We start from the raw sequence: 43,590 nt of genomic DNA, 5'->3' as shown, positions 1-43,590 counted from the left end.
CCGACAGTTTAAAAGCCAGGCTGTAATCCCGCTGGGTTCGCTTGATCCTTGATTCCAATTGACTCTCCTTTTTTCTCTCAAAAAGGTGTCAACCAAATTCAGGACGGGTCATGCGTAATAAAAAAGCCCCTCGGTGTTGCCGAGGGGCTTTTTGTTGGGCGGGAAGAAGTATTACTTCTTCTTGGCCTCGTCCTTCAGTTGCGGCAGCGAGGTGCCGGAGGCGGAGAGCAGGCCGGTCTTCGTGTAGGTGAACAGCTTGGCGCGGGTGTCGACGATGTCGAGGTTGCGCATGGTCAGCTGGCCGATGCGGTCGGCGGGGGTGAAGGGGGCGTTCTCGACCTTTTCCATCGACAGGCGCTCGGGAGCGTAGGTCAGGTTGGGCGATTCGGTGTTGAGCAGCGAGTAGTCGTTGCCGCGGCGCAGTTCGATGGTGACTTCGCCGGTGATGGCGCGGGCGACCCAGCGCTGGGCGGTTTCGCGCAGCATGATGGCTTGCGGGTCGAACCAGCGGCCCTGGTACAGCAGGCGGCCGAGCTTGCGGCCGCTTTCGCGGTACTGCTCGATGGTGTCTTCGTTGTGGATGCCGGTGACCAGGCGCTCGTAGGCGATGAACAGCAGGGCCAGGCCCGGGGCTTCGTAGATGCCGCGGCTCTTGGCTTCGATGATGCGGTTTTCGATCTGGTCGCTCATGCCCAGGCCGTGGCGGCCGCCGATGCGGTTGGCTTCGAGCATCAGCTCGACCGGGTCGCTGTATTCCACGCCATTCAGGGCGACCGGCTGGCCTTCCTCGAAGCGGACGGTGACTTCCTCGGCCTTGACGGCGACGTCATCGCGCCAGAACGCCACGCCCATGATGGGCTTGACGATGCGGATGCCGGAGTTCAGGTGTTCCAGGTCCTTGGCTTCGTGGGTGGCGCCGAGCAGGTTGGAGTCGGTGGAGTAGGCCTTTTCCGCCGACATCTTGTAGTCGAAGCCGGCCTGGCGCATGTACTCGGACATTTCCGAGCGGCCGCCGAGCTGGTCGATGAACTGCTGGTCGAGCCAGGGCTTGTAGATCTTCAGGTCCGGGTTGGTCAGCAGGCCGTAGCGGTAGAAGCGCTCGATGTCGTTGCCCTTGAAGGTGCTGCCGTCGCCCCAGATGTTGACGTTGTCTTCCTTCATGGCGGCCACCAGCATGGTGCCGGTGACGGCGCGGCCGATGGGCGTGGTGTTGAAGTAGGTGATGCCGGCGGTCGAGATGTGGAAGGCGCCGGCCTGCAGGGCGGCGATGCCTTCGGCCACGAGCTGCGCGCGGCAGTCGATCAGGCGGGCGTTCTCGGCGCCGTAGGCCATGGCCTTGCGCGGGATCTCGTCGTAGTCGGATTCGTCGGGCTGGCCCAGGTTCGCGGTGTAGGCGTAGGGGATGGCGCCGTTGTTGCGCATCCAGAGCAGCGCGGCGCTGGTGTCGAGGCCGCCGGAAAAGGCGATGCCGACCTTCTGGCCGGTGGGAAGGTTCGGGAGGATAGTGGTCATTGTTTGAGGTGAGACGCCAACGGGACTTTGACAGCAACGAGCCGCCAAACAAGAAATCTGTCCGCCATTTTAACGCGTTTGGGCGGTCCGGGCCGGGGGCCGGGCAGGGGGGCGGCCGGCGCTCCGGGCGGAGGGGGCGGCGGGCTCGAACAGGGCCGCCAGGTTCAACTGGCGGATCAGCTCGCCGGTGGCCGTGGCCAGCCGGGTGGCGGGGCGGTGGCGGGCGCTCGCCAGCACCAGATTGTTGGTGATGCCGGGCGCGACGATTTCGCTGAGCGATAGCGCGTGTTCGGCCGCCGGCCCGCGCGCGGCCGAACGCGGCAGGATGGCGTAGGCGTCGCCCTGCGCCGCCAGTTCGACGATGGTCTGCACCGCATCGACCTCGGCCGCCACCTGCAGGCGCACGCCCTGGGCGCGACAAATGCTCTCGACCAGGGTGCGGATGGCGTTGGGCAGGCTGGGCAGCACCAGCGGATAGGCGCCCAGCCCGGCCACCGCGACGCGCGCGGGCAGCGGCGGCTGATGGTTGGCCGCGGCCACCAGCACCAGGTTCTCCCGGAACAGCGATTCATAGCCCAGTTGCGGCGACGGCGCCGGGTCGTACAGCAGCGCCAGATCGACGCGGCCGGCCAGCAGCCATTCGCGCATCTGCGCGCTCAGGCCTTCGGCCACGGCGATCGAGGCGTCGGGAAAACGGCGGCGGAAAGCCTGCACCAGGGGCGGCGTGAGGACCCGCGCGATGCGTGGCGGCAAGCCCACCACCACTTTGCCCGTCGGCGTTTCGCGCAGGGTCTGCAGGTCCTGCTTGGCGCGGTCGGCCAGGGCCAGCAGGGCGCGGGCATGTTCCAGAAAGCGCAGACCGGCCTCGGTCGGTTCGGCGCCGCGGCCGTTGCGGTAGAGCAGGTGCTGGCCCAGCTCCAGTTCCAGCAGGCGCACCTGGCGGCTCAGCGTCGGTTGGGCCACGTCGAGCATTTCGGCGGCGCGCGAGAAGCTGCGGCGCTCGGCGACGCGCACGAAGTATTCGATCTGCTTGAGGTCCATGGCGATTTGATATTTATATTTTCTATATCTGAAATCAAAGATATAGCATTGTTCGGCAGGCCGCAATCCGCGAGGATGACGTTTTCCCCGCTGGATCCCGCCGTGCCTGACTGCCGTCCTCCGCTTGCCACGCCTTCCCGTCCCCGCCACGCGCTGCCGGCCGGGGCCTGCGACACGCATTGCCACGTGTTCGGTCCGGCTGACCGGTTTCCCTATGCCGAAGGACGTTCCTACACGCCGCCCGACGCGCCCTACGCCAGGATGGCGGCGCTGCACGCGCACCTGGGCGTGCAGCGCGCGGTGGTGGTGCAGGCCAATTGCCATGGCGGCGACCACGCCGCCTTGCTCGACGCGCTGGCGCAAAGCCAGGGCCGCTATCGCGGCGTGGCGCTGCTGGGGGCGGACGCCACGCCGGCCAGCGTGCGCCGGCTGCATGATGGCGGCGTGCGCGGCGCGCGCTTCAATTTTGTGCCGCACCTGGGCGGCGCGCCCGATCCGGCCGTGTTCGACCACGTCATCGGGCTGATCGCGCCGTTGGGCTGGCACGTCTGCCTGCACCTGGATGGCGCCATGCTGCCCGAGCTGCTGCCGCGCCTGCGGGCGCTGCCGGTGCCGTTCGTGATCGACCACATGGGCCGCGTCAAGGCCGCCGACGGCTTGGACGCGCCGGCGTTCCGCGCGCTGCTGGACCTGGCGCGCGAGCCGCTCGCCTGGGTCAAGGTGTCGGGCATCGACCGCATCGCCTCGGGCAAGCGTCCCTTTGCCGAAGGCATTCCTTTCGTGCGCGCCCTGGTGGACGCGCTGCCCGAGCGTACGCTGTGGGGCACCGACTGGCCGCATCCGAACGTGGCGGGCGACATGCCCGACGACGGCGAGCTGGCCGACGCTTTTTTCCTGGCCTGCCCGGACGCGGAAACGCGCCGGCAGGTTCTGGTGGACAACCCGGCGCGTCTCTACGGCTTCCCGTAGCCGCGCCATCGCCCGATTTCGGGCAACAAGAAAACACGATATCCCGAGGAGACAATCCATGTTCAAGAAATTCCTATTCGCCGGCCTGCTCGGCCTGGCCAGCCTGGCGCCCGCGGCGCATGCCGATGGCCCGGTGCGCCTGATCATTGCCTTCCCGCCGAGCGGCCCGGTGGACCTGGTCGGCCGGGTGCTGGCCGAACAACTGGGCAAGGAGCTCAAGCAGTCGGTCATCGTCGAGAACAAGGCGGGCGCCAACGGCAACATCGCCGCGGCCTACGTCGCCAAGGCGCCGGCCGATGGCTCGGTGCTGTTCCTGACCAGCGTCGGCGCGGTGTCCATCAGCCCGGCCCTGTACAAGGACCTGCCGTATGACCCGGTGCGCGATTTCGCGCCGGTCTCGCGCGTGGTCAACAACGCCACCGTGTTCGTGGTGAACCCGGCCAACCCGGCCACCGACGCGGCCGATTTCGTCAAGCGCTCGCAGGCGGCCTCGCAGTCCGTGGCGATCGGCTCGTCGGGCATCGGCAGCATCCCGCACCTGACGCTGGAAATGTTCGCCGACGCCAGCAAGGCCAAGGTGCTGCACGTGCCCTACAAGGGCGCCGCGCCCGTGATCAACGACGTGCTGGGCAACCAGGTGAACGGCTTCTTCGGCGACGTGCCGGGCCTGATCGGCCACATCCAGAGCGGCAAGCTCAAGGCGCTGGGCATCGCCGCGCCGACCCGTCATCCGCTGCTGCCCGACGTCAAGACGCTGGCCGAGCAGGGCATCGCCGGCGTCGAATCGAACAACTGGTATGGCATCGTCGCGCCCGCGGCCACGCCGCCGGCCACGGTCGAGAAACTGAACCAGGCCCTGCGCGCCGCGCTGGGCAACGAGGCGGTGCGCGCCAAGCTGGAGAAGTTCGGCGCCCAGGCCGCGCCCAGCTCGCCGCAGGAACTGGCGGCGCTGATCGCGGCCGACCGCGAGAAGTGGGGTTCGCTGATCCAGCGCAAGAACATCCGTCCGGAGTGAGCATGAGCGATTGTCGAGTCTCGCCGGTCGTGCCGGGCACGCGCCCGGCCCTGGCCGAAATGGAAGCGCGCATCGCGGCCGCGCGCGGCCGCATCTCGCCGCTGTACCAGGTGCTGCTGAACAGCCCCGCCGTGGTGCAGGGCTGGGAGGCGATGCTGACCGCGATCCGCCTGAACACCTCGCTGTCGCCACGGGTGCGCGAACTGATCATCCTGCGCGTGGCGACCCTGAACAACGCGCCGTACGAGTTCGACGCGCACGTGCCGCACGCGCTGGCGGCGGGCATGCCGCAGGCGGTGGTCGACCAGTTGCGCGGCGGCCCGCAAGCGGACGCGGTGCAGGGGCTGGCGGCGGGCGAGGCCGACGTGCTGGCCCTGACCGACGCCATGACCCGCGACATCGAGGTGCCGGACGCGCTGTTCGCGCCGCTGCGTTCGCGCTACAACGATCAGGAGCTGGTCGAACTGGCCGCGACGGTAGCCGCCTACAACATGGTGTCGCGCTTCCTGGTGGCGCTGCGCGTCGGGCACTGATAGGAGCTTTGCATGGACAAGACGGTATTGCTGGTGTCGCTGGGCGAGCGTTTCGACGCGGCGCGCGCGGCCGACATGGCGCAACGCCTGACCGAGGGCCTGGACGGCGTGCGGCTGCGCGCTTTCGCCGCGGTCGAGGAGGACGAGACCTATGTATATGTCGACGGCGACGCCGGTCGCCAGCCGGAAGTGCAGGCGCGCCTGGCCGAACTGTTCCCCGGGGCGCAGGCGCGCGTGCTGCACCTGACCCTGGACCTGGCCGGCGCTTCGGCCGGCTCGGATGCGCCCTGGCACTACATCGTCGAGACCGACGTGCTGCCCGAGGCCGAGGCGGACCTGAATGCCTGGTACGACCAGGAACACCTGCCAGGGCTGGCCTCGGTGCCCGGCACCGTGCGCGCGCAGCGCTATGAATGCCGCGACCAGGGGCCGCGCTATCTGGCCTGCTATGACCTGGAGACGCGCGAGACCTTCGGCAGCCCGCCGTGGCTGGCGGTGCGCGCCACCGACTGGAGCAGCCGGGTGCGGCCGTCGTTCCGCAACACGCGCCGCACCATGTTCCAGAAGATTCTTTGACACAGAAGAACGAGGAGACAACGATGAGCAAACGATGGGCGAGGGTTGTGCTGTGGGGCGCGTTGAGCGCGGCCGGGCTGTCGCTGGCCGCGCAGGCCGCGCCGACGCCTGCCGCGGCAGCGGCGGCCGACAAGGTCGAGCGGGTCACGGTGCTGCCGGGCAACGGCGCCCGCATCGAAGTGCTGGTGCAGGGCCAGGGCCCGGCCCTGGTGCTGTTGCCGTCGCGCGGTCGTGGCCAGGAGGATTTCGACGACCTCGCGGCGCGGCTGGCGCAGGCCGGTTACCGTGTGCTGCGGCCCGAGCCGCGCGGCATCGGCGGCAGCAGCGGACCGATGAAGGACATCACGCTGCATGACTTCGGCAACGACATGGCGGCGGTGATCCGCGATGTCGCCAAGCAGCCGGTGGTGATGATCGGGCACGCGTTCGGCAACTGGGTGGCGCGCACCACGGGCGTGGACCATCCCGACCTGGTGCGCGGCGTGGTGATCGTGGCGGCGGCGGCCAAGAAGTATCCCGCCGGCCTGAGCGAGCACGTCGACCGCAGCGCCGACCTGTCGCTGCCCGACGCCGAACGCCTCAAGTCCATCCAGTACGCGTTCTTCGCGCCGGGCCATGACGCCAGCGTCTGGCTCAACGGCTGGTACCCCCAGGTCAGCGAAAGCCAGCGCCTGGCCGGCAAGGCCACGCGCCAGTCGGACTGGTGGTCGGGCGGCAGCAAACCGCTGCTCGATCTGCAGGCGGGCGCCGACCTGTTCAAGCCGGAATCGACCCGCAACGAGATCCGCGACGAATTCGGCGAGCGCGTGTCGGTGGTGGTGATCCCGGGCGCCGGCCACGCGCTGGTGCCGGAAGCGCCGCAGGCGGTGGTCGACGCCATCGTGCGCTGGGAAAAGTCGCTCAAGCCCTGAATGCCGCGCCTGGCGCGGATAAAAAAAAGCAGCCCCACGGGGCTGCTTTTTTCATGGGCGCGCTGCTTACTTGAGCTGGCCCAGCAGCAGGAACTCCATCAGCGCCTTCTGCACGTGCAGGCGGTTCTCGGCCTCATCCCAGACCACGCTCTGCGGGCCGTCGATGACTTCGCCGGTGACTTCCTCGCCGCGATGGGCGGGCAGGCAGTGCATGAACACGGCCTGGGGATCGGCGGCGGCCATCATCTCGGCGTCCACGCACCAGTCGGCGAAGGCGGCGCGGCGCTCTTCGTTCTCGGCCTCGTAGCCCATGCTGGTCCAGACGTCGGTGGTGACCAGGTGCGCGCCCTGGCAGGCCTGCATCGGGTCCTTGAACTGGCGCAGCACCTTGTCGGACGGCGAACCGATGCGGGCGGCTTCGAGCTCGTAGCCGGCCGGGGTCGACACGTGCAGCGTGAAGCCCAGCATCTCGGCGGCCTGCAGCCAGGTGTAGGCCATGTTGTTGGCGTCGCCGACCCAGGCGACCGTCTTGCCGGCGATGGGGCCGCGGTGCTCGATGTAGGTGAAGATGTCCGCCAGGATCTGGCAGGGGTGGAATTCGTTGGTCAGGCCGTTGATCACGGGCACGCGCGAGTGCGAGGCGAAGCGCTCGATGCGGGTCTGCTCGAACGTGCGGATCATGACGATGTCGACCATGCGCGAGATGACGCGCGCGGTGTCCTCGATGGGCTCGGAGCGGCCCAGTTGGGAATCGTTGGAGGTCAGGTTGATGACCGAGCCGCCCATCTGGTACATGCCGGCCTCGAACGAGACGCGGGTACGGGTGCTGGCTTTTTCGAACACCATCGCCAGCGTGCGGTCGTGCAGCGGCATGTGGGGTTCGTAACGCTTGAATTTTTCCTTGATCAGCCGCGCGCGGTCCAGCACGTAGGCGATCTCGGCGGACGAGAAGTCCTTGAACTGCAGAAAGTGCCGCAAGGGGCCGTTTTGAGTCGTGGGAGGAGTCATGGTGATGTCGCAGGTCATTGGGCCCGGACGGGCTCGTGGCCCGGGCGGGAGGTTGATTATGGATGTTCGGCCAGGAACTGTCGAATCAGCGGCGCCAGGATGTCTACGATCCGGTCGGCTTCGGCGCGCGACAGGACCAGGGGCGGCAGCAGGCGGATGACGCGGTCGCGGGTGACGTTGATCAACAGGCCCGCTTCCAGGGCGCGCAGCGCCAGCACGCCACAGGGACGGGCCAGCTCGATGCCCAGCATCAGGCCGCGCCCGCGCACATCCGCCACGCCGGGCAGGCCGGCCAGTTCCTGCGCCAGCCGCGCCTTCAGGTGGCCGCCGACGCTGTGCGCGTTGTCCAGCAGGTTTTCCGATTTCAGCGCGTCCAGCACCGCCAGGCCGGCCGCGCAGACCAGCGGGCCGCCGCCGAAGGTGGTGCCGTGGCTGCCGGGGGTGAACACGCCCGCCGCGGGGCCGGCCGCCAGCATCGCGCCGATCGGCACGCCGCCGGCCAGGCCCTTGGCCAGGGTCATGACGTCCGGCACGATGTCGGCCCACTGGTGGGCGAACCATTTGCCGGTGCGGCCGATGCCCGACTGGACCTCGTCGATCATCAGCAGCCAGCCGCGCTCGGTGCACAGTTGTCGTACCTCTCGCAGGAAGGCGGCATCGGAGGGACGGATGCCGCCTTCGCCCTGCAGGGCTTCGAGCAGCACGGCGGCCACGCGCGGCTCGGCGTCGCCGGCGGCGCGGATCGCGGCGGCGTCGTTGTACGGCACCTGGATGAAGCCGGAGGGCAGGGGCTCGAAGCCCTTGCGCGCCTTGTCGCTACCGGTGGCCGCCAGCGTGGCCAGGGTACGCCCGTGCCAGGACGAATCCATGGTGATGATGTGGGCGTGGCTGTTGCCGCGCTGGTAGGCGTAGTAGCGCGCCAGCTTGATGGCGGCCTCGTTGGCCTCGGAGCCGCTGTTGTTGAAGACCACGTCGCGCATGCCGGACAGCGCCGCCAGGCGCGCGGCCAGCTCGGTCTGCTGCGGGACTTCGTAGATATTGGAGGTGTGGATGACGCGCGCGGCCTGCTCGCTGATGGCCGCGACCAGCCGGGGATGGGCGTGGCCCAGACAGGAGACGCCGATGCCCGCCAGCGCGTCCAGGTACTTGCGGCCCTGCGCGTCCCACAGCCAGACCCCCTGGCCGTGCGTGAACGAGACCGGCAGCCGGGCGTAGATATTGGCCAGAGGCGAGGTCATGACGGGTCCTCCTGGGCATTTTTTCCCTGGGCGGAGCGCCTTTCGGGACAGGGCAAAGGATCAATCATATACAATTCGCGGCGCGGGGCGCATGTTTGATCACGCCGAAGATCCGGCCCAGTGAAGGGCGTCCCGTAGTGAAGAATCCATGGCAACTCGCGTCAGACAATTCGTAATTCATGGCGTTACCGAAAGCGGTAGCCGCTTTCGCCCCAGCGATTGGGCGGAACGGCTCGCCGGCGTAATGGCACAGTTCCGGCCCGCCGGCTGTGCGGGTAACCACCTCACCTATTCGCCCTACGTGCTTCCCGTCGTGATCGACGGCGTGCGCGGCATCGTGGTCGACCAGCGCTTGCGCGATCTCGAACCGCTGGCGTACAAGTTCGTGGTGGATTTCGCCCGCGACAACCACCTCAAGACGGAAGAACGCGAAATCTAGGCTTGCCGAAACCACAAAGCGCCCGAACCGGGCGCTTTTCCATTTCAGGCTTGCCACGTCAGGCCACGCCCCATTCGCCGGGGGCGGGTCGTCTCCTACCCGCGCGCCGCGCCCGCCCGCGGGCCGCCGCGCCGCGGTCCCCCTAGGTGCCGTAGCGGTCGAGGATCTTGCGGATGTCGCGCACGCCCGCGCCGTCCGGACTGAGCAGCGCGCGCGCCGTGACCGACTCCAGGTGATGTCCCAGCAGGTGCAGCACGTGCTTTTCGTCGCGCGCGCGCAGGCCGGCGACGATTTCGCGGTGCTCGCTGACCGCGCATTCGCTCGAATGCGGCCGGCCGTAAAGCGCCAGGATCAACGAGCAGCGCGACACGATCTCGTTGACGTAGCGGGCGTAGACCGCATTGCCCGACAACTCGGCCATCAGGATGTGGAATTCGCCGGACAGGCGGATCGACTCGTTGACGCTGTTGCGCGCGCGCGCGGCTTCTTCCTGCGCCACGTGCTGTTCCAGCCGCGCCAAGCCGGCCTCGGTGACGTGCTGCACCAGCCGGCGCGCCACGTCGCGTTCGAGGCAGCGGCGCGCCTCGAAGATGTCGTGGGCTTCTTCCAGGCTGGGGCGCGCCACCGCCGCGCCGCGATTGGGACGCAGGTCGACCAGCCCCTCGCTGAACAGGCGCGTCAGCACGCCGCGCACGATGGTGCGGCTGACGCCGAAACGCTCGCCGATGACGTCCTCGGGCAATTTGTCGCCCGGCAGCAAGGCCTGCTCGATGATCGCCTGCCGCAAGTTTTTGTATACGATTTCCGTGCGGTTTACGTCTTTCCGTGCGGGCTCCGCCGCGTCGGCAATGGGGGCCGTCATCTGGTGTGGATCTCCGATGCGTACGCGTTCCGGTGGGGGGAATCTGCCGGCGGAACCGCGCCGGTGCGCACTTTTCTAGGTGTGAAACAGCATACACCATCAGCCGCTAAGGGTTAGCGATAGCTTGAAGCGTCAGACCAATGGCGTACATTGTCGGCATAAATCGTATACAAACATTTATACAAAATTCAGGGATCCGTGGGTTTTGTAAGGGTGGATTTGTATACAAACCATCAGGGGTCCGATTCATGTCCGCAGCACCCGCCGTCCTTCCCGACCGCCTGGCCGTCACGCCCAGCCGCCTGCTGGTGATCAATGGCAACACCACCGCCGACCTGACCGCCAGCCTCGCCGAGCAGGCGCGCGCCTTTTTTGGCGACGCGGCCCGGGTGCATGCCGTGACGGTGCCGTTCGGGCCCGCCTATATCGCCAGCCGGGCGCAGGCCGCGGTGTCGGCCCACGCCGTCTGCGAAACCGCCGAGCGCGAGGCCACCCAGGCCGAGGCCGCTGGCGAGCCATTCGACGCCTGCCTGCTGGCCTGTTTCGGCGAACCCGGCATCGGCGCGGTGCGCGAGCGCCTGCGCATGCCGGTGGCCGGCATGGCCGAGGCCGCCATCCTGACCGCCCTGCAGCGTGGCGACCGCTACGCCATCGTGACGGTGGGGCGGCTGTGGCCGGGCATGCTGCGCGAGCAGATCCGCCAGCTCGGGCTGGAGTCGCGCTGCGCCGGCCTGCTGGCGCTGCCGGGCAATGCGCTCGACTACGTCACGCGCTCGCCCGCGACCATCGCCGCCGTGGGCCAGGCGCTGGACGACGCGGTCGCCCAGGGCGCCGACGTGGTCATCGTGGCCGGCGCCGCGCTGGCGGGTTTCCTGCCCAGCCTGCCGCGCCTGCCCGCCGTGCCCGTGATCGATTCCTATCGCGCCGCCCTGTCGCAGGTGCTGGCGCTGGCCACGCTCGAGCGCGCCCAGCGCCAGACCGCCGGCCACTGATTACCGCCGCCGGCCGTCCGCGCCGGCCTCCAGACGTATTCCATACCCACCTCCAAGGGAGCATTGCCATCATGAAGACGCTGCTGAAGTGGACCGCCGGGGCCGTGATCGCGCTATCGGCCATCACCGGGGCATCCGCCGCCAACACCCTGAAGTGGGGCGCCGCCCGCGATCTGGATTCGCTCGATCCGTATTCCTACGGCAGCACCTTCAACCTGGCGTTCCTGAACCACGTGTACGAAGCGCTGATCCGCTACGACGACAAGTTCAACATCACGCCGGCGCTGGCCGAGTCGTGGGAGTCGCCGTCGCCGACGGTGCTGCGCTTCCACCTGCGCCGCGGCGTCAAGTTCCACAACGGCGCGCCGTTCTCGGCCGACGACGTGGTGGCGTCCATGACCCGCGTGTCCGACGACGCCTCGCCGCTCAAGGGCAACCTGCCGGCCTTCAAGGCGGCGCGCAAGGTGGATGACTACACCGTCGACATCGAGATGACGCATCCGTACCCGCTGATGCTCAACGACCTGACCAACATCTTCATCTTCAACCGCCAGTGGCTGGTGGACAACAACAGCCTGAAGCCCACCGACGCGGCCAAGAAGATCGAGGGCTACGCCACCCACCACGCCAATGGCACCGGCCCCTTCAAGGTAGAGTCGTACCGGCCCGACACCCGCACCGTGCTGGTGGTGAATCCGGACTGGTGGGACAAGCCGCGCCACAACCTGGACCGCATCGAGTTCACGCCGATCGCCTCGGCGCCGACGCGGGTGGCGGCGCTGCTGTCGGGCGACATCAACTTCACCGAGAACGCGCCGCTGCAGGACCTGGACCGCCTGCGCGCCGCGCCCAACGTCAAGGTGCTGGCCGCGACCGAGCTGCGCACGCTGTATTTCGGCTTCAACCTGGGCGACAAGCTGGTCGGCTCCAACATCACCGACAAGAACCCGCTCAAGGACCTGCGCGTGCGCCAGGCGCTGTACATGGCGCTGTCGCCCGAGCTTCTGCAAAAGCGCGTGATGCGCGGGCTGTCGCGCACCACCGGCGCGCTGGTGGCGCCGTCGATCCCGGGCTATGACGCCCGGCAGGAGGAACGCCTGCCATTCGATGCCGCCCGCGCCAAGAAGCTGCTGGCCGAGGCCGGCTACCCCGACGGCTTCACGTTGTCGCTGCTGTGCTCGAACGACATGTTCGTCAACGAAGAGGAACTGTGCCAGGCCGCCGCCTCAATGTGGGCGCGCATCGGCGTGAAGGCTTCGCTGGCCAGCGGTCCGCGTTCGCTGCAGAACCCCAAGCGCTCGCGTGGCGAGTTCGACATCACCATCCACGGTTGGGCCAACGAGCCGCAGATCGACGCGCTGTCGATCCTGCTGCAGGTGATGCACAGCCGCACCGGCCCGGCCGGGGTCTTCAACTGGGGGCAGTGGGGCGATCCGGCGCTGGACGCGCGCATCGACGCCGCCGCCGCCGAGATGGACCGCCCCAAGCGCGTGCAGATGATGAGCGACATCCTGCAGACCCTGCACGACGATGTGCGCTTCCTGCCGCTGCACCAGCAGCCCATGGCCTGGGCGGTGGGCGCCAACGTCGGCGACGTGCTGCAGATGCCCGACAACAAGGCGCGGCTGTGGACGGTGCGCATGAAGTGATGGGCAAGGCGCCGCGTCCTGCATCGGCCGCGGCGCTCCTGGCTTGGAATGTCGAGATGCCCCCCAAGGGGCTGACAGGAGGCGCACATGCTGGCGTTCATAGTTAGGCGGGTCTGCAATGCGGTCGGCGTGATGCTGGCCGTGGCGTTGCTGGCCTTCGTGATTTTCCGTTTCGTCGGCGACCCGGTCGACATGATGCTCAACGAGCAGGCCTCGCAGACGCAGCGCGACGAGCTGCGCGAGCGGCTGGGCCTGAACGCCTCGGTCGGCATGCAGTTCGTGCACTTCGTCGCCAACGCGGCGCGCGGCGAGTTCGGCATTTCCTACCGCAACCAGCAGGATGTGTTCGCGCTGGTGGCCGAGCGCTTCCCGGCGACGTTCGAGCTGGTGATGATGGCGACGCTGCTGTCATTGGTGATCGGGGTGCCGCTGGGCGTGCTGACCGCCATCTACCGCAAGTCGCGCCTGGCGCAGGCGCTGCAGTTCGTCTCGATCCTGGGGATTTCGCTGCCCAGCTTCGTGGTCGGCATCATGCTGATCCTGGTGTTCTCGGTGCAGTTGGGCTGGCTGCCCGGTTTCGGGCGCGGCGACACGGTGCGCATCGGCGGCTGGACCACCGGCCTGCTGACGCCCTCGGGCCGCGCCGCGCTGGTGCTGCCGTCGATCACGCTGGCGCTGTTTCAGATCACGCTGATCATGCGGCTGGTGCGGGCCGAGATGCTGGAGACGCTGCGCACCGAGTTCATCAAATTCGCCCGCGCCCGCGGCCTGCCGGACCGGGTGGTGCATTTCCGGCTGGCGCTGCGCAATTGCCTGATGCCGGTCATCACCGTGACCGGCATGCAGATCGGCAACCTGATCGCCTTCGCGCTCATCACGGAAACCGTGTTCCAGTGGCCCGGCATGGGCCTGCTGTTCATCCAATCGGTCATGTTCGTGGACATTCCCGTCATGGCCGCCTATCTGGTGATCGTGTCCTTCATCTTCGTGGCGCTGAACACGCTGGTGGACATGATGTACGGCGTGGTCGATCCGCGCCTGCGCAGCCAGCACGTCAAGGGAGGCGCCAATGCTCACTAAACCGATGTCGAACGCGGGCCGCGGCCGGTTGGCGCGCATCTTCCAGGGCGACCTGTGGTGGAGCCTGCGGCAGGATCCGGTGGCGATGGGGGCGGGCGTGGTGCTGATCGCCGTGGTGCTGCTGGCGCTGTTCGCGCCCTGGATCGCGCCGCAGAACCCCTACGACCTGGCGCAGCTCGACCTGCTCAACGCCGAGCTGCCGCCGCGCTGGATCGCGGGCGGCGAGGCCCAGTTCCTGCTGGGCACCGACACCCAGGGGCGCGATGTCTGGTCGGCGATCCTGTATGGCTCGCGCATGTCGCTGGTGATCGGGCTGGCCACGGTGGTGCTGTCGCTGGCGATCGGTCTGCTGGTGGGACTGGCGGCCGGCTATTTCGGCGGCTGGATCGACAATGCGCTGATGCGCCTGGGCGACACGCTGCTGAGCATTCCCACCATCCTGGTGGCGATCCTGGTGACGGCGGTGTTCCGGCAACTGCTGCCGCCGGGCCTGCGCGAGACGCTATCGGCGGTGATCCTGATCCTGGCGATCTCGATGACCAACTGGGTGCAGTACGCCCGCACCGTGCGCGCCTCGGCGCTGGTCGAGCGCGGCAAGGAATACGTGCAGGCGGCGCGGCTGATCCGGGTCAGCCCGCTGCGCATCATGCTGACCCACATCCTGCCGAACACGCTGACGCCGGTGATGGTGACCGCGACCCTGAACCTGGGCCTGGCGATCCTGATCGAGGCCACCCTGAGCTTCCTGGGCGTGGGCATGCCGCCGACCGAGCCGTCGCTGGGCACCCTGATCCGGCTGGGCAACCAGTACCTGTTCTCGGGGCAGTGGTGGGTGGTGGTGTTTCCCGCGCTGTACCTGAGCCTGGTGGTGCTGGTGGTGAACCTGCTGGGCGACTGGCTGCGCGACGCCCTCAATCCCCGCCTGCGCTGAGCGCGGCAAGAACACGGAGACAAGAGAACCATGGACAACGCAACCCTGTATACCCACGTGCGGCCGGCGGGTGGCGCATCCACCTCGGTGCTGGTGCGCGACGGCCGCTTCGCGGCCATGGATGGCGCGGTGCCGAACAGCGTGCCGCGCGTCGATGGCGGCGGCGCGCTGCTGCTTCCCGGCCTGATCGACGCCCACGCGCACCTGGACAAGACCCTGTACGGCATGCCCTGGTATCGCAACGAGGTGGGGCCGCGCCTGATCGACAAGATCGAGAACGAGCGCGCCGAGAAGCGCCGCCTGGGGATCGATCCCTATCGCCAGTCGGCGCGGCAACTGGTGATGTCGGTGGCCGACGGCACCAGTCACATCCGCAGCCACGTCGACGTGGACACCGACATTGGCGTGGCGGCGATCGAGGGCGTGATGCGCGCCCGCGACCAGTACCGCGACCAGATCGACGTGCAGATCGTGGCGTTTCCGCAGAGCGGGCTGCTGATCCGCCCGGGCACGCTGGAACTGATGGAGCAGGCCCTGCGGATGGGGGCGGACGTGGTCGGCGGGCTGGATCCGGCCGGTATGGACCGCGACCCCAAGGGCCACCTGGACGCGGTCTTCGCCCTGGCCGACAAGTATGGCAAGCCGATTGACATCCATCTGCATGAGGCGGGCGAGCTGGGCGCGTTCTCGATGCAGATGACCATCGACCGGGTGCTGGCGCTGGGCATGCAGGGCAAGGTGACGCTGTCGCATTCGTTCTGCCTGGGCATGCCCGACGCGCAGGCGGTGCAGGGGCTGGTGGACGGGCTGGTGGAGGCGGGCGTGCATATCATGACGACCGGCTCGGCCTCGCGTCCGGTGCCCAATGTGGCGCGGCTGCACGCGGCCGGGGTCACCGTCTGTACCGGCAACGACGGCATGCGCGACACCTGGGGCCCCTACGGCAAGCCGGACATGCTGGAACGCACCATGCTGGTGGGCCTGCGCAACAACTTCCGCCGCGACGACGAACTGGCGCTGGCGCTACACGTGGCGACCTATGGCAATGCGTGCGTCATGGACCTGGCGGACTACGGCCTGGCGCCGGGCTGCCACGCCGACTTCGTGCTGGTGGACGCCGAGACGGTGGCCGAGGCGATCGTCTCGCGCCCGGTGCGCAAGCTGGTGGTCAAGCGCGGCCGGGTGGTGGCGCGCGATGGCCGCGCGCTGGTGGAGGCGCCGTGATGGCCGCTCGCGACGACGCCACGCTGCTGACCGCGCGCTGGGTGGTCGGCCACGAAAACGGCCGCCACTGCCTCTACGAGAATGGCGAGGTGGTGTTCCAGGGCGACCGCATCGTCTATGTCGGTCCGCGCTATCCGGGCCCGGTGGCGCGGCGCCACGACTATGGCCGCGCCCTGATCGGCCCGGGCTTCGTCGACCTGGATGCGCTGTCGGACCTGGACACGACCATCCTGGGTTTCGACAACTCGCCGGCCTGGCGCAAGGGCCGCATCTGGCCCGACACGTATATGCAGCGCGGCCCGTACGAGATGTATACGCCGGACGAGCTGGCGTTCCAGAAGCGCTATGCCTTCGCCCAGTTGATCCGCAACGGCATCACCACCGCGCTGCCGATCGCCTCGCTGTTCTACCGCGTGTGGGGCGAGACCCGCGAGGAATTCCTGTCGGCGGCTCGCACCGCCGGCGAACTGGGGCTGCGCGTCTACCTGGGGCCGGCCTATCGCAGCGGCCACACCTATGTGGACGGGGAAGGACGCATCCGCTGCCATTACGATGCGGCGCGCGGCATGGCCGGACTGGAACAGGCGGTGGCGTTCGCCGACGAGGTCGAGGGCCTGTACGACGGCCGGGTGCGCGCCATGCTGTCGCCGGACCGCATCGAGACCTGCACGCCCGAGCTGCTGCGCGCCTCGGCCGCCGCGGCGCGTGAACGCGCCATCCCGATCCGCCTGCATTGCTGCCAGTCGCGCCTGGAATACGACCTGGTGCTGGCGCAGCACGGCATGAGCCCGCCCGAATGGCTGCGCAGCCTGGGCTTTCTGTCCGAGCGCGCGCTGCTGCCGCACGGCACCTACGTGTCCGGCTCGCGCCAGATCGAGCGGCCGGGGCAGGACCTGGAGATCATCCGCGACGGCGGCGCCACGGTGGTGCATTGTCCGCTGGTATCGGCGCGCCATGGCGCCACGCTGGAATCGTTCGCCCGCTACCGCAAGCTGGGCGTGAAGATCGGCATGGGCACCGACACCTGGCCGCCGGACATGGTGCTGAACATGCAGGTCGGCATGATGCTGTGCCGGGTGATGGACCAGTCCACCGAGGCGGTGCGCTCGGAAGACTATTACGACGCCGCCACGGTGGGCGGGGCCGACGCGCTGGGCCGTGCCGACCTGGGGCGGCTGGCGCCGGGCGCCAAGGCTGACATCGTGGTGTTCGATTTTTCCCACGACCGCAACGGCCAGTTGATCGATCCGATCCAGACGCTGATGGTCGGCGGCAGCGGCCGCGACGTGTCGCAGGTGGTGATCGACGGCCGCTTCGTCATGGTCAATGGCCGCATTCCCGGCTTCGATGCCCGGCTGGCGCAGGACCAGGCGCAAGCGCAGTTCGACCGGCTGGTGGCACGCTACCCCGACCGCACCTGGGGCCATCCGCCGGTCGACGAGATCTTTTCCTCCAGCTACCCGAGATTTCCGAGGAGCCCGTCATGACGACCGTTCCGAATCCCGCCGCGCCCACCCTGTCGGTGCGCGGCCTGTCGGTGGAGTTTCCTTCCCGCCACGGCCTCCTGGTGGCCACGCGCGATATCAGTTTCGACATCCAGCCGGGCGAGATCCTGGGCATGGTGGGCGAGTCCGGCGCCGGCAAGTCGCTGACCGGCATGGCCGTGATCGGCCTGCTGGAACCGCCGGGCCGCCTGGGCGGCGGCGAGATTCACCTGGCTGGCCGCCGCATCGACAACCTGCCGGCCCGCGCGCGTCAGCAACTGCGTGGCAAGGAGATCGGCGCGATCTTCCAGGATCCGCTGACCAGCCTGCACCCGCTGTTCACCGTAGGGGACCAACTGATCGAGACCATCCGCCACCACGACAAGGTGTCGGCCGCCGCGGCCCGCCAGCGCGCGCTCGAACTGCTGCTGGCGGTCGGCATTCCGGCGGCGGACCGTCGCATCGACCACTATCCGCACCAGTTCTCCGGCGGCATGCGTCAGCGGGTGGTGATCGCGCTGGCGCTGGCGGCGCGGCCGCGGCTGATCATCGCCGACGAGCCGACCACCGCGCTGGACGTGTCGGTGCAGGCGCAGATCACCGCGCTGCTGCGCCGGCTGTGCCGCGAGCAGGGCACCTCGGTGTTGCTGGTGACGCACGACATGGGTGTGATCGCCGAGACGGCCGATCGGGTGGCGGTGATGTACGCCGGCCGCATCGTCGAGATCGGCCCGGTGCTGGAGGTGCTGCGGCGCCCCGGCCATCCGTATACGCAGGGCCTGATGAACGCGATTCCCGGCCTGCGCCAGCGCGCCGCGCGCCTGAACCAGATCGACGGCGCCATGCCGCGCCTGCACGCGATGCCGGACGGCTGCGCCTTCCATCCGCGCTGCGGCCAGGCCGGTCCGCGCTGCGGCATGGACCGCCCGGCGCTGGCGTCCACCCCGTCGGGCGCGACCCTCAGCGCCTGCTGGCTGCACCAAGGAGGCGTTGCCCATGCCGCATGACGATGACATCCTGTTGCGGGCCGATGACCTGGCCTGCTGGTTCGACGTTTCGCCGCCCTGGCTCGAACGCACCTTGTCGCGCCAGCCGCCGCAGACGCTCAAGGCGGTCGACGGCGTGTCGCTGGCGGTGCCGCGCGGCACCACGCTGAGCATTGTCGGCGAGTCCGGCTGCGGCAAGTCGACGCTGGCCAAGCTGCTGGTGGGCCTGGTGGCGCCGTCCCGCGGCACGCTGCGCTATGGCCGCAGCCGCACGGGCGGCGCGCTGCATCCGCAGATGATTTTCCAGGACCCGTACGCCAGCCTGAATCCGCGCTGGCGGGTGGGCGCGATCGTGGCCGAGCCTATCATCACGCTGGGCCTGCGCGCCACGCCGGCCGAGACGCGGCGCCGGGTGGAGGAACTGCTGACCCTGGTGGGCCTGTCGCCGAACGACGCGTCGCGCTATCCGCACGAGTTCTCGGGCGGCCAGCGCCAACGCATTTCGATCGCGCGGGCGCTGGCGACGCAAGCCGAATTCCTGGTGTGCGACGAGCCGACCTCGGCGCTGGATGTGTCGGTGCAGGCGCAGATCCTGAACCTGATGGGCGATCTGCAGAAGGAGTTCGGCCTGACGTATGTGTTCATCAGCCACAATCTGTCGGTGGTGCGCCACGTGTCGGACCGGGTGGCGGTGATGTATCTGGGCCGGATCGTGGAGCAGGCGCCGGCGGACGAGTTGTTCGATGCGCCGGAACATCCGTACACAAGAATGCTGCTGGATACGATTCCAGATCTGGACTCCCCCAGGCGCGACCGCGAGCCGATGGGCGGCGAGGTGCCGAATCCGATTCAACCGCCGAGCGGGTGCACGTTTCATCCGAGGTGCCCGAACGCGAGGGCGGTGTGTCGGGAGAGGGCGCCTGAGGTGGCGGTTGTTGGCGGGCGTGAGGTGCGGTGTCATGCCGTGGAGTGGGCGGTTCTGCAGGCGGCTTGATGGCTTTCCTGGTGGGGTTTTGGTGCGGGAGCGGGCTTCGTAGGTCGCCCCTCGGTCGGGCGGACCCGATGGCGGGCGCCCACGATTGCGGTCCGGAGCGTTCGCTCCGGACTGCCCCTGCCTCATCCTCGTCCTCGCCTTCGGCGACTCCTTCGGATTCCGTCGGGCGCATCGAGGTTGCCCGCCATCGGGTCCGCCCGACCGAGGGGCTACGAGCGTCTTGGCTTGTTGCGTTGCTAGACCTGTGTGCAGGGCACGAAACCTGCAGGGCTGCCCATCGCGGCCGCGCGGGCGGCCACGCTGGGCGTCTGTGCATCTGAATGTGGGGCGGGGGCGCTGTGCGCGGGTGGCGAGCGGTTTTCTGGTGGTTCCGCACGTCAGGGGGAGGGGCGGTGGTGGTCGGCGCGATGTGCACCGTATTGCTTGTGAGGAGCTTCGCGCGCCGACCACAAACAGTCTTGGTGCCTACGATCTCTCAATAGCACTCGATTTCGCCATTCCCACACGCGATAGCGTCATCATCCCGACGCAAGACCCCGCGTAAGCCCCAAAAGGCCGCCCGCGCGGCCGGCCTGGGGCGGGCCCCGCAAATCTCTCTCCCCACACCTCGATGTAGCAGCGCCCCATGTCTGGATGCCGGTAGCCTGTTGCGGCGGGGTGGGCCGGGTGGGGCGCCGTCGATGCGCCCGACGGAATCCGAAGGCAGTCGCCGCAGGCGACTACGAGGATGAGGATAGGGCAGTCCGGAGCGAACGCTCCGGACCGCAATCGTTGGCGCCCCACCCGGCCCACCCCGCCGCAACAGGCGGCCTACGAAGCCCCCCCCGCAATCAAAAAACCTACTTCGAATAAACCAAATCCCGTAGTCCCAACGACAACCCCGGCCAATAAGTAATCACCATCAGACAAACAATCACCACCCCCACGAACGGAATCAACGGCTTGATCAACCGCTCCAACGGCAGCTTCGCCACCGCGCAGGCCGCGAACAGATTCACCCCGAACGGCGGCGTGATCATGCCCAGGGCCAGGTTGACCACCATGATGATGCCGAAGTGCACCGGGTCCACGCCGAACTTCAGCGCCACCGGCAGCAGCAGCGGGGCCAGCACCACGATCGAGGCCGAGGTCTCGATGAACATGCCGATCACGAACAGCGCCAGGTTCACGCCCATCAGGAACGAGAACTGGGTGTCGAACAATTGCGCCAGCCACACGCCCAGCGCATCGGGGATGCCGGCGCGGTTCAGCAGGAAGCTGAACACGCCGGCGTTGGCGATCACGAACATGATCACGGCGGTGGACACGACCGACTTGTGCAGCGTGTCCGACAACTGCCTGAAGCTCAGGCGGCGGTAGATGAACTTGCCCACCACCACCGCGTACATCACCGCCACCACCGAGGCCTCGGTCGGGGTGAAGACGCCGCCGTAGATGCCGCCCAGGATGATGACCGGCATCATCAGCGCCAGCCAGGCGCGCTTGAAGGCCGGCCACAGCGGCAGGCGGCCTTCGCCGTCGCGCTTGCCCAGGTTGTTGCGCTTGGCGTAGAGCCAGACGTAGAACATCAGCGCCACGCCGATCAGGATGCCGGGCATGACGCCGGCGATGAACAGCTCGCCGGTGGAGGTGTCGGTGGACACCGCGAACAGGATCATCGGGATCGACGGCGGGATGATCACGCCCAGCTCGGCCGCGCTGGCCTGCAATGACGCGGCGAAGGGGGCGGGGTAGCCGTGGCGGATCATGGCCGGGATCAGGATGGCGCCGACCGCGAAGGTGGTGGCGACGCTGGAGCCGGCCACGGCGGCGAAGATCATGCAGGTCAGCACGCAGGTGCAGGCCAGGCCGCCCTGGATGCCGCCGACCACGCTCTTGGCGAACTCCACCATGCGTTCGGAGATGCCGCCGGCTTCCATCAGGTTGCCGGCCAGGATGAAGAACGGGATCGCGACCAGCGGGTACTTGTCCAGCGCGGCATAAAGCTGCTGGGCCACCACCAGCCAGGGCAGGTTGGCGGCGCCGACCCCCGCCAGGCTGGCCAGCCCGATCGACACGGCGACCGGCACGGACAGCCCGAAGAAAATCAGCATCGAGACAATCATTAATTGGGACATGGCGATATCGGCTGCTTGGATTCGGGACGGGGGCTCAACCCTGCGCGTCGTTGCGCACGGGCGTGTTGTCTTCCTCGCCGGCGCACCAGCGCGCCAGCACGGCGACGGCGGCGAGCGTCGCGCCCACCGGGATCGCCAGGTAGATCCAGGAGATCGAGATGTCCAGGCTGGGCACGTTCTGGAAACGCACGCGGTAGGTCATCTGGCCGCCGATCCAGGCGATGAAGCCGAGAAAGCCGGCGCAGACCAGGCCGATGACGGCTTCCAGGATGCGGCGGCGCATGCCGCCCAGCAGGTTGCGCAGCAGTTCGACGCTGATCATGGCGCCGTGGCGGAAGGCCAGGGCCACGCCCAGCAGCACCGTCCAGATCAGCAGGGCGCGGGTCAGCACCTCGCTCCAGTCGGCGGGCGAATGCAGCACGAAGCGGGCGATGACCTGGTAGAAGGCGGCGGCCGCGGCGGCCACCAGCAGGAGTTGGGCGATGACCGACACCAGCTTGAACAGGATGCGGTCGAAGGCGCAGAGCAGACGCATGGGGGTTTCCAGGACGGATGGCGGAGCGCGCGGAGGGCGGAGCGGCAGGCGCCGCCGGGGACGAAATTCGCTTTCGTCATCCCGGCGCCTCGCGCCGTGCCGGCCTTGCGCTTACTTGGTGTCGCGGATCGACTCGATCAGCTTCTTGTCGAACTTCTTGTAGTACTCGGGGTAGGCCGGCTCGACGGCGGCGGCGAAGGCGGCGCGGTCGACTTCCGTGACCTGCATGCCTTCCTTCTTGAGCTGCTCGACGCCGGTCTTCTCGATGTTGTCGACGTAGGCGCGCATGGCCTGGGCCGATTCTTTGCCGGCTTTGTCGAACTTGGCCTTGTCCTCGGCCGACAGTCCGTCATAGACGTTGGACGACATCAGCACCAGCGCCGGGCCGTAGACGTGGCCGGTCAGCGCCAGGTACTTCTGCATCTGCGACAGCTTGGCCGAGGTGATGACCGACAGCGGGTTTTCCTGGCCGTCGATCGTGCCCTGCTGCAGGGCGGTGGCCACTTCCGGCCAGGCCATCGGGGTCGGCAGGATGCCGATCTGGCGGAAGGCGGTGATGTGGATCGGGTTTTCCGTGGTGCGGATCTTCAGGCCCTTGGCGTCGGCCGGCGTCTTGACCGGACGCACGTTGTTGGTCAGGTGGCGAAAGCCCTGTTCGCCCCAGGCCAGCGCGATGATGCCGCGGCTGGGGAACTTTGCCAGCATATCCTGTCCGATCTTGCTGTCGAGCACGTTGCGTGCATGTTGCAGGTCGCGCAGCAGGAAGGGGATGTCGAAGACGCCGGTCTCGGGCACGAAGTTCAGGGTGGCGCCGGTCGAGACGATGGCCAGGTCGATGGTGCCGATCTGCAGGCCTTCGATCACCTCGCGTTCGCCGCCCAGCGCGCTGTTGGCGAATTGCTGTACCTTGTACTTGCCGTTGCTGGACGCCTCGATCGACTTGGCCAGGGCGTCGGCGCCGGCGCCATAGTGCGACGACGTCGACAGGGCATAGGCCATCTTCAGGGGAGTCTGGGCCGAGGCGGCCAGGGGCGCGGCGACCGCGCAGGCGGCCAGGATCGTGGCCGCGAGCCAGGATTTACGCATTGTCTTCTCCAGGGATTCGGTATTTTTTTGCAGTGGGTATGCGGCGCCGCAAGGCGCTTCGCGCATGATAGCGGGATTCGGCCCCCATTCCGGCCGTTGGTTAACATTGGCAGATGATGGATTTCCCTGATGTCTCACGGGCCAGGCGCCCCGGCTTTTGGACCACCCTGGCGCTGGGCGCCCGCATGATGATGCGCGACGCCCGCGCCGGCGAGCTGCGGCTGCTGGTGCTGGCCCTGGTGGTGGCGGTGGCCGCCGTCACCAGCGTCGGCTTCCTGGCCGACCGCGTCAGCCGGGCGCTGGAGCGCGACGCCGGGCAGATGCTGGGCGCCGACCTGGTGCTGGACGCCGACGAGCCGGTACCGGCCGCCTTCCTCGACCAGGCCCGCGAACGCGGCCTGTCCGTCTCCAATACCTGGCAGTTCCCGTCCATGGTCAGCGCGGGCGACGGCGCCCAGTTAGCGGCCCTGAAGGCGGTCGAGCCGGGCTATCCGCTGCGCGGCGCCCTGCGGGTGACCGACGCGCCGTTCAATCCCGACGGCCCCACCCGCGACATCCCCCCCGAGGGCGCGGTCTGGGTGGACGGCCAACTGCTGTCGCTGCTGGGCCTGAAGGTCGGCGACACCCTCAACGTGGGGGACGCCCACCTGCGCATCGACCGGGTCATCACCTATGAGCCGGACCGCGGCATGCAGTTCGTCAACGTCGCGCCGCGGGTGATGCTGCGCGCCAGCGACCTGCCGGCCACCGGGCTGATCGCGCCCGGCAGCCGCATCGGCTACGCCCTGCTGGTGGCGGGCCAGCCGGACGCGGTGGCCGGCTACTCCGCCTGGCTGGGCCAGAACCTCAAGCGCGGCCAGAAGGTCGCCACGCTGGAATCGGGCCGGCCCGAGGTGCGCCGCACCCTGGACCGGGCGCAGCGCTTCCTGTCGCTGGTGGCGCTGCTGGCGGTGCTGATCTCGGCCGTGGCGGTGGCGCTGGCGGCGGGCCGTTACATGACGCGCCACCGCGACGGCATCGCCGTGATGCGCTGCCTGGGGGCGGTGCAGTCGCAGGTCTCGCGCATGCTGACCCTGGAATTCGCGCTGGTCGGCCTGTTCGCTTCGGCGGCGGGCTGCCTGCTGGGCTATGCGGTGCACCAGGTGCTGGTGATGCTGCTGGGTTCGCTCATCGACACGACCTTGCCGGCGCCCTCGGCCGTTCCGGCCCTGCAGGGCCTGCTGACCGGCCTCCTGCTGTTGCTGGGCTTCGCCCTGCCGGCCCTGGCGCAGTTGCGCCACGTGCCGCCGGCGCGGGTGCTGCGGCGCGACGCCGACGTCATCAGCGCGCGCAGCGCGCTCGGCTATGGCGTCGGCGCGGTCGGCTTCGCGCTGCTGATCTGGTGGTTCGCCGGCGACGCCAGGCTGGGCGGCGTGGTGGCGGGCGGGTTCCTGGGGGCGTTCGCGCTGTTCGCGCTGGTGGCCTGGCTTTGCATCCTGGGCCTGGCACGCTTGCGCGGCCTGGCCGCCGGCCTGCCGGCGCTGCGGTTCGCGCTGGCCGGCGTGGTGCGCCGGCGCGCCGCCACCATCACCCAGGTGTGCGCGCTGGCGGTGGGCCTGATGGCCCTGCTGCTGCTGGCCATGACCCGCACCGACCTGATCCAGGGCTGGCAGCGCACGCTGCCGCCGGACGCGCCCAACCGCTTCCTCATCAATGTGCAGCCCGACCAGCGCCAGGCCGTGACCGACGCGCTGACCCGCGAGGGGCTGGGCCGGATCGTGCTGTCGCCGATGGTGCGCGGCCGCCTGATCGCCGTCAACGGCAAGCCGGTGGGACCGGACGATTACGAGGAACCGCGCGCCAAGCGCCTGGTGGACCGCGAATTCAACCTGTCCTACGGCGAGCAGATGCCGTCGTCCAACCGCATCGAGCAGGGCCGCTGGCTCAAGCCGGGCTCGGCCGAGGTGTCGCTGGAGTCGGGCCTGGCCAAGACCCTGGGCATCAAGCTGGGCGACAAGATGACCTTCGACGTGGCCGGCCAGCAGTTCGAGGTGGCCGTCTCCAGCACCCGGCGGGTGGATTGGGATACGATGCGCGTCAATTTTTTCGCCATCCTGACGCCTGAAACCCTGGCCGACATGCCGCAAAGCTGGATCACGTCCTTCTACCTGCCGCCGGAAAAGGCCCAGGTGCTGCCCGCGCTGGTGCGGCAGTTCCCGAACCTGACGGTGTTCGACGTGGGCGCCATCCTGCAACAGTTGCAATCGGTGCTCAACGAGGTCGGCCGCGCGGTGCAGCTACTGTTCCTGTTCACGCTGGCGGCCGGCGTGCTGGTGCTGTCGGCCGCGCTGACCGCCACCCGCGACGAACGCATGCGCGAAGCCGCGGTGCTGCGCGCGCTGGGCGCCACCCGGCGCCAGTTGGCGCGTTCGCAGCGCATCGAGCTGTGGGCCGTGGGCGGCCTGGCCGGCCTGCTGGCGGCGGCCGGCGCCAGCGCGATCGCTTGGGTTTTATCAACCCAGGTGTTCGATTTCACGATTACCCTCAGCCTCTGGCCCTGGCTGGTGGGGGTCGGCGCGGGTATGCTCGGCGCCTGGGCCGGTGGCGCGCTGGCGCTGCGCGGCGTGCTGCGCACCCCGCCGCTGGTCACCCTGAGAGAAACCTGATGACGACTTCCGTCCAAACCCCTGCCGAACCCGTGGAAACCTCCCGCAGCATTTTCGATCTCCTGGGCGGCGAGCCCGGCGTGCGTGCCCTGGTCGACCGTTTCTATGACCTGATGGACATGGAGCCGGACCTGAAGGAACTGCGCGCCGCGCATGGCCCCAGCCTGGACCAGGCCCGCGACAAGCTGTTCTGGTTCCTGTGCGGCTATTTCGGCGGCCCGGACCACTATATAGAGCGCTTCGGCCATCCGCGCCTGCGGGCGCGGCACCTGCCGTTCTCGATCGGCGAGATCGAGCGCGACCAATGGGTGGCCTGCATGGGCCGCGCCATGGAGGACGAGGGCATCGACCCCGCCCTGGTCGAGCGCCTGCTGCAATCGTTCTTCGGCGTGGCCGACTGGATGCGCAACCGTGAAGGCTGAGCGGGATCCCTCCGGCGCCCGGCGCCACCGCTGGCCGGCGCCGCTGGCCGGCGCCATGCTGGCCGATCCGCGCCTGGGCGAATCCGGCCCGGAACTGTTCAACCCGGCCCACTATGGCGAGCGCGCCCGGCCGGTGGACGCCGGCGGCCGCCAGGCGGCCTGGTTCGTGCAGGGGCTGGGCTGGCAGGGCGTGCTGCGGCGCTACCGGCGCGGCGGGTTGATCGCCAAGCTCAGCCGCGACACCTATCTGTGGGCGGGCGAGGCCCGCACCCGCAGCTTCCGTGAATTCCGCCTGCTGGCCGCGATGCGCGCCCAGGGGCTACCGGTGCCGGCTCCCCTGGCCGCGGCCTACTGGCGCCAGGGCCCGACCTACCGCGCCGCCATCGTGGTCGAGCGCATCCCGGGCGTGCGGCCGCTGGCCCAGGCGCTGGCCGAACCCCTGTGGCAGCCGGTGGCCGAGGCCATCGTGCGCATGCACCGGGCTGGCGTCTGGCACGCCGACCTGAACGCCTTCAACATCCTGATCGGCTCGGACGGCCGGGTCTGGCTGATCGATTTCGACCGCGGCACCCAGGGCGGGCTGTCCGACCGCCAGCGCCAGGGCAACCTGGAACGCCTGCGCCGCTCCCTGGTCAAGGTGGCCGGGGAGGACGGCGAGCGTTTCTGGCTCAAACTGCGCGATAGCTACTGGACCGCCTGGGGGGTCGGCGTACAGCCTTGAGGCAGGCGGCGCCACGGGCCTGATCCGGGCCCAATTGCGCCAAATTACGCTAAATCTCCCGGTAAAGTTGGGCAGGCCAGCGCTAAAAGGCTTTATGATTCCGCCTTTTGGTACTCCTGTAACTTACGGCATATCGCTGGGGGGCTGGTAATGAAACTACGGGCGGGAATGCGCTGGGCGCTGGGGACGATGCTGGTCGCGGCAGCCACGTCGGCGGCGATGGCGCAGAACAAGGTCGTCAACGTCTACAACTGGGCCGAGTACACGGCCCCGGACACGATCTCGGGTTTCGAGAAGGAAACCGGCATCAAGGTCCGTTACGACGTCTACGACAGCAACGACACGCTGCAGGCCAAGCTGCTGGCCGGCAAATCGGGTTACGACGTCGTTGTCCCGTCCACGCATTACGCCTCGCGCCAGATCGAGGCCGGCCTGTTCCAGAAGCTGGACAAGTCCAAGATCCCCAACTGGAAGTACCTGGATCCCGACGTCATGGCGCTGGTCGCCTCGGTCGATCCCGGCAACGAATACGCCATTCCGTGGGGCTACGGCACCAATGGCCTGGGCTACAACGTCACCAAGGTCAAGCAGATCATGGGCGAGAACGTCGACCTGGCCAACTGGGACATGATCTTCAAGCCCGAGAACGCCGCCAAGCTCAAGGAATGCGGCATCTCGATGCTGGACGAGGCCGCGCAGGTGTTCCCGGCCGTGCTCAAGTACCTGGGCAAGGACCCCAACAGCGCCAACCCGGACGACTACAAGGCCGCGCTGGACGTGCTCAAGCAGATCCGTCCGTACATCCGCCAGTTCAGCTCGTCGGGCTACATCGACGAGCTGGCCGTGGGCGACCTGTGCATGGTCTACGGCTTCTCGGGCGACGTCATGATCGCCCGCAAGCGCGCCCAGGAGGCCAAGAAGCCGTATGAAGTGAACTACTTCATTCCCAAGGGCGGCGCCCCGGCCTGGTTCGACCTGATGGTCATTCCGAAGGACGCGCCGCATCCGGAAGAGGCCCTGGCGTTCATCAACTACATCGAGACGCCGCAGGTGCACGCCGCCATCACCAACACCATGTTCTACCCCAACGCCAACAAAGAGGCGCGCAAGTACGTGGTCAAGGACGTGGCCGACAACCCCATGATCTACCCGTCGCCCGAGGTCTCCAAGTCGCTGTATGTCATCAAGGCCCAGCCCTTGAACATCCAGCGCCTGCAGACGCGCATGTGGGCAGAGCTGAAGTCGGGGCGCTGAGCATCATGAGCGATAGCCGTTACTCGGCGCAGCATGCGGCCGATCCGGACGAGTTCGTCCGCGTCGCCGACGTGGTCAAGATCTTCGGCGACGTGGTCGCCGTCCGTTCCGTCAATCTCTCGGTCAAGCGCAACGAGATCTTCGCGCTGCTGGGCAGTTCCGGCAGCGGCAAGTCGACGCTGCTGCGCATGCTGGCCGGTTTCGAGGAAGCCACCTCGGGCCAGATCCTGCTCGATGGCGAGGACATCACCAACGTGCCGCCGTACCGGCGGCCGGTCAACATGATGTTCCAGTCGTACGCGCTGTTCCCGCACATGACGGTCGAGGCCAACGTGGCCTTCGGCCTGAAGCAGGAAGGCGTGGACCGCGCCGAGATCCACGACCGCGTGTTCGAGGCGCTCGACCTGGTGCAGATGGCCGGCTATTCGCGCCGCAAGCCCAATCAGTTGTCCGGCGGCCAGCAGCAGCGCGTGGCGCTGGCGCGCAGCCTGGTCAAGCGGCCCAAGCTGCTGCTGCTGGACGAGCCGATGTCGGCGCTGGACAAGCAGATCCGCCAGAAGACCCAGATCGAGCTGGTCAAGATCCTGGAGCAGGTCGGCGTGACCTGCATCATGGTGACCCACGACCAGGAAGAGGCCATGACCATGGCGCATCGCCTGGCGGTCATGACCGAAGGCCAGATCGTCCAGTGCGGCACGCCGCAGGATGTCTACGCCTTTCCCAACTCGCGCTTCGTCGCCAGCTTCATTGGCTCGACCAACATGTTCACCGGCACCATCGTGGTCGATGAACCCGACCACGTCGCCATCGAAAGTCCCGAGCTGAGCCGCCCGCTGTACGTCAGCCACGGGGTCAGCGAGCCGCTGGGCATGGACGTGCACGTCTCCATCCGCCCCGAGCGCATGGTGGTGTCGCGCGAACAGCCGACGGGCGACTACAACTGGGCCCACGGCATGGTCAGCCACATGGCCTGGATGGGCAGCTACGCGCTCTACCAGATCCGCCTGGACTCCGGCGCCATGGTCGAGGCCAGCGTACCCAGCCTGCAACTGGCCCAACTGGACGCCCCGGGCATCGACGAAGACATCTTCGTCAGTTGGGACGCCGACAGCGCGACGGTGCTGGCGTCATGAGCCGCTTCTCGCCCCGCGACTGGCTGCCCTCGGGCCGGGCGCTGGCGGTGGTGCCGCCGTTCGCCTGGCTGGTGCTGTTCCTGCTGGTGCCGTTCCTGCTGGTGCCGTTCCTGCTGGTGTTCAAGATCAGCTTCGCCGAGCTCAAGTTCGGCATTCCGCCGTACACCTCGCTGGCCGAATTCAAGGACGAGGCGGTGCAGTTCAGCCTGCACCTGCGCGGCTACATCCTGCTGTTCACCGACAGCCTGTACTTCGCCACCTACCTCAGCTCGGTCAAGATCGCCGCCATCACCACGCTGGCCTGTGTGCTGATCGGTTATCCCATGGCGTACTACATCGCGCGCTCGTCGCCGCGCGTGCGCAACCTGCTGCTGCTGGGCGTGATCCTGCCGTTCTGGACCTCGCTGCTCTTGCGCGTGTACGCCTGGGTCGGCATCCTGCGCAACGACGGCCTCTTGAACAACTTCCTGCAATGGCTCGGCATCATCTCCAGCCCGCTGGAGATCTACCGCACCGACCTGGCCGTGTACATCGGCATGGTCTATGCGTACCTGCCGTTCTTCATCCTGCCGCTGTACGCCACGCTGGTGAAGATGGACCTGCGCCTGCTGGAAGCCGCCTACGACCTGGGCGCCAAGCCATGGCAGGCGTTCTGGCAGATCACCGTGCCGCTGTCGCGCCAGGGGGTCATCGCCGGCGCCATGCTGGTGTTCATCCCGGCGGTCGGCGAATACGTCATCCCCGAAATGCTGGGCGGCGCCAACACGCTGATGATGGGCCGCGTCATGTGGAACGAGTTCTTCAACAATACCGACTGGCCGATGGCCTCGGCGGTGACCTGCGTGATGGTGCTGTTGTTGCTGGTGCCGCTGGCGCTGTTCCAGTACAACCAGGTCAAGCAGCAGGAACTGGCCAGCGGGGGGCGCAAATGAACGGTCCCAACAAGACCCTGCGCGCCGTGGTGCTGGGGCTGGGCTACTTCTTCCTGTACGTGCCCATCATCAGCCTGATGGTGTTCTCGTTCAATGAGTCGCCCGCCGTCACTTCCTGGACCGGTTTCTCGTTCCGCTGGTACCACTCGCTGTTCAACGACGACGCGCTGTTGCGCGCGGCCTGGCTGTCGTTCCGCATCGCGGCCATGACCGCCACCGCGGCCGTCATCATCGGCACCTGGGCCGGCTACGTGCTGGGACGCATGGGCCGTTTCCGCGGCTTCGCGCTGTACGTGGGCATGCTGAGCGCGCCGCTGGTGATCCCCGAAGTGGTGCTGGGCATCTCGCTGCTGCTGATGTTCGTGGAGTTGCGCGGCCACCTGGGCTGGCCGGCCGAGAACGGCATCTTCACCATCTGGGTCGGCCACGTGACGCTGTGCATGGCCTTCGTGGCGGTGGTGATCCAGACCCGCATCCGCGACCTCGACCGTTCGCTCGAAGAGGCCGCGCTGGACCTGGGCGCCACGCCGATCACGGTGTTCTTCAAGATCACGCTGCCGCTGATCGCGCCGGCGCTGGCCTCGGCCTGGCTGCTATCCTTCACGCTGTCGCTGGACGACGTGGTGCTGGCGTCGTTCCTGTCCGGCCCCAGCTCCAGCACGCTGCCGATGGAAGTCTTCTCGCGCGTGCGGCTGGGCCTGAAACCCGAGATCAATGCGTTGGCGACGCTGTTCATCCTGGCGGTGGGCACCTGCGTCATCCTGGCCAACCGCATGCAATGGCGCAAGGAGTCCGAACCCAAATGAAGCAAACCACCCTGTATGGCCTGACCAAGTGCAGCACCTGCGTCAAGGCGCGCGAGTGGCTGACCGCGCACGGCGTCGACCACCAGTTCATCGACTATCGCGATCATCCGGTGCCGGCGGCCACCCTGAAGGAATGGGCCGGCCAGCTCGGCGGCTGGGAAAAGCTGGTCAACCGCGCCTCGATGACCTGGCGCAACCTGCCCGACGAGCGCAAGGCCGCCAGCACCGACGCGCAGTGGACCAAGCTGATCGCCGAGTTCCCGGCGCTGGTGCGCCGCCCGGTGGCGGTGACGCCCGATGGCGAGGTCGGCGTCGGTTTCAGCGAAAAGCGCTACGGCGAACGCTTCGCCTGATCCCGTGGCGGCCAGGGCCGACAAGGCATCGCGCGGCGCCGGCAAGGCGTTGCCCGATGCCTTTTTCAATCGCGATGCGCGCCAGGTGGCGCGCGAACTGCTGGGCAAGGTGGTGCGCCATCGGGTCGACGGCCTGTGGCTGTCGGCGCGCATCATCGAGACCGAGGCCTACTATCTGGAAGAAAAGGGCAGCCACGCTTCGCTCGGCTACACCCACAAGCGCCGTGCCCTGTTCATGGATGGCGGCGTGGTCTACATGTATTACGCCCGCGGCGGCGACTCGCTCAACTTCAGCGCCGGCGGTCCCGGCAATGCCGTGCTGATCAAGTCCGCCTATCCCTGGGTCGACGCCCTGTCCGGTCCCGACGCGCTGGCGCGCATGCAGGCCCTGAATCCCGATGCCCAGGGTCGGCCACGCCCGCCGGGCAGGCTGTGCGCCGGCCAGACGTTGCTGTGCCGCGCGCTGGGTCTGAAGGTGCCGGACTGGGACGCGCGGCGCTTCGATCCCGAGGCGCTGTACGTCGCGGACGTGGGAGAGTCGCCGCAGGTCCTGATCAGCACCACCCGTCTGGGCATTCCGGCCGGACGCGACGAACACCTGGAATACCGTTACGTCGATCCGGCCTACGCGGCGTGGTGCACCCGCAATCCCCTGCGGCGCGGGCAGCAGGCGGGGCGGGACTATCACTGGGTAGACCTGCAGGGCAGGCCGCTGGAGCGGGCGCCCTGAGCGCGCGATTCAGGTCGTGGGGGCGCCGCCGCCGTCGGCGCGGCCTGCGGCCCTGAGCGCCGCTTCCCGCGCGCGCCGCGCCATGGCGGCCCGCATATCGGCATACTTGCGCTGGATGCGCCTGCGGTTCAGGCGCTTGCTCCAGGCGTATACCGGCACCAGCGGCAGTACGCCGAAGCCGTCGATCAGGAACAGGCCCGATTTGCCGTCGGCATTCAAGCCGCAGGCGATGTTGCTGGGCGACAGGTCGTGCAGCACCACGTGGGCGTCGGCCAGGTCCTCGATGAATTCGTCCAACTGCGCCGACAAGGTTTCGTTCATCTTGCCCTGGCGCGCCAGGTCGGCCACGGTGGGCGCGATGTTGCCGGCTTCGTCCGTGATCTTTTCGACCAGCAGGCCCAGGCCCAGCGAGGTCTGGGCCACGCCCAGGATGCGCGCCATCGGCACTTGCCATACGCCCGACGGGCGCGTGGTGGTGGTGACGTATTCGGTGATTTCGTTCAGGTAGACGCGGTACGCGCTTTCGCGCTGGTACTGCTTGTACCAGCGCTTGAACGGGCGGGTTTCGAGATAGACGGCACGCGCCTGCATGTCCATGACCTTGACCAGCAGGGACGGCGCGTGGGGATGTTGGAAGATATGACGGTCTCCCCCCATCGCGACCGGCGTTTCGTCATTGAGATTCAATGGACCGAAGACCGAGCCGAAGGCGACCGGGGGAGGACAGAGTGTGGAAAGATCAGCTGTATTCAACTGTTTTTAAGGTTATATGTAAGTTGTTAACAGTTTAATGCCGTTGCTTGCTTTTCGCCTTTTAATGGGTCTGGGAAGTCGTTTCCGATGGCTACGGGGGGGCGGATTAGAGTCCTATAATTTCACGCGCCCGGCGTGGGTGCGCGGCGTTGAAAAGGGGCCACTTTGTCGAATGAAGTTCTGCTGTGGGTTGCCGCCGGCGGCGCGGTGCTGGCTTGCCTGATCGCCTTGTCGGCATGGTTGTCGCGGCCGGCGCGCGATGACCGGCTCGACGCGCTGCTCGAGGGGCTGGAGCGCACAGAGCGGGCCCTGCGCGCCGATATGGCGGAAAGCCAGCGCGGCCTGCGCGCCGAGTTTGCCGAATCCACCCGCGGCCTGCGCCAGGAACTTGCCCAATCCCACGGCGACCTGCGCGCCGCCCTGACGCGGGACGCGCAGGCGGCGCGGGCCGAATCGGCCGAGTCGCTGGCGCGCTTCGCCGCCGGTTTCGGCAAGCAGTTGCAAGGGCTGATCCAGATCAACGAGCGACGCCTGATGGAGGTGCGAACCACCGTCGATCAGCGCCTGCAGGCGTTGCAAAATGACAACAGTGCGAAGCTGGACGATATGCGCCGCACCGTCGACGAAAAGCTCCACGCCACGCTCGAGCAGCGCCTGGGGGAATCCTTCAAGCAGGTATCCGACCGCCTCGAGGCCGTGCACAAGGGGCTGGGCGAGATGCAGGCGCTGGCCGCCGGCGTGGGCGACCTCAAGCGGGTGCTGACCAACGTCAAGTCGCGCGGCACCTGGGGCGAGGTGCAACTGGCGCGGCTGATTGAAGACAACATGACTCCCGAGCAGTACGCCGCCAACATCAAGCCGGTGCCGGGCAGCGACGCGGTAGTCGAATTCGCCATCCGCCTGCCGGGGCGAGGCGATGGCGGCGCGCCGGTCTGGCTGCCGATCGATGCCAAGTTTCCGAAGGAAGAGTACGAGCGCCTGATGGATGCGCAGGAAGCCGCCGACGCCGAGGGGGTGAAGGCGGCCGGCGCCGCGTTAGGCAAGGCGGTGGAGGTGCAGGCGCGGCTGATCGCCGGCAAGTACGTGGCGCCGCCGCACACCACCGACTTCGCCATCATGTTCCTGCCGACCGAAAGCCTGTATGCCGAAGTGCTGCGGCGCCCGGGGTTGCTTGACCGCCTGCACGACCTGCGCATCAACGTGGCCGGTCCGAGCAATCTGGCGGCGCTGCTCAACAGCCTGCAGATGGGCTTTCGCACGCTGGCCATCGAGCAGCGCTCGTCCGAGGTCTGGCAGGTGCTGCGCGCGGTCAAGACCGAGTTCGGCAAGTTCGGCGACGCGCTGGCCGGCGTCAAGAAAACGCTGGACACCGCCAGCAGCAAGATCGGCCAGACCGAGGTGCGCACGCGCGCCATGCTGCGTAACCTGAAGAGCGTCGAGGCCTTGCCCGAGGCCGAGGCGCTGCGCCTGCTGGGCGGCGAGGGCGCCACGGCCGACGAGGGCGCGGACGAGGCCGCCGCCACGGACGACGCGCCGGCCACGAAGGCTGCCCACGGTTCCGGCGCCTGATTCGCGCGCCGGTCGCCCGGCCCGGCTTGTGACCCGGCCGCTCTGTCGATATCCTCATCGTTGCGGCATTCCGCCGTCGATATCTGGAGCATCGTAAGCATGGGCACGGCTGACCGAGTTGATTCCTCTTCCTTCGACGCGATGGCGCTGGGCGCCGATATCGCCCAGGGAGCCACGACGGCGCATGCCGCGATGCAGCAGGCGCTCGAGCGGGTGGCGGCGCGCAATCCGGCGATCAACGCGGCCTGCGGCGTGCAGGCCGAACTGGGCCTGGATCTGGCGCGCGCGCTGGACGGCGAGCTGGCGGCGCTGACCGCCCAGCAGCGGCTGGCCCTGCTGGACGAGCGTCCGTTCCTGGGCGTGCCAACCCTGCTCAAGGACCTCGGCACCGCCGCGCTGGGCCTGCCCAGCGCCATGGGCTCGGTGCTGTACGGCAAGGTCGACTGGAGCGTCGACGCCGAGATCGTCAAGCGCTATCGGCGCGCCGGCCTGATCCCGTTCGGCCGCAGCACCAGCGCCGAACTGGGCCTGAGCCCCACCAGCGAATCCCCGGTCTACGGCGCGCCCACCCAGAATCCGTGGAAGGCCGGCCACAGCGCCGGCGGCTCCAGCGGCGGTGCGGGCGCGGCGCTGGCCAGCGGCATGGTGCGCATCGCCCACGGCAGCGACGGCGGCGGCTCGATCCGCATCCCGGCCTCGTGCTGCGGCGTGCTGGGCCTGAAGCCCTCGCGCGGCATGATGCCGCTGGGACCGCTCAAGGGCGAGGGCTGGGGCGGGCTGGCCACCGAACACATGATGACCCTGTCGGTGCGCGACTGCGCGGCGGCGCTGGATATCAGCGCTGGCGCCGACGTCGGCGCGCCCTATGCGGCGCCGGCCAGGCCGGGCGAATCGTATCGCGACATCGCGGCGCGGGTGTCGGCCGATCCGCGCTCGTCGCCGCGCCGCCGCATTGCCTACATCAACACCACCTACGAGGGCGGGGCGATCCATCCCGAGGTCGCGTCGGCGGTCGATGAGGCCGCGCGCCTGTTCGCCGGCCTCGGCCACGAACTGGTTCCGGCCGCGCCGCCGGTGGGGTCGGAGGAAGTGCTGTCGCCGATGCTGCCGCTGATCGCCAGCGCCGCGGCCAACGCCATCGACAGCCACGTCGGCGCCCGCAACCGCCGGCTCGCCGCCGACGAATTGCAGCCCACCACGCTCGGCGCGCGCGAATACGCCCGCGCCATTTCCGGCGCCCAGTACGTGGCCTGCGTCGACACCTGCCACGAGATCACGCGCCGCATCGGCCGCTTCCTGCATCGCGAAGGCACGCAGGGCCATGACCTGTTCCTGTCGCCGGTGCTGGCGCAGTTGCCGGCGCCGCTCGGCCGCTATGCGATGGACAACGCCGACTACCTGGCCTACCGTCTGGGCAAGAAGGGCGTGATCGGCTATTCGCCGTTCGCGCCGCTGGCCAACCTGACCGGCATGCCCGCCATTTCGATTCCGTTCGGCCTGTCGGCCGACGGGCTGCCGATCGGTATCCAGGTCATGGGCCCGCTGGGCAGCGAGGCCTGGCTGCTGGAACTGGCCGCCCAGGTCGAGGCGCTGCGGCCCTGGCAGCGGGTCGCGCCCATCGCCCGATAGGCGCGGGGCGGGGCGCGTCGTCAGCCGGGGGCGCGCCGACGAATGAATAGCGAATAGGAGCACCAGCATGCCGTCGTTCGTGACCCATACCGTCCTCAACCAGGTCCCGCCCCTGGAAGACTATTCGTTGTTCGACACCGACCCGGCGCTGCGCGAGGCCGCCGCGCGCGAGGGCGCCGGCGCCTGGAGCGGCGACCTGGCCGCGCATGGCGCCTGGCTGGGCCGCGCCCAGACCCTGGCTGCTGGCGTCGACGCCAACCGCTATCCGCCGCGGCTGCAGGCCTATGACCGGGCCGGCCATCGCGTCGACCACGTTGATTTCCATCCCGCCTGGCAGTTGTTGATGAGCGGCATCGTGGCGCGCGGCCTGCACAGCCGTGCCTGGGCGCAGCCGGTGCCGGGGGCGCAGGTGGCGCGGGCCGCGGCCTACCTGATGCAGGGCCAGGTCGAGGCCGGCACGCTGTGCCCCACCACCATGACCTTTGCCGCCGTGCCGCTGCTGCAACGCGAGCCGGCGGGCGTGATCGACTACACCGGCGACTGGCTGCCCGCGCTCTATTCGCGCGAATTCGATGGCGCCGACGCGCCGCTGGCGGGCAAGCGCGGCGCGCTGATCGGCATGGGCCTGACCGAGAAACAGGGCGGCTCCGACCTGCGCGCGGTCACGACACGCGCCGCGCCGCTGGGCGCCATCGGGCGTGGTTGTCCCTATTCGCTGGTGGGCCACAAATGGTTCTTCTCGGTGCCGCAGGCCGACGCCCATCTGGTGCTGGCGCAGACCGACGAGGGCCTTAGCTGCTTTCTGGTGCCGCGCTGGATTCCGGAAGGCCCGCGCAACGCGGTCCGCATCCGTCGCCTGAAAGACAAGCTGGGCAACCACAGCAATGCCAGCGCCGAGGTCGAGTTCGAGGATGCCTGGGGCGTCATGGTCGGCGAGCCCGGCCGCGGCCTGGCGGTGCTGCTGGAGATGGCCGCCACCACCCGACTCGACTGCGTGCTGGGCAGCGCCGCGCTGCTGCGCCAGGCGCTGGTGCAGTCGCTGCACCACGCCGGGCACCGCCAGGCTTTCGGCAAGCCGTTGCTGGCGCAGCCGCTGATGCGCAATGTGCTGGGCGACCTCGCGCTGGAGTCGGAAGCCGCCCAGGCGCTGGCGCTGCGCCTGGCGCGCGCGGTGGACGAGCGTGGCGACCCTGGGGCGCGGGCCCTGGCGCGGGTCGGCACGCCGGCCGCCAAGCTGTGGATCTGCAAGCGCGCGATCGCGGCGGTGGCCGAATGCATGGAGGCCTGGGGCGGCAACGGCTACGTCGAGGAAGGCCCGATGCCGCGCCTGTACCGCGAAACGCCGGTCAATTCGATCTGGGAGGGTTCGGGCAACGTCATGGCGCTGGACGTGCTGCGCGCGCTGCAACGCGAACCCGAGGCGCTGCCGGCGCTGGAGGGCGAATTCGCGCCCGCCGCCGGCCGCTACCCGGAATTCGATGCGGCCCTGGCGCGGTGGCGCGCGCTGCTGGCCGATTCGGGCCAGGCCGAGTTCCAGGCCCGCCGCATTGCCTGCGACCTGGCGCGCCTGTGGCAGGCGGCGCTGTTGATCCAGCACGCGCCCGAGCCGGTGGCGCGGGGTTTCGTCGGCAGCCGGTTGGGCGCGGTGGGCGGCGTGTTCGGCGAGCTGCCGGCCGGCACCGAGGTGGCCGCGATCCTGGCGCGGGCCTGGCCGGCGGCGGTCGCATGCTAAATTTCCCTGCTTCACTCACCTTTCCGCATTTTCGCCATGCTCTCCCAGCAAGAACTCAAGCAGCAAGCCGCAGACGCCGCCCTGGAACTCGTTGAACAGGTCGCGGGCCCCGATGTCATCATCGGCGTGGGCACCGGCTCGACCGCCGATCTCTTCATCGACGGCCTGGCGCGCTTCAAGGGCCGTATTGGCGGCACCGTCGCCAGCTCCGAGCGCAGCGCCGCGCGCCTGGCCGGCCATGGCCTGAAAGTGCTGGACCTGAACGACGTGGCGTCGATGCCGATCTACGTGGACGGCGCCGACGAGATCGATGCCAACCTGCACATGATCAAGGGCGGTGGCGGCGCGCTGACGCGCGAAAAGATCGTGGCCTCGGTTGCCGACCGATTCGTCTGCATTGCGGACGAATCCAAGCTGGTCGAGGTCATGGGCAAGTTCCCGCTGCCGATCGAGGTCATCCCGATGGCCCGTGAATCGGTGGCGCGCGCCATGACGGCTATGGGCGGGCAGCCGCGCCTGCGCGAAGGTTTCGTGACCGACAATGGCAACATCATCCTGGACGTCTCCGGGCTGTCGATCACCGACGCGCCGGGCCTGGAAGCCCGCGTCAACAACCTGCCGGGCGTGGTCACCTGCGGCCTGTTCGCCATTGCCGGCGCCGACGTGGCGCTGCTGGCCACCCAGAACGGCATCCGCCGCCTGGATCGCCGCGCCTGAGCGCAAATCGCGCGTCCCGGCCGCCCTTGCGGGCGGTCAGGCCGCGATTCATAATCCTGTCACACTTGGGTCATAACCTTGCGGATTGTGCAGGCCCATACTTGAAACGCTTTCATATCGGGGCAATGCAATGAGACCAACCACGCAGGGAGCCCGGATGACGGAGCATACAAACAAGCAGTTCGACGCTGATCTGGAAAGCGTCCGTTCGCAATTCTTGCAAATGGGCGGCGTGGTCGAGGCCATGATCCAGGAGGCCATCGACGCGCTGGCCAGCGGCGACCTGACGCTGGTTGAAAAGGTGCGCGAGCGCGAAAAGGAAGTCAATCGCCACGAAGTGGAGATCGACGAAAGCATCAGCCGCATCCTCGCCCGCCACCAGCCCACCGCCATCGACCTGCGCATGCTGATGGCCGTATCGAAGATGCTGACCGACATGGAGCGCTCCGGCGACGAGGCCGAGAAGGTGGCCACCGTGGCGCGCCGCATCCACGAATCGGAAGTCCGCCACATCCCGGTGATCGAACTGCGCCACATGGCCTCGAACGTGCGCACCATGCTGCACCAGGCGCTGGACGCGTTCGCCCGCCTCGATCCCATCCTGGCCGCCGCCGTCGTGCGCAGCGACAAGGAAGTGGACAAGGAATGGAAGGGCGCGCTGCGCCACCTGATCACCTACATGATCGAAGACCCGCGCACCATCTCGCGCGCCATCGACATGATCTTCATCGCCCGCGCCCTCGAACGCATCGGCGACCATGCCAAGAACATGTCCGAACGCGTGATCTACATGGTCAAGGGCGCCGACGTGCGCCACACCGGCGTCAAGAACACCGAGCGCCTGGCGCGCGGCGAAGAAGATACCCCCGAACAGGACGACTGATCGCCGCGGCCGCCCGGTCGCCCGCCGTCAGGCAAAAAAACCCCAAGCCGCCTTGGCGCTTGGGGTTTTTCGTTGCGCGCGCGCCTACAGCGGCAGGTCGGCGCCCTGGCACAGGCGCGGGTCCGGCACGCCGGACTTGCCCGCGTTGATGCGGCCGGCCAGCCGGCGGCCAAACCGCGGCAGGCCCTGCGCGCTGACCTCCAGGTCGTACCAGCCTTCGCAGCCGGCGTATTTCAACTCGAGCGCGCCGCCGGCCTGCACGTGCGCCATGGCGCGCCAGCCGTCGCCCATGCGCGATTCGATATGCACCGGCTGGTGCGCGTCGCCATGGTTGATGAGGCGCAGGCGCAGTCCCGAGGTCACCGGCACCAGTTGCGTTTCCAGCAGGCCGGCGTCGCGGCGGTCGCCGCGGAAGTGGCGATGGAAGCCATCCGGGCCCAGCAGCCACAGGTCGTAGATGCCGTCGGCATCCAGGCGCCAGCCGTCGTCCAGCCGCGCGCCCGCGCCCACCGTGTAGCGGCGCGGCGCGTGCGCCAGCGCCCGCCGGTCGTAGACGTGCAGCACGGCGCCGACCGTGCCGGCATTGCGGAAGGTCAGGCGGTAGTGCTCGCCGTCGGCGGTCATGCGGCCCACCGTCTCCAGCGCGTAGGGCAGGGCACAGGCGTGACGCACGCTGTCGGCGTGTTGCAGGGCGCGGTCCCCGGCGAAATCGAAGGCCGAGGTCAGATCGCCGGCCACGGCGCGGCGCCAGGCGCTGATATTGGGCTCGGCCACGCCGAAGCGGGCTTCGAGGAAGCGGATCACCGAGGTGTGGTCGAACACCTGCGAATTGACCCAGCCGCCGCGGCTCCAGGGCGACACCACCAGCATCGGCACGCGCGGGCCCATGCCGAAAGCGCGGCCGTGCAGGGCGGGCGGATCGTCCGGGGTGGCGGCGCTGGGGCCGTGGCGCACGTCGTGGTATTCGCCGTCCAGCTCGATGGTTGACAGGCCGCCCGAGCGCCCGTCGGGGGCGCGCGCCGGCGGGGCCGGAGGCGGCATGTGATCGAAGAAACAGTCGTTCTCGTCGTAGGTGACTAGGAACACACAGCCGCTCCAGACCTCGGGGTTGCGGGTCAGGATCTCGAGCACGCGTTCGGTGTAGGCGCCGCCCTGGCGCGGCGACGAGACTTCGGGATGTTCCGAGTCGGCGGCGGGGGCGATGATCCAGGAGACCTGCGGCAGCGCGCCCTGTTCCACGTCGCGCGCCAGGTCGTCCAGGGTGTGGGTGGACAGGCCCCGGTCGCGCAGCGGCGCGTCGGCGTCGCCGGCATCGTGCTGGCGGCGGAACTGGCGAAAGCCGGCCAGCGGATTGTCGTGGAAGTTGTCCGCCATGTCCTGGTAAATGCGCCAGTCGATGCCGGCGGCCTGCAGACGTTCCGGGTAGGTGGTCCAGCCGTAGCCCAGGTCGGCCGGCCCGAGGCGGTCGAAGGTGTTGACCAATGCCGGACCGCCCGCGCGTCCCAGCGGATCGTTGGTGCCGGTCCACAGGAACAGCCGGTTCGGATTGGTGCCGGCCTGGATCGAGCAATGGTAGGCGTCGCACAGCGTGAAGGCATTGGCCAGCGCCGTCTGGAAAGGCACTTCGGCGGGACGGTAGGCGCCCAGGCCGAGGCGGCTCTTGGCCGCCAGCCATTGATCCATGCGACCGTCGTTCCAGGCGCGCTGGGCGTCGTCCCAGGTATGCGGGGTGATGTAGCCCACCGGCGTGTCGCTGGCGTACTCGCCCTGCAGCGCATAGGGACGCAGCCGCTGGGCGCCGTCGGCCTGGGTCAGCACGTCGCCGGCCAGTGTCGGCGCGGGATACGGGTCGGCAAAGCCGCGCACGCCTGGCAGGGCGCCGAAATAGTGGTCGAAGGAACGGTTCTCCTGCATCAGGATGACGACGTGCCGCACATCGTTGATCGTGCCGGTCTTGCGGTCGGCGGCGACTGCAAGCGCGCGCCGGATGGCCGGGGGCAGGTCGGAGGCGTCGGCGGAACTCGGTTCTTCTTTCATGACGGCATTAGTACGGCCAGCAATGGCGCAATCTTAAGGCAGGGCGGCCGGGCGCACCGGCCAGAAGCAAGAAGCCCCTCGCGGACGAGGGGCTTCGCAGGCGTGCCGCGCATGGCGGCGCGGCGGCATCAGGCCGAGGGCGGAACGTAGCCCTGGGCTTCGACGCTGCCGTCCTCGAACAGGAAGCGTTCCATCTGCTGCTGCAGGTACTTGCGGGCGCGGGCGTCGGCCAGGTTCAGGCGGTTTTCGTTGACCAGGCGGGTCTGCACCTGCTTCCACTCTTCCCAAGCCTCCTTGGAAATGCTCTGCCAGATGCGGGTGCCGAGTTCGCCGGGGTAGGGCGGAAAATCGAGCCCTTCGGCTTCACGCTTCAATTTCACACAGTTGACGGTACGGGCCATGGTTCGCTGCCGGAAAGAATGGGTAATGCGTCATTTTAGCGGGCTTGGCGCCGGAAGGCCGCCAAGCCCCTGCGGGTACTGCGGGTAGGGCAACCCGCGGTGCCCGCGTCACAGCTTCTTGATGAACACCAGGCTGTTGCGCGAGCGGTTGTAGTTGTTCTGCTTTTCGCGCGGCAGGTCGGTGATGCCGCCCTGCACGAAGCCGCGCTTCATGAACCAGTGCGAGGTGCGCGTGGTCAGCACGAACAGCCGCTTGGCGCCGGAAGCGCGGGCGCGCGATTCCATGTGGCGCAGCAGGATCTCGCCCTCGCCGGACCCCTGCCATTCGGGGTGCACGATCAGGCAGGCCATCTCGGCCATGTGATCCTCGGGGAAGTTGTGCAGCGTGGCGCAACCGTAGATCACGCCGTCGTGCTCGAGCACGGTGAAGTTCTCGACGTCGCGCTCGATCACGCTGCGCGGGCGCGGCACCAGCGTGCCGTCGGCTTCCAGCGGCTCGATCAGGCTGAGGATGGCGCCGACGTCATCCAGCGTGGCCGGGCGCAGGTCGTCCAGCGTGTCTTCGACCACCATGGTGCCGACGCCATCGTGGGTGAAGATTTCCAGCAGCACGCTGCCGTCCAGCGAGAACGGCACCAGGTGGGCGCGCGCCACCCCGCGCTTGACCGCCAGCGACGCGTATTGCAGGTAGGCGCCGGTTTCCTCGTCCAGCGAGCCGGCCGCCAGCAGCGCGTCGGCGTCGACCCGGGCCAGCTCGGTGTCGACCGAGCCGTCGTCATTGAGCACGCCCTGTTCGCTGGACAGGAAGATCAGCTTTTCGGCGCGCAGCGCCACCGCCACGCTGGTGGCCAGGTCTTCCATGGCCAGGTTGAAGGCGTCGCCGGTGGGCGAGAAACCCAGCGGCGACAGCAGCACCACCGACGAACCCTTCTCGATGGCGAACTTGAGCGCGTCGACGTCGATCTTGCGCACCTGGCCGGTGTGCTTGTAGTCCACCCCGTCCAGCACGCCGGTGGGGCGGGCGGTGACGAAATTGCCCGAAATGACACGGATGTGCGCGTGCGACATCGGCGTGTTGGGCAGGCCCTGGCTGAAGGCGGCCTCGATGTCCAGGCGGATCTCGCCGGCGGCTTCCTTGGCGCATTCCAGCGCGGCGGCGTCGGTGGGCGCCAGGCCGCGGTCGAACTGCTGGGTGAAGCCCTTCAGGCGCAATTGTTCATTGACCTGGGGGCGCGAGCCGTGCACCAGCACCAGGCGGATGCCCAGCGACGACAGCAGCGACAGGTCCTGCACCAGCGCGTTCAGCGCCCCGGCCTGCACCAACTCACCGCCAAACGCCACCACGAAGGTCTTGCCTCGGAACGCATGCACGTAGGGCGCGACGTCTCGGAACCATCGGACGAACTGGGCAGGGGCGAATTCGGGGGCTTCAAGGGCAGAGACGGTGTCTGGTTCCAGGTCGGGCATGATGGGTGGGGCAATTCCTGAGAGTGGCAACAACGCGGCCCGGGGGCCGCGTCAACGCGCCGTCACGGGACGGCGTGGCGAAATTATATGGCCGCGCGGCGTTTATATAATAGGCAGCTAACCGGACAAATCGTACATGCCAGAATCTTCCCGCCCGCGGCCGCCCGCACAGGCCGACGGGCCGACCCGGGCCCCGGGCAAGCCGCGCGCCGACGCCGCGGCCC

The 43,590-nt window shown here is 68.4% G+C and carries 40 protein-coding genes; 28 read left to right on the top strand and 12 right to left on the bottom strand.

Features of this window, described 5'->3' with window-relative positions:
• Window positions 1–171: 171 nt before the first annotated feature.
• Complete coding sequence (gene argG, locus HV783_RS23890) at window positions 172–1,512, bottom strand: argininosuccinate synthase (RefSeq protein ID WP_006388517.1); 1,341 nt, start codon at window positions 1,510–1,512, stop codon at window positions 172–174.
• A gap of 69 nt (window positions 1,513–1,581) precedes the next feature.
• The gene (locus HV783_RS23885) at window positions 1,582–2,553 is read right to left on the bottom strand and encodes a LysR substrate-binding domain-containing protein (protein ID WP_054501287.1); all 972 of its coding nucleotides are present in this window, start codon (window positions 2,551–2,553) and stop codon (window positions 1,582–1,584) included.
• Between the two features lie 102 nt (window positions 2,554–2,655).
• Here HV783_RS23885 and HV783_RS23880 point away from each other — a divergent pair, with 102 nt between their 5' ends.
• The 5 genes from HV783_RS23880 to HV783_RS23860 are packed head-to-tail and all read left to right on the top strand — an operon-like array spanning window position 2,656 to window position 6,557.
• A complete protein-coding gene (locus HV783_RS23880) occupies window positions 2,656–3,522 on the top strand; it encodes an amidohydrolase family protein (protein WP_175190002.1) in 867 nt (288 codons plus the stop codon).
• A 58-nt stretch (window positions 3,523–3,580) separates the two neighbouring features.
• Complete coding sequence (locus HV783_RS23875) at window positions 3,581–4,537, top strand: Bug family tripartite tricarboxylate transporter substrate binding protein (RefSeq protein WP_175190001.1); 957 nt, start codon at window positions 3,581–3,583, stop codon at window positions 4,535–4,537.
• 2 nt (window positions 4,538–4,539) lie between these two features.
• Window positions 4,540–5,070: a carboxymuconolactone decarboxylase family protein gene (locus HV783_RS23870; RefSeq protein WP_054501284.1), complete on the top strand. Its 531-nt coding sequence runs from the start codon at window positions 4,540–4,542 to the stop codon at window positions 5,068–5,070.
• Between the two features lie 12 nt (window positions 5,071–5,082).
• Complete coding sequence (locus tag HV783_RS23865; protein WP_116793241.1) at window positions 5,083–5,646, top strand: DUF4286 family protein; 564 nt, start codon at window positions 5,083–5,085, stop codon at window positions 5,644–5,646.
• A gap of 23 nt (window positions 5,647–5,669) precedes the next feature.
• Window positions 5,670–6,557 carry an alpha/beta fold hydrolase gene (locus HV783_RS23860; RefSeq protein WP_081273677.1) on the top strand — a complete coding sequence of 296 codons (888 nt, stop codon included), beginning with the start codon at window positions 5,670–5,672 and terminating at the stop codon, window positions 6,555–6,557.
• Window positions 6,558–6,623: 66 nt separating this feature from the next.
• Here HV783_RS23860 and argF read toward each other — a convergent pair whose 3' ends face one another.
• Window positions 6,624–7,565 carry an ornithine carbamoyltransferase gene (gene argF, locus HV783_RS23855; RefSeq protein WP_026382721.1) on the bottom strand — a complete coding sequence of 314 codons (942 nt, stop codon included), beginning with the start codon at window positions 7,563–7,565 and terminating at the stop codon, window positions 6,624–6,626.
• Between the two features lie 56 nt (window positions 7,566–7,621).
• A complete protein-coding gene (locus tag HV783_RS23850) occupies window positions 7,622–8,803 on the bottom strand; it encodes an aspartate aminotransferase family protein (protein WP_175190000.1) in 1,182 nt (393 codons plus the stop codon).
• 148 nt (window positions 8,804–8,951) lie between these two features.
• On the opposite strand from HV783_RS23850, the gene HV783_RS23845 reads away from it, so the two are divergent.
• Window positions 8,952–9,242 carry a DUF3579 domain-containing protein gene (locus HV783_RS23845; protein WP_006388526.1) on the top strand — a complete coding sequence of 97 codons (291 nt, stop codon included), beginning with the start codon at window positions 8,952–8,954 and terminating at the stop codon, window positions 9,240–9,242.
• Window positions 9,243–9,384: 142 nt separating this feature from the next.
• On the opposite strand, the gene HV783_RS23840 is transcribed toward HV783_RS23845, so the two are convergent.
• Window positions 9,385–10,104: a GntR family transcriptional regulator gene (locus HV783_RS23840; RefSeq protein ID WP_054501281.1), complete on the bottom strand. Its 720-nt coding sequence runs from the start codon at window positions 10,102–10,104 to the stop codon at window positions 9,385–9,387.
• Between the two features lie 248 nt (window positions 10,105–10,352).
• Between HV783_RS23840 and HV783_RS23835 the strand changes: the two genes are divergently transcribed.
• The 8 genes from HV783_RS23835 to HV783_RS23800 all read left to right on the top strand — a co-directional run bounded on the left by HV783_RS23835 (window position 10,353) and on the right by HV783_RS23800 (window position 19,444).
• Window positions 10,353–11,096, top strand: a complete 744-nt coding sequence (locus HV783_RS23835) for an aspartate/glutamate racemase family protein (RefSeq protein ID WP_054419807.1) — start codon at window positions 10,353–10,355, stop codon at window positions 11,094–11,096.
• Between the two features lie 71 nt (window positions 11,097–11,167).
• Window positions 11,168–12,745, top strand: coding sequence for an ABC transporter substrate-binding protein (locus tag HV783_RS23830; protein WP_064528746.1), 1,578 nt, complete (start codon window positions 11,168–11,170; stop codon window positions 12,743–12,745).
• Window positions 12,746–12,832: 87 nt separating this feature from the next.
• Window positions 12,833–13,825: an ABC transporter permease gene (locus HV783_RS23825; RefSeq protein WP_054434346.1), complete on the top strand. Its 993-nt coding sequence runs from the start codon at window positions 12,833–12,835 to the stop codon at window positions 13,823–13,825.
• Window positions 13,815–14,756: an ABC transporter permease gene (locus HV783_RS23820; RefSeq protein WP_175189999.1), complete on the top strand. Its 942-nt coding sequence runs from the start codon at window positions 13,815–13,817 to the stop codon at window positions 14,754–14,756. Before HV783_RS23825 ends, HV783_RS23820 begins: the two co-directional genes overlap by 11 nt.
• 30 nt (window positions 14,757–14,786) lie before the next feature.
• Window positions 14,787–15,980, top strand: coding sequence for an amidohydrolase family protein (locus HV783_RS23815; RefSeq protein WP_175189998.1), 1,194 nt, complete (start codon window positions 14,787–14,789; stop codon window positions 15,978–15,980).
• Window positions 15,980–17,467 (top strand): amidohydrolase family protein, encoded by a 1,488-nt coding sequence (locus tag HV783_RS23810; RefSeq protein WP_116793244.1) that lies wholly within the window; start codon window positions 15,980–15,982, stop codon window positions 17,465–17,467. Before HV783_RS23815 ends, HV783_RS23810 begins: the two co-directional genes overlap by 1 nt.
• Window positions 17,464–18,471, top strand: coding sequence for an ABC transporter ATP-binding protein (locus HV783_RS23805; protein ID WP_064528740.1), 1,008 nt, complete (start codon window positions 17,464–17,466; stop codon window positions 18,469–18,471). The genes HV783_RS23810 and HV783_RS23805 overlap by 4 nt, the downstream gene beginning before the upstream one ends.
• Window positions 18,461–19,444, top strand: coding sequence for an ABC transporter ATP-binding protein (locus HV783_RS23800; protein WP_175189997.1), 984 nt, complete (start codon window positions 18,461–18,463; stop codon window positions 19,442–19,444). The genes HV783_RS23805 and HV783_RS23800 overlap by 11 nt, the downstream gene beginning before the upstream one ends.
• Window positions 19,445–20,283: 839 nt before the next feature.
• Here HV783_RS23800 and HV783_RS23795 read toward each other — a convergent pair.
• The 3 genes from HV783_RS23795 to HV783_RS23785 all read right to left on the bottom strand — a co-directional run bounded on the left by HV783_RS23795 (window position 20,284) and on the right by HV783_RS23785 (window position 23,182).
• Window positions 20,284–21,561: a TRAP transporter large permease gene (locus HV783_RS23795; RefSeq protein WP_054501276.1), complete on the bottom strand. Its 1,278-nt coding sequence runs from the start codon at window positions 21,559–21,561 to the stop codon at window positions 20,284–20,286.
• Between the two features lie 34 nt (window positions 21,562–21,595).
• Window positions 21,596–22,096, bottom strand: a complete 501-nt coding sequence (locus HV783_RS23790; protein ID WP_054501275.1) for a TRAP transporter small permease — start codon at window positions 22,094–22,096, stop codon at window positions 21,596–21,598.
• Between the two features lie 111 nt (window positions 22,097–22,207).
• On the bottom strand, window positions 22,208–23,182 hold the full coding sequence (locus tag HV783_RS23785; protein ID WP_054434361.1) for a TRAP transporter substrate-binding protein: 975 nt from the start codon (window positions 23,180–23,182) through the stop codon (window positions 22,208–22,210).
• Window positions 23,183–23,295: 113 nt separating this feature from the next.
• On the opposite strand from HV783_RS23785, the gene HV783_RS23780 reads away from it, so the two are divergent.
• The 9 genes from HV783_RS23780 (at window position 23,296) to HV783_RS23740 (ending at window position 32,178) form a co-directional block, all read left to right on the top strand.
• Complete coding sequence (locus HV783_RS23780) at window positions 23,296–25,827, top strand: ABC transporter permease (protein ID WP_175189996.1); 2,532 nt, start codon at window positions 23,296–23,298, stop codon at window positions 25,825–25,827.
• Window positions 25,827–26,249, top strand: coding sequence for a group II truncated hemoglobin (locus tag HV783_RS23775; RefSeq protein ID WP_080977355.1), 423 nt, complete (start codon window positions 25,827–25,829; stop codon window positions 26,247–26,249). The genes HV783_RS23780 and HV783_RS23775 overlap by 1 nt, the downstream gene beginning before the upstream one ends.
• A gap of 55 nt (window positions 26,250–26,304) precedes the next feature.
• On the top strand, window positions 26,305–26,970 hold the full coding sequence (locus tag HV783_RS23770; RefSeq protein WP_437341329.1) for a 3-deoxy-D-manno-octulosonic acid kinase: 666 nt from the start codon (window positions 26,305–26,307) through the stop codon (window positions 26,968–26,970).
• Between the two features lie 150 nt (window positions 26,971–27,120).
• Window positions 27,121–28,224 (top strand): polyamine ABC transporter substrate-binding protein, encoded by a 1,104-nt coding sequence (locus HV783_RS23765; protein WP_054501271.1) that lies wholly within the window; start codon window positions 27,121–27,123, stop codon window positions 28,222–28,224.
• Between the two features lie 5 nt (window positions 28,225–28,229).
• Window positions 28,230–29,357, top strand: a complete 1,128-nt coding sequence (locus tag HV783_RS23760) for an ABC transporter ATP-binding protein (protein ID WP_068951450.1) — start codon at window positions 28,230–28,232, stop codon at window positions 29,355–29,357.
• Complete coding sequence (locus HV783_RS23755; RefSeq protein ID WP_175189994.1) at window positions 29,354–30,289, top strand: ABC transporter permease subunit; 936 nt, start codon at window positions 29,354–29,356, stop codon at window positions 30,287–30,289. Before HV783_RS23760 ends, HV783_RS23755 begins: the two co-directional genes overlap by 4 nt.
• The gene (locus HV783_RS23750) at window positions 30,286–31,095 is read left to right on the top strand and encodes an ABC transporter permease subunit (protein WP_006384055.1); all 810 of its coding nucleotides are present in this window, start codon (window positions 30,286–30,288) and stop codon (window positions 31,093–31,095) included. The genes HV783_RS23755 and HV783_RS23750 overlap by 4 nt, the downstream gene beginning before the upstream one ends.
• Complete coding sequence (locus tag HV783_RS23745; protein WP_175189993.1) at window positions 31,092–31,448, top strand: Spx/MgsR family RNA polymerase-binding regulatory protein; 357 nt, start codon at window positions 31,092–31,094, stop codon at window positions 31,446–31,448. The genes HV783_RS23750 and HV783_RS23745 overlap by 4 nt, the downstream gene beginning before the upstream one ends.
• 49 nt (window positions 31,449–31,497) lie before the next feature.
• The gene (locus tag HV783_RS23740) at window positions 31,498–32,178 is read left to right on the top strand and encodes a DNA-3-methyladenine glycosylase (RefSeq protein WP_437341328.1); all 681 of its coding nucleotides are present in this window, start codon (window positions 31,498–31,500) and stop codon (window positions 32,176–32,178) included.
• A 9-nt stretch (window positions 32,179–32,187) separates the two neighbouring features.
• Here HV783_RS23740 and HV783_RS23735 read toward each other — a convergent pair whose 3' ends face one another.
• Window positions 32,188–32,931 carry a PhoP regulatory network YrbL family protein gene (locus HV783_RS23735; RefSeq protein WP_054501269.1) on the bottom strand — a complete coding sequence of 248 codons (744 nt, stop codon included), beginning with the start codon at window positions 32,929–32,931 and terminating at the stop codon, window positions 32,188–32,190.
• A gap of 165 nt (window positions 32,932–33,096) precedes the next feature.
• Here HV783_RS23735 and HV783_RS23730 point away from each other — a divergent pair, with 165 nt between their 5' ends.
• The 5 genes from HV783_RS23730 (at window position 33,097) to phoU (ending at window position 39,461) form a co-directional block, all read left to right on the top strand.
• Window positions 33,097–34,500, top strand: a complete 1,404-nt coding sequence (locus tag HV783_RS23730) for a DNA recombination protein RmuC (protein WP_175189991.1) — start codon at window positions 33,097–33,099, stop codon at window positions 34,498–34,500.
• Window positions 34,501–34,599: 99 nt separating this feature from the next.
• Complete coding sequence (locus HV783_RS23725; RefSeq protein WP_175189990.1) at window positions 34,600–36,129, top strand: amidase; 1,530 nt, start codon at window positions 34,600–34,602, stop codon at window positions 36,127–36,129.
• 67 nt (window positions 36,130–36,196) lie between these two features.
• A complete protein-coding gene (locus HV783_RS23720) occupies window positions 36,197–37,861 on the top strand; it encodes an isovaleryl-CoA dehydrogenase (protein ID WP_175189989.1) in 1,665 nt (554 codons plus the stop codon).
• 36 nt (window positions 37,862–37,897) lie between these two features.
• A complete protein-coding gene (gene rpiA / locus HV783_RS23715) occupies window positions 37,898–38,578 on the top strand; it encodes a ribose-5-phosphate isomerase RpiA (RefSeq protein WP_054501267.1) in 681 nt (226 codons plus the stop codon).
• Between the two features lie 157 nt (window positions 38,579–38,735).
• Window positions 38,736–39,461 (top strand): phosphate signaling complex protein PhoU, encoded by a 726-nt coding sequence (gene phoU, locus HV783_RS23710; protein ID WP_049072639.1) that lies wholly within the window; start codon window positions 38,736–38,738, stop codon window positions 39,459–39,461.
• Window positions 39,462–39,545: 84 nt separating this feature from the next.
• Here the strand turns inward: phoU and HV783_RS23705 are convergent, their stop codons facing one another.
• The 3 genes from HV783_RS23705 to argA form a co-directional block, all read right to left on the bottom strand.
• Entirely contained in the window at window positions 39,546–41,498 is a 1,953-nt protein-coding gene (locus tag HV783_RS23705; protein WP_175189988.1) for a phosphocholine-specific phospholipase C, read from the bottom strand.
• A 128-nt stretch (window positions 41,499–41,626) separates the two neighbouring features.
• Complete coding sequence (locus HV783_RS23700; protein WP_006384045.1) at window positions 41,627–41,899, bottom strand: oxidative damage protection protein; 273 nt, start codon at window positions 41,897–41,899, stop codon at window positions 41,627–41,629.
• 108 nt (window positions 41,900–42,007) lie between these two features.
• Window positions 42,008–43,366 carry an amino-acid N-acetyltransferase gene (gene argA, locus HV783_RS23695; protein WP_059269702.1) on the bottom strand — a complete coding sequence of 453 codons (1,359 nt, stop codon included), beginning with the start codon at window positions 43,364–43,366 and terminating at the stop codon, window positions 42,008–42,010.
• Window positions 43,367–43,590 lie beyond the last annotated feature (224 nt).

The sequence above is a fragment of the Achromobacter dolens genome (genome assembly GCF_902859745.1).
Taxonomy (GTDB): Bacteria; Pseudomonadota; Gammaproteobacteria; order Burkholderiales; family Burkholderiaceae_B; genus Achromobacter; species Achromobacter dolens.
Note: the sequence above shows the minus strand (reverse complement) of the source record. Positions and strands in the feature narration are given on the sequence as shown.

What these genes read in the sequence shown, in the direction of transcription:
- argG (WP_006388517.1), bottom strand. Translation starts at nt 1,512, where the DNA reads ATGACCACTATCCTCCCGAACCTTCCCACCGGCCAGAAGGTCGGCATC.
- HV783_RS23885 (WP_054501287.1), bottom strand. Translation starts at nt 2,553, where the DNA reads ATGGACCTCAAGCAGATCGAATACTTCGTGCGCGTCGCCGAGCGCCGC.
- HV783_RS23875 (WP_175190001.1), top strand. Translation starts at nt 3,581, where the DNA reads ATGTTCAAGAAATTCCTATTCGCCGGCCTGCTCGGCCTGGCCAGCCTG.
- HV783_RS23870 (WP_054501284.1), top strand. Translation starts at nt 4,540, where the DNA reads ATGAGCGATTGTCGAGTCTCGCCGGTCGTGCCGGGCACGCGCCCGGCC.
- HV783_RS23865 (WP_116793241.1), top strand. Translation starts at nt 5,083, where the DNA reads ATGGACAAGACGGTATTGCTGGTGTCGCTGGGCGAGCGTTTCGACGCG.
- HV783_RS23860 (WP_081273677.1), top strand. Translation starts at nt 5,670, where the DNA reads ATGAGCAAACGATGGGCGAGGGTTGTGCTGTGGGGCGCGTTGAGCGCG.
- argF (WP_026382721.1), bottom strand. Translation starts at nt 7,565, where the DNA reads ATGACTCCTCCCACGACTCAAAACGGCCCCTTGCGGCACTTTCTGCAG.
- HV783_RS23850 (WP_175190000.1), bottom strand. Translation starts at nt 8,803, where the DNA reads ATGACCTCGCCTCTGGCCAATATCTACGCCCGGCTGCCGGTCTCGTTC.
- HV783_RS23845 (WP_006388526.1), top strand. Translation starts at nt 8,952, where the DNA reads ATGGCAACTCGCGTCAGACAATTCGTAATTCATGGCGTTACCGAAAGC.
- HV783_RS23840 (WP_054501281.1), bottom strand. Translation starts at nt 10,104, where the DNA reads ATGACGGCCCCCATTGCCGACGCGGCGGAGCCCGCACGGAAAGACGTA.
- HV783_RS23835 (WP_054419807.1), top strand. Translation starts at nt 10,353, where the DNA reads ATGTCCGCAGCACCCGCCGTCCTTCCCGACCGCCTGGCCGTCACGCCC.
- HV783_RS23830 (WP_064528746.1), top strand. Translation starts at nt 11,168, where the DNA reads ATGAAGACGCTGCTGAAGTGGACCGCCGGGGCCGTGATCGCGCTATCG.
- HV783_RS23825 (WP_054434346.1), top strand. Translation starts at nt 12,833, where the DNA reads ATGCTGGCGTTCATAGTTAGGCGGGTCTGCAATGCGGTCGGCGTGATG.
- HV783_RS23820 (WP_175189999.1), top strand. Translation starts at nt 13,815, where the DNA reads ATGCTCACTAAACCGATGTCGAACGCGGGCCGCGGCCGGTTGGCGCGC.
- HV783_RS23815 (WP_175189998.1), top strand. Translation starts at nt 14,787, where the DNA reads ATGGACAACGCAACCCTGTATACCCACGTGCGGCCGGCGGGTGGCGCA.
- HV783_RS23810 (WP_116793244.1), top strand. Translation starts at nt 15,980, where the DNA reads ATGGCCGCTCGCGACGACGCCACGCTGCTGACCGCGCGCTGGGTGGTC.
- HV783_RS23805 (WP_064528740.1), top strand. Translation starts at nt 17,464, where the DNA reads ATGACGACCGTTCCGAATCCCGCCGCGCCCACCCTGTCGGTGCGCGGC.
- HV783_RS23800 (WP_175189997.1), top strand. Translation starts at nt 18,461, where the DNA reads ATGCCGCATGACGATGACATCCTGTTGCGGGCCGATGACCTGGCCTGC.
- HV783_RS23795 (WP_054501276.1), bottom strand. Translation starts at nt 21,561, where the DNA reads ATGTCCCAATTAATGATTGTCTCGATGCTGATTTTCTTCGGGCTGTCC.
- HV783_RS23790 (WP_054501275.1), bottom strand. Translation starts at nt 22,096, where the DNA reads ATGCGTCTGCTCTGCGCCTTCGACCGCATCCTGTTCAAGCTGGTGTCG.
- HV783_RS23785 (WP_054434361.1), bottom strand. Translation starts at nt 23,182, where the DNA reads ATGCGTAAATCCTGGCTCGCGGCCACGATCCTGGCCGCCTGCGCGGTC.
- HV783_RS23780 (WP_175189996.1), top strand. Translation starts at nt 23,296, where the DNA reads ATGATGGATTTCCCTGATGTCTCACGGGCCAGGCGCCCCGGCTTTTGG.
- HV783_RS23775 (WP_080977355.1), top strand. Translation starts at nt 25,827, where the DNA reads ATGACGACTTCCGTCCAAACCCCTGCCGAACCCGTGGAAACCTCCCGC.
- HV783_RS23770 (WP_437341329.1), top strand. Translation starts at nt 26,305, where the DNA reads ATGCTGGCCGATCCGCGCCTGGGCGAATCCGGCCCGGAACTGTTCAAC.
- HV783_RS23765 (WP_054501271.1), top strand. Translation starts at nt 27,121, where the DNA reads ATGAAACTACGGGCGGGAATGCGCTGGGCGCTGGGGACGATGCTGGTC.
- HV783_RS23760 (WP_068951450.1), top strand. Translation starts at nt 28,230, where the DNA reads ATGAGCGATAGCCGTTACTCGGCGCAGCATGCGGCCGATCCGGACGAG.
- HV783_RS23755 (WP_175189994.1), top strand. Translation starts at nt 29,354, where the DNA reads ATGAGCCGCTTCTCGCCCCGCGACTGGCTGCCCTCGGGCCGGGCGCTG.
- HV783_RS23750 (WP_006384055.1), top strand. Translation starts at nt 30,286, where the DNA reads ATGAACGGTCCCAACAAGACCCTGCGCGCCGTGGTGCTGGGGCTGGGC.
- HV783_RS23745 (WP_175189993.1), top strand. Translation starts at nt 31,092, where the DNA reads ATGAAGCAAACCACCCTGTATGGCCTGACCAAGTGCAGCACCTGCGTC.
- HV783_RS23725 (WP_175189990.1), top strand. Translation starts at nt 34,600, where the DNA reads ATGGGCACGGCTGACCGAGTTGATTCCTCTTCCTTCGACGCGATGGCG.
- HV783_RS23720 (WP_175189989.1), top strand. Translation starts at nt 36,197, where the DNA reads ATGCCGTCGTTCGTGACCCATACCGTCCTCAACCAGGTCCCGCCCCTG.
- rpiA (WP_054501267.1), top strand. Translation starts at nt 37,898, where the DNA reads ATGCTCTCCCAGCAAGAACTCAAGCAGCAAGCCGCAGACGCCGCCCTG.
- phoU (WP_049072639.1), top strand. Translation starts at nt 38,736, where the DNA reads ATGACGGAGCATACAAACAAGCAGTTCGACGCTGATCTGGAAAGCGTC.
- HV783_RS23705 (WP_175189988.1), bottom strand. Translation starts at nt 41,498, where the DNA reads ATGAAAGAAGAACCGAGTTCCGCCGACGCCTCCGACCTGCCCCCGGCC.
- HV783_RS23700 (WP_006384045.1), bottom strand. Translation starts at nt 41,899, where the DNA reads ATGGCCCGTACCGTCAACTGTGTGAAATTGAAGCGTGAAGCCGAAGGG.
- argA (WP_059269702.1), bottom strand. Translation starts at nt 43,366, where the DNA reads ATGCCCGACCTGGAACCAGACACCGTCTCTGCCCTTGAAGCCCCCGAA.